This window comes from Streptomyces sp. NPDC053513 (genome assembly GCF_044544765.1).
In the GTDB taxonomy this organism is placed as follows: domain Bacteria; phylum Actinomycetota; class Actinomycetes; order Streptomycetales; family Streptomycetaceae; genus Streptomyces; species Streptomyces litmocidini.
Genome location: NZ_JBITXP010000037.1, coordinates 1 through 53,666, shown reverse-complemented (window position 1 = coordinate 53,666; position 53,666 = coordinate 1). Strand labels below are relative to the sequence as shown.

Below are 53,666 nucleotides of genomic sequence, written 5' to 3'. Positions count from 1 at the left end.
ACCGTCGTCCTCGGCCCCTCGGGCTCCGGCAAGTCCACCCTGCTGCGCACCATCAACCACCTGGAGAAGGTCGACAGCGGCACGGTCGGCGTGGACGGCGTCCTCGTCGGCTACCGCCGCTCCGGGAACAAGCTCTACGAGCTGCGCGAGCGCGAGATCCTCAAGCAGCGCACCCGGATCGGCTTCGTCTTCCAGAACTTCCACCTCTTCCCGCACCTCACCGTCCTGGAGAACATCGTCGAGGCGCCCGTCTCGGCCCTGAAGCGCCCCCGCAAGGACGCCGAGGCCGCCGCCCGGAAGCTGCTCGAACGGGTGGGTCTCGCCGACAAGGCGGAGGCGTACCCCAAGCAGCTCTCCGGCGGTCAGCAGCAGCGCGTCGCCATCGCCCGCGCGCTCGCCCTGGAGCCGAGCCTGCTGCTCTTCGACGAGCCGACCTCCGCGCTCGACCCCGAACTCGTCGGCGAGGTCCTCGACGTCATCAAGGACCTGGCCGCCTCCGGCACCACCATGATCGTCGTCACCCACGAGATCGGCTTCGCCCGCGAGGTCGCCGACACCGTGGTCTTCATGGACGAGGGCCGGATCGTCGAGCAGGGCTCGCCGGCCGAGGTGCTCGACAATCCGCGCCACGAGCGGACCCGTGCCTTCCTCTCCAAGGTCCTTTGAACCTCTTTCCCCGGTCCTCTTTTCTCTCTCTCACGTAACAGGAGTTGCCGTCATGAAGACCCGTCGCGCCGTCCTCACCGCCCTCGCCTCGCTCACCGCCCTCGGGCTCCTCACCGCCTGCGGCTCGGGCGACGCCGCCGTCGGCGAGATCAAGCCGGAGGGACAGAAGGACACCGGCATCAACGTGTCCCCGAACCAGAACCGCGTCCACACCGCCAAGGTCGACGCGATCGCCGCCAAGCTGCCCGCGGCCGTCCGCGAGAGAGGCACCCTGGTCCTCGGCGTCTCCGCCAAGAGCAATCCGCCGCTCGCCTTCCGCGCCACCGACGACACGACGCTGATCGGCGTCGAGGTCGACCTCGCCACCCTGGTCGCCGACACCCTCGGCCTGAAGCCCGAGTTCAACGCGGTCTCCTGGGAGAACCTCTTCGTCGGCCTGGACAGCGGCAAGTACGACGGCGTCTTCTCCAACGTCACCGTCACCGAGGAGCGCAAGGACAAGTACGACTTCGCCACCTACCGCCTCGACGACCTCGCCTTCGAGGCGAAGAAGGGGTCCGGCTGGACGGTGAAGGGCCCCGAGGACGTCTCGGGCAAGCGGATCGCCGTCGGCAGCGGCACCAACCAGGAGAAGATCCTCGTCGACTGGTCCCGGCAGAACGAGAAGGCCGGGCGCAAGGGCGTCGACATCAAGTACTACGACAACACGACCGACTACTACCTCGCCCTTCAGTCCGGTCGGATCGACGGCTACCTCGGGCCCAACCCCACCGTCGCCTACCACGTGGCCTCCGCCGGACAGACCGAGGCCGTCGGCAAGTTCTCCGGGGCGGGCGCCGGACTCCAGGGCAAGATCGCAGCCACCACGAAGAAGGACAGCGGCCTGGTCGCCGCCTACGCGGCCGCGATCGACCACATCGTCGAGAACGGCACCTACGCGCAGGTCCTCAAGCGGTGGGGGCTGAGCAACGAGGCCGTGCGGAAGTCGGAGATCAACCCGCCCGGCCTGCCCCGCACCAAGAACTGACCCGCCGCGCGCCGGCCGGGGGCGGGGCCCGGTGTTCCGCCGGGGCCGTGGCCTTCGCGGGGGAGGTGGTGTCCGGACCGCGTCCCACCGCGCTTCGCGCGAGTTCGAGACGCTTTCACGTCCGGACACCACCCCCCCCGCTCCGACCCCACCCCCCTCCCGCCGTCGCCGTTCCACGGACCCGTTCCGCGCCACGTATCGAGAGAGACCGCATGACCAGCACCCGACCGCTCCACCTCGCCGCCGAGCTCGCCGCGGGCTCCGGCCGGGCCGGGCCGGAGACCGCCGCCCGTACCGCCGCGCTCGCCCGGATCGCCGAGGCCGCCGCGCTCGACTTCCTCACCCACGACGACTCCTTCGGCGGGCCCGGCCTCGACGCGCTCGCCGTCCTCGCCCGGATCGCCCCCGAGACCCGCTCCGTCGGCCTCGTGCCGACCGTCACCACCACCCACACCGAGCCCTTCCACGTCCAGGCCGCCGTCGCCACCCTCGACTGGGTGAGCCGGGGCCGGGCGGGCTGGCGCATCGCCGTCTCCCCGACCGGGGCCGAGGCCCGGCTCGTCGGCCGTCGCCCGGCGCCGCCCGTCGCCGAGCTCTGGCAGGAGGCGGGCGAGGTCGCCGAGGTGTCCCGGAAGCTGTGGGACAGCTGGGAGGACGACGCCGAGATACGGGACGTGGCGACCGGACGGTTCGTCGACCGCCGCAAGCTGCACCACGTCGATTTCCAGGGCGCGACCTTCTCGGTCAGAGGGCCCTCGATCGTGCCCCGGCCCCCGCAGGGCCATCCGGTGACCGTCGTCGACGCCACCCGCCCGGCCGCCCGGGACACCGCGGCCCACCACGCCGACGTGGCCCTGATCAGGGCCACCTCCGCCGAGGAGGCCGCCGCCCTCCGCGCCGAACTGCACCAGGGGGCCCGCGCCCACGGCCGGGATCCCGGGCAGCTGCGCGTCCTGCTCTCGCTGACCGTCGACCTCGACGCGTACGAGGGCGGGGCCGGGGCGCTCGCCGAGCTGATCGCCGGCTGGCACGGGGGCGGGGCGGTCGACGGCTTCCATCTCGTGCCGGTCGTGCCCGAGCGGGATCTGGAGCGGTTCGCTTCGGAGACCGTGGCCCGGCTCAGGGAGCGGGGGCTGTTCCGTACGGACTACGAGGGGACCACCCTCCGCGACCACCTGGGGCTCGCCCGGCCGGTCAGCCAGTACGCGGCGGCGGGGGCGTCCGCATGAGCCGGGGCAGGAAGCAGATCCATCTCGCCGCGCACTTCCCCGGCGTCAACTCGACGACCGTATGGGCCGATCCGCGCTCCGGTTCGCAGATCGACTTCTCCTCCTTCGAGCACCTCGCGAGGACCGCGGAGCGCGGGCTCTTCGACTTCTTCTTCCTCGCCGAGGGGCTGCGGCTGCGCGAGCACGCGGGGCGCATCCACGACCTGGACGTCGTCGGCAGGCCCGAGTCGATCACCGTCCTGAACGCGCTCGCGGCCGTCACCGACCGGCTCGGTCTCGCCGCCACGGTGAACGCCACCTTCAACGAGCCGTACGAGCTGGCCCGGCGGCTCGCCTCGCTCGACCACCTCAGCGCGGGCCGGGCCGCCTGGAACGTGGTCACCTCGTCCGACGCCTTCACCGGCGAGAACTTCCGGCGCGGTGGTTATCTGGACCGCGCCGATCGGTATGCGCGTGCGGCCGAGTTCCTCGGCGTGGTGCGGGAGTTGTGGGATTCCTGGCCCCCGGGCGGCGAGCCGAGGTCCTTCGCGCACAGCGGGCCGCAGTTCCGGATCGAGGGCGAGTTCCCCGTGCCGCGCTCCCCGCAGGGGCAGCCGGTCGTCATCCAGGCCGGGGACTCCGCCGAGGGGCGGGAGTTCGCGGCCTCCGCCGCCGACGTGGTCTTCACGCGGCATTCGACGTTGGAGGCCGGCCGGGAGTTCTACGCCGACGTCAAGGGCCGGCTCACCCGCTACGGGAGGGGCCCCGGCGACCTGAAGATCATGCCGGGGGTGACGTACGTCCTCGGTGACAGCGACGCCGACGCGCAGGAGCGGGCCGCCGAGATCCGGCTGCAGCAGGTCTCCCCGCAGAACGCGATCCTCGCCCTCGAACGGATCTGGGGCCGTGACCTCTCCGGCTACGACCCCGACGGTCCGCTTCCGGACATCGACCCCGACCCGGACTCGACGCTCGTGCAGGGCCGGGTACGGGTCGCCGACCCGGTCGGGGTGGCGAGGAAGTGGCGGGCGCTGTCCGAGGCGAAGGGGCTGTCGATCCGTCAGACGGTCGTCGAGACGACGGGCCGGCAGTCCTTCGTGGGCTCCCCGGCGACGGTCGCGGCGGCCCTGGAGGAGTTCGTCGCCGCGGACGCGGCCGACGGCTTCATCCTCGTCCCGCACCTGACCCCCGGCGGCCTCGACGACTTCGTCGACCAGGTCGTTCCGCTGCTCCAGGAGCGCGGTGTCTTCCGCACGGAGTACACGGGCACCACGCTGCGCTCGCACCTCGGCCTCGCCGATCCGGCAGGGAAGGGCGGCACACCATGAGCACGGATCCACAGCAGGACTGGCAGCACTGGCACGAGCGGCGCGAGGCCGCGGTCGCCTCCTCGTACGGCCCGCTCTCCCTCACCGGCACCCACTGGCTCGCGGACTTCCCCGAGGGACGCATTCCGGCCATTCCCGGTGAGTGGCGGGAGGACGGCGACGAGGTGGTCCTGACGGCGGGCGCCGAGGACGGGCTCACCGTCGACGGCAAGCCCTTCGCCGGCACGGTCCGGCTCACCGCCGACCACGGTCCGATCCACGAGTCCCGGGTCGAGTCGGCGGGCCGGCGGCTCGTGGTGCTGCGCCGCGAAGGACTCTGGGCCGTACGGGACTTCGACCCGGACTCGGAGGCGCGCCGCGCCTTCCGGGGCATCGAGGCCACCCCGTACGACGAGCGCTGGGTGGTGCCCGGGGTGTTCCGTCCGTACGGGGAGACGCGCAGCGTACGGGTGGAGAACGCGGACGGCCGGGAGCGCGGCCTCGGTCTCTCCGGGGAGCTGTCCTTCGAACTGCACGGCGGCGAGCACGTCCTCCAGGTGGCCGTCGAGGACGACGGCACCCTGTGGGCGGTCTTCGCGGACGCCACCGGCGGCCGGGACAGCTACCGCTTCCGTTTCCTGCGGCCCGAGGCCCCGGCGGCGGACGGCTCGGTGACGGTCGACTTCAACCGGACGCTGCTGCCGCCGTGCGCCTTCGCGGACCACTTCATCTGCCCCTTCCCGCCGCCCGGGAACACCCTCGACACCGCCGTGCCGGCGGGGGAGCGGCGGCTGCGCCCGGCCTGAGCAGGGCCTTTCCCCCAGTGGTGGTGCCCCCGGCCGGGACGGTCGGGGGCACCCGTCCGTGCGGCGGTCTTGTGCGTCCGCTCCGGGAGGGCCACTATCACTGGCGGCGCATGTCAGGAACACGTCACCTGATGGTGCCTCACGGGCCTGCCACCCACGGGCCCCTCCGCTTTTCCCAGAAGGAGAACAGTGAGGAGCACAGTGAGGAACACCCGCACCCGCCTGCTCGCCGTCGCCGCCGGCCTCGCCGCCGCCGGCGCCCTCGGCCTCCCCAGCGCCCAGGCCGCCCCCGCGCCCGGCCCCGCCGGAGCCGCCCAGCTCGCCCGCGCCGAGTCCGCCGTCGACGCCGCCGGGGTCGGCGGCACCGCCTGGTACGTGGACAGAGCCTCGGGCCGGGTCGTCGTCACCGCCGACTCCACCGTCACCGCCGCCGGACTCGCCAAGATCCAGCGCCAGGCCGGCGCCGACGCCGGAGCCCTCCGCATCCAGCGCACCCCCGGCGTCTTCAAGCCGCTGCTCGCCGCCGGAGACGCCATCTACGGCGGCGGATACCGCTGCTCGCTCGGCTTCAACGTGCGCAGCGGCTCCACCTACTACTTCCTGACCGCCGGCCACTGCGGCAACGTCGCCAACACCTGGTACACCAACTCCGCGCAGTCGACCCCGATCGGCGCCACCGTCGGCTCCAGCTTCCCGGGCAACGACTACGCCCTGGTCCGCTACGACAACACCTCGCTCTCCCACACCGGCGGCTTCACCGCGGCCGACGCCTACGTGGGGGAGTCCGTCAAGCGCTCCGGCTCCACCACCGGCACCCGCAGCGGCACCGTCACCGGCCTCAACGCCACCGTCCACTACTCCAGCGGCGGCACGGTGAAGGGCCTGATCCAGACCGACGTCTGCGCCGAGCCCGGCGACTCGGGCGGCGCGATGTACGACGGCACCAAGGCGCTCGGCCTCACCTCCGGCGGCAGCGGCAACTGCTCCACCGGCGGCACCACCTTCTTCCAGCCGGTGCCGGAGGCGCTCGCCAAGTACAACGTCAGTCTCTTCTGACCCCACCCGCACGGCCCGTTCATCGAACCCCCACCCAGGAGGAACGCGACCATGCACACCACCCCCACGAAGAAGTTCCGGCTGCTCGCCCTCACCGCCGGCCTCGTCGCCGCCGCCGCGACGCTCGGCGTCCCCACCGCCAGCGCCGACCCGGCCCAGACGTTCAGCGCCACCCAGCTCTCCGCCGCCAGCGACGCCGTCCTCGCCGCCGACGTGGCCGGCACCGCCTGGCGCGTCGACACCGCCACCGGCAAGGTCGTCGTCACCGCCGACTCCACCGTCTCCCAGGCCGAGATCGCCAAGATCAAGCACCGGGCCGGCGCCAACGCGGGCGCGCTGCGCATCGAGCGCACCCCCGGCACGTTCAACAAGCTGATCTCCGGCGGCGACGCCATCTACGCGAGCAGCTGGCGCTGCTCGCTCGGCTTCAACGTCAAGGACAGCGCGGGGAACTACTACTTCCTCACCGCCGGCCACTGCACCGACGGCGCGGGCACCTGGTGGTCCAACTCCTCGCACACCACCGTGCTCGGCTCCACGGCCGGATCGAGCTTCCCGACCAACGACTACGGCATCGTGCGCTACACCAACACCTCGGTGACCAAGTCCGGCACGGTGGGCAGCGTCGACATCACCAGCGCCGCCAACGCCACCGTCGGCATGTCCGTCACCCGCCGCGGCTCCACCACCGGCATCCACAGCGGCACGGTGACCGGCCTGAACGCCACCGTGAACTACGGCGGCGGCGACATCGTCTACGGCATGATCCAGACCAACGTCTGCGCCGAGCCCGGCGACTCCGGCGGCCCGCTCTACTCGGGCAGCCGGGCGATCGGCCTCACCTCGGGCGGCAGCGGCAATTGCTCCTCGGGCGGTACCACCTTCTTCCAGCCCGTGACGGAGGCGCTGAGCGCGTACGGCGTGAACGTCTTCTGACCCCGTCCCCCGAAGGTCCCTCCGGCCGCCGACGTCGGCCGGAGGGACCGCTCCGTTCCGGGCCCTCCGGCTCCGCGGCCTACCGGCGGACCTCGCCCACCTCCGCGGCGACCGGAACCGGCTCCGGCTTCCACCTCACCGAGGACATCACCAGCGTGACGGCCGCGCCGACGATCGCCCAGACCGACAGGACCACCATCGAGGCGGTCATGCCGTTGCCCTTGAAGTACGCGATCGAGCGCGCCGCCCAGGTGCCCGCGCCCGGCGGCAGGTACGGGCCGATCGCCCGCCAGAACGGCGGCAGCATCGGCAGCGGGAAGGCGCCGCCCGCGCTCGGGTTGCCCGCGATCACGATGAGCAGGATCGCCAGGCCGATGCCGACGATCCCGAACACCGCCTGCAGGGCGAGGGTGGCGGCTCCCACCGCGAAGACCACCAGGGTGCCCAGGCCCCACAGGGCCGCGACGCTGCCGGGCAGGGCGCCGAGGACCGGGCCGACGATGATCGCGCCGCCGAGACCGCCGAGGGCCGAGTAGAGCGCCAGGACCCCGAGGCGGATGATCGCGCGCTCCCGGTTGGCGGGCCGGGAGCCCGCGCTGATCGCCAGGATCGCGGCGCAGATGTAGCCGCCGACGCACCAGCCGATGACCAGGTAGAAGGCGGAGAGCCCGTTGAAGTCCTGGGAGGAGGCGGGGGCCACGTCGACGGTCCGCACGCGGCGCTGGTCGGCCGCCTCCAGTTTCGTGATCATCGCCTCCAGGGTCGCGGAGAGCACCTTGCCTCCGCCGGAGGCGACGAGCAGGGTGTCGGTGCGGCCCCGCGGGTCGACGATCAGGGCCCCGTCGATGTCCCGGTTCAGGACCTGGTCCCTGGCCTCGGCCTCGTTCGCGACCGCGCGCGGGTCGAGGGGATCGCCGGGCAGCTGCGCCAGCCGTTCCGTCAGGGCGGGGGAGAGCTGCTGGGGGGCGACGACGCCGAAGGGGACGTCCGTGGGCTTCGGACTGTGCAGGGCACCGACGTACGAGGTGATGAACAGGAGTTGCAGGGCGAAGACGCCGACGACGAGCAGGGCGGCTCGGGGGGTGACGGCGCTTTTCAGTTCATCGACGAGACTCATGCCCCCACGCTCCGGGCCCCGGGGCCTTCCCGCAGGCGGGTGGGGGCCGAATGGCCGAACGGGCCCGCTTGCGCGTCACCCGGCGGCTCCGCCGACCGCCTGACGACGGCACAGGACTTTTTACCGACGCGTAACTTCCCGTCGAGGCTACCCGTGCGTAGCTTGGCTGGAGAGCATCCCCACTTGTGGTCCGGACCGCAGGGCACAGCACCCCCACCTTCCCCTTGAGCCGCAAGGAGATCGCCCGATGCTGCCCCCGAAGTCCTGGAAGCGCGCCGTCAGAGCGCTGTCCGTGCTCCTCCTGACCGCCGCCGCCACCCTCGCCCCCACCGCCGCCGCCCAGGCCGCCACCGCCCCCAGCCGTGGCTGGAACGACTTCTCCTGCAAGCCGTCCGCCGCGCACCCCCGCCCCGTCGTCCTCGTCCACGGCACCTTCGGGAACTCCTGGGACAACTGGCTCACCCTCGCGCCCTACCTGGTCGACCGGGGCTACTGCGTCTTCTCCCTCGACTACGGCCAACTGCCGGGCGTCCCCCTCTTCAACGGGCTCGGCCCCATCGCCGCGTCCGCCGGACAGCTCGACACCTACGTCGACCGTGTCCTCGCCGCCACCGGCGCGCCCGAGGCCGACCTCGTCGGACACTCGCAGGGCGGCATGATGCCCCGCTGGTACCTCAAGTTCCTCGGCGGGGCCGAGAAGGTGAACACGCTCGTCGGCATCGCCCCCGACAACCACGGCACCACCCTGCTCGGCCTCACCAAGCTCCTGCCGTACTTCCCCGGGGCCGAGGACGTCATCAGCTCCACCACCCCCGGCCTCGCCGACCAGATCGCCGGCTCGGCCTTCATCACCAAGCTCAACGAGGGCGGCGACACCGTCCCCGGCGTCCGCTACCACGTCATCGCGACCCAGTACGACGAGGTCGTCACGCCGTACCGCTCCCAGTTCCTGACCGGACCGAACGTCACCAACGTCCTCATCCAGGACAAGTGCGCGCTCGACCTCTCCGAGCACGTGGCGATCGGCACGGTGGACCGGGTCGCCTTCCACGAGGTGGCCAACGCCCTCGACCCGGCCCACGCGACCCCGACCACCTGCCTCTCGGTGGTCGGCTAGCCGCGGACCCGGCGCCGCCGGGCCGTTCCGAAGAGCACCGCCGCACCGAGCGCGAGCACGGCGGCGCCACCGACCGCGAGGTACGGGGTGGTGGCGCCGCCGCCCGTCTCCGCCAGTTGTGTGCCGGAGCCCGAACCGGCGGCGGGGGCGGGCGCGCCGGTCACGGGCGCGTCGGGCGCGGGAGCCGTGGCCGCCGGGACGTCGGTCGCGGCGGCAGCCGGCGCGGTCGTCCCGTGCCCGCCGTGCGCCCCGTGTTCCACCGAGGACTCGTCCGCACCGGCCTCGATCTGCTCGTCGGTGGGCGCGGAGGCGCTCGGCGCGGGGGCCGTACCGCCGTCGTCCGCCCCGAACACCACGTCCGAGCAGGTGTAGAACGCCTCGGGGGAGTCGGAGCGCTGCCAGATCGAGTAGATGAGATGGCGACCGGACCTCTTCGGCACGTTCCCCCGGAACACGTAGTCGCCGTCCCGCATCCCCGGGTCGGTCACCGTCACGAAGGGCTCGTCCTCCAGGTCCGACCACTTCAGCGGCTTCGACGGGTCGTACCCGTCCTTCGTCACGTACAGAGCGAAGGAGCCCCTGTGCGGGGCGGTCCCCTTGTACCGGAAGGTGTGCGCCCCGGACTTCATGCCGCTCGCCGGCCAGTCGGCCCGCGCCAGATCGAGCCCCCGGTACTTGTCGTTCCCCGCGCTGCACAGCTTCCCGTCCGGGATCGACTCCCGGTGATGGTCGGCAGCGTCGGCGATGTTCACCCCGTTCCAGTCGTAGAACGCCTGCGGCCCGCTCGCCGCCACGGCCGCCTTGCAGGCCGCCGACTTCGGCGCCTCGGGCCCCTCCGCGTAACAGGCCGCGACCCGGCTCACGGGGTCGGTCATCGAACCGTGCGCGAAGACTTCCGGCGCACCGGCGAACCCGGCCAGGAACAGCGCGGAGGTGAGGGCGGCGGCCGTCGTCGTACGGCGAGAGGTCATGGGGGGACAACTCCTTCACGGGGGCGGTGTGGGGTTGCCGAGCAAACTAGCCCCGGAAGAAGAGCGGATCGGGGCCTTTAGGGCCGCGTTAAGGCAGACGTAAGAGGCGGCTCAGGAACGGCTAGCCGAGCCGCCGGTAGCGGCGTTCCGGGCGGCCCGTGCCGCCGTAGCGGAGGGTGACTTCCGCGCGGCCCGTCTGGGCGAAGTACTCCAGGTAGCGGCGGGCGCTCACCCGGGACAGGGAGCCCGCCTCGGCGCACTCCGAGGCCGACAGGCCCTCCGGGTGGGCCCGCAGGACGGAGTCGACCAGGTCGGCCGTGTGCGCCGCGAGGCCCTTCGGGAGTTCGCGGGAGCCGCGGGGGCGGGCGCCGAAGATCTGGTCCACGTCCTCCTGGCGGGCCTCGTCCAGCTCGTCGAGGCGGTGGCGGAGGGAGGCCACGTGCCGCAGTTGCTCGTGCAGCGCCGCCGCCGTGAACGGTTTGATCAGATAGTGCAGGGCCCCGGCGCGCAGCGCCGAGCGGATCGTGCCCACGTCCCGCGCCGCCGTGATGAACAGCGCGTCCATGCCCAGACCGGCCGCGCGCAGCTCCCGCAGCACCCGGACACCGTCCATGTCGGGCAGGAAGACGTCCAGGAGGACGAGGTCGGGGCGGAGGCGCTCGGCCGCGCGGAGCGCCTCGGCGCCACTGTGCGCGACCCCCGCCACGGTGAAGCCGGGCACCGCCGACACGTAGCGGCAGTGCAGCTTGGCGACCATGAAGTCGTCGTCCACGACCAGCACCTTCGTCACGCCGACCCACGCTAGGTCCCGACCACAACGACCACAACGTCCGTTGGTTGCGGAAGAGAGACAGCTTCCTCACGCGAGGGCAACATGTGGGCCACCTCACACCCCCATCCCTCCTGCTTGAGAGGCGGCACACGTGCGGTTGCGCACCCCCTTCGCCCTCCTCGGGGCGGCCCTCCTGGTGCTCCTGGGCCCGCCGCTGCTCAGCCCGGGCACCGGCTCCGACACCGGCACCGCGATACCCGGCCTGCGCTTCATGGTCCCCAACACCCCCGGCGGCGGATACGACATCACCGCCCGCACCGCGGCCAAGAACGCCGAGGAAGCCGGTCTCACCGGCGACGTCGAGGTCTTCAACCTGCCCGGCGCGGGCGGCACCGTCGGCCTCACCCGGCTCGTCGGCGAGCGCGGCAACGGCCGCCTCGCCATGTCCATGGGCCTCGGCGTCGTCGGCGCCGTCCACACCAACAAGACGCCCAGGACACTCGCCGACACCACCCCGATCGCCCGGCTCACCGAGGAGCAGGACATCGTCGTGGTCGGCAAGAACTCCCCGTACAGGACGATCCAGGAGCTCCTCGCCGCCTGGAAGAAGGACCCCGGGAAGCTGCCCGTCGGCGGCGGCTCCTCACCCGGCGGCCCCGACCACCTCGCCCCGATGCTGATGGCGCAGGCCGCCGGGATCGCGCCGAAGGACGTCAACTACGTGCCCTTCGACGGCGGCGGCGAACTCCTCGCCTCCATCCTCGGCGACAAGGTCGGCTTCGGCGTCTCCGGCGTCGGCGAGTACCTCGACCAGATCGAGGCGGGGGAGCTGCGCCTGCTCGCCGTCACCGGACCGGAGCGGGTCCCCGGCCTCGACGCCCCCACGCTCCGCGAGGCCGGCCTCGACACCGAGTTCACCAACTGGCGCGGCATCGTCGCCCCGCCCGGCCTCTCCGACGCCGAGCGCGAGAAGCTCGTCGCCCTCGTGACCGGGCTGCACGACTCCCCGCAGTGGCGCGAGTCGCTGAAGACCCACGGCTGGAACGACGCCTTCCTGCCCGGCGCGGAGTTCGGTGACTTCCTCACCGAGCAGGACCGGCGGGTCGGCTCCGTCCTCAAGGAGTTGGGACTGTGACCACGACCGACAAGGCCCCTGCGACGACGCCGGCGAGGACCCTGCTGCGGGGGCGCTCCGAACTCGGCGTCGGAGCCCTCCTGTTCCTCCTCGGCGTCCTCGTCCTCACCGACGCCCTCACCCTCGACGCCGACGTCGCCGGCCGCGGTCCCGTCGGACCCGCGACCGTCCCCCTCGTCGTCGGCTGCGGCCTCCTCGTCGTCGCCGTCCTCCTCACCGTCGACGTGCTGCGCGGCGGCCGGGGCCAGGCCGAGGGCGGCGAGGACGTCGACCTGACGGAAGCCGCCGACTGGCGCACCGTCCTGCTCCTCGCCGGTGTCTTCCTCGCCTTCGCCGTTCTCATCGGCCCCCTCGGGTTCCCGATCGCCGGCGCCCTCCTCTTCTGGGGCGCCGCCCATGCCCTCGGCAGCCGGCACCTCCACCGCGACCCGCTGATCGCGGCCGTCCTCTCCCTCCTCACCTACGCCGTCTTCGACAAGCTGCTCGGCGTCCCGCTGCCCGGCGGCCCGCTGATGGGAGTGATCTGACCCATGGACGCCCTGAATTCCCTCCTCGACGGCTTCGGGACCGCCCTCACCCCGATGAACCTGCTGTGGGCCGCCATCGGCGTGCTCCTCGGCACCGCCATCGGCGTCCTGCCCGGCATCGGCCCCGCCATGGCCGTCGCCCTGCTGCTCCCGGTGACCTACGGGCTCGAACCGACCGGCGCGTTCATCATGTTCGCCGGCATCTACTACGGCGCCATGTTCGGCGGCTCCACCACCTCGATCCTCCTCAACACCCCCGGTGAGAGCGCGGCCGTCGTCGCCGCCATCGAGGGCAATCCGATGGCCAAGTCCGGGCGCGGCGCACAGGCCCTCGCGGCCGCCGCCATCGGCCACTTCGCCGGCGGCATGATCGGCACGACCCTCCTCGTCGTCCTCGCCCCGACCGTCGCCGCGCTCGCCGTCGACATCGGCGCCCCCGACTACCTCGCCCTCATGGTCCTCGCCTTCATCGCGGTGACCTCCGTCCTCGGCTCCTCCCGCATCCGCGGCCTCGCCTCGCTGCTCATCGGCCTCACCATCGGGCTCGTCGGCCTCGACCAGATGACCGGCCAGCAGCGTCTCACCTTCGGCTCGCTCCAGCTCGCCGACGGCATCGACGTCGTCATCGTCGCGGTCGGCCTCTTCGCGATCGGCGAGGCCCTCTGGGTCGCCGCGCACCTGCGCCGGGCGCCGGGGGAGGCCATCCCGGTCGGCCGCCCCTGGCTCGGCCGGGACGACGTCGGGCGCACTTGGAAGTCCTGGCTGCGCGGCCCCCTCATCGGCTTCCCGTTCGGCGCGATCCCGGCCGGCGGCGCGGAGATCCCGACCTTCCTCTCGTACGTCACGGAGAAGCGGCTCTCGAAGCACAAGGACCAGTTCGGCAAGGGGGCCATCGAGGGCGTCGCCGGTCCCGAGTCCGCCGCCTCGGCCTCGGCCGCCGGCACGCTCGTCTCCATGCTGACCCTCGGGCTGCCCACGACCGCCGTCGCCGCCGTGATGCTGGCCGCGTTCCAGCAGTACGGCATCCAGCCCGGACCGCTGCTCTTCGAGCGGGAACCCGAGCTCGTGTGGGGCCTCATCGCCTCGCTGTTCGTCGGCATGGTGCTGCTGCTCGCGCTCAACCTGCCGCTCGCCCCCGTCTGGGCCAGGCTGCTGCGCATCCCGCGCCCGTACCTGTACGCCGGCATCCTCTTCTTCGCCGCCGTCGGCGCCTACGCGGTGGGCGGGGAGGCGCTCGACCTGGTCGTGCTGCTCGTCATCGGCCTGATCGGCCTCGGGATGCGGCGCTACGGCCTTCCGGTGCTGCCGGCCGTCATCGGCGTCATCCTCGGCCCGGCGGCCGAGCAGCAGCTGCGCCGCGCCCTCCAGATCAGCGACGGCTCCCTGACGGGCCTGGTGGACACCCCGTTCTCGGTCACCGTCTACACGGTCGTCCTCGTGCTGCTCGCCTGGCCGCTGGTGAGGAGGGCGACCGGCCGCCGGGCGCCGGCCTGAGGCACGCGCGGGAGGACCGTACGACCGTATGTGCGGCGATCGGTCCAACTCGCCCCCGATGGGGTGAGATTCGGACGATCGGTGGCCTGATCCGGTATCCCTGGCGGGCAGCACCTCCCCCCACCCCGAAAGGACCCCGCCCATGCGCGTCCGCCTCGTCCTCACCGCAGCGGCCCTGCTCACCGCCGCCGTCGCCCCCCTCGCCCACGCGGGAGGGGCCGACGACCTCACCATCGACGAGTACGGCACGGTCGGCGCCGACAGCACGGTCACCGTCTCCGGCACGTACCGCTGCCTCGACGACAGCGAAGGACCCGTCTTCGTCAGCTCCACCCTCAAGCAGGGGAGCCGTTCCACCGGCATCGGCGGCACCCGGGCCGTCTGCGACGGACACCTCCACACGTGGACCAACAGCGCCGTCGTGAAGGAGCCCGCCTACCACCCGGGCGCCGCCCGGGTGGAGGCCACCCTCGTGCAGCTCACGGCCGGCGCGTCGGGCCTGCCGCTGCCGGGCTTCCTCGCCACCGAGCAGGCGGACGTCGAGCTGCGCTGAGGAGGCCGGGGCAGGCCTCAGGCCTGACGCAGCAGGTCGAGCAGGCCCTCCCGGCCGAGCACCTCCAGCTCGTCGAGGGCCACCACGGCACGGGCCGCCGCCTCCGGGTCGGAGGCGGCGAGACCGCTCGCCGCGAACTCGTCCTCGTCGAGCCGCAGCACCTCGCTGCCGTCCGCCGACACCCACAGGTCCAGGTCCAGGTCCTCGACCACCACTCCGGCACCGTCGATCAGGGCGGGCCGGGTGATGTCGCAGTACCAGCCCTTCAGGGAGCCGTCGGCCGACCACACCTCCTTGACGGTGAACCAGCGGTCGCGCCAGTAGTGCTCCACGAACACGTCTCCGGGCTCGAACCGCACGAAACCGAAGTCCCGTACCCCCTCGGCCGCCCACGGGGCCCGCACCGAGAGCCGGGCGCCCTCCTCCGCCAGCACCTCGGCCGGGTAACGGATCTTCGTCCGGCCCGCCTTCGTCAGGGTGATCTCAACCGATCGTCCGGACATGCCGTACCTCCGTCGCGCAGACCTCGTAACCGAACCACTCGTTGATCGCCAGCATCGGTTCGTTGCCGGCGTCGTTGCTCGTGAACGCCTCCGTGCAGCCCGCGGCCCTGGCCCGGTGCAGCGACGCGCTCTTGGCGAGCTTCGCGAGCCCGCGGCCCCGGAACGCCGGCGCGGTGCCCGTCATCCCCGACCAGTACCGGCCCAGGCCGTCCGTCTGCGCCGCGCTGAACGCCGCCGGCACCCCGTCGACCACCGCGACCGTCGTCAGCGCCCGGTCGAGCAGCGGATGGTCCCAGGTGGTCTCCCGCCAGTGCGCGTAGTCGTCCAGCTCCGCGCCCACGTCCCCCGGCTCGTCCGCCGTCGTCACCGCGTCCAGCTCGAACAGCGGCCGGGGATCGGCCGCGAAGTCCTCCGCCGTGCGCAGCTCGACCCCGGCCGGCGGGTCCTGCGGCGGCAGCTCGGCCGTCGTCAGGCCGAGCCGCAGGAAGTGCGCGCTGCGGCTGGGCGCGTACCCCCGCCGTTCGGCCCACGCGCGGTTCGCCGGCTCGTCGAGGACCCAGCTGTACAGGACCCGCGCGCCCCGCTCCACGAGGTGCTCCTCGGCGGCGCGCAGCAGCAGCGTCCCCGCGCCGAGTCCCCGGTGCGCGGGGTCCACGTAGACGTTGACGGAGCCGATCCCGGGCTCCGGCGCGTCGTGGGCGATCCTCAGCTGCGCGGTCCCGATGACCGCGCCGTCCTCGGTCTCGGCGACCAGCGGGCGGTCGTGGGCGTCGGGGTGGGCGTGGGCCCAGTCGAAGGCGAACTGCTCGGCGGTCGCGAGCATGAAGGGGAGCGCTGCCCGGCGCACCCGGGCGTAGCCCTCGGCGTCCGGGGCCCGTACATCACGGACGATCACAGTCATGGGGTGGCACGCTACGGGCGCGGGACGCACCGCCGCCTCCCATTTTCCCGCGGGGTGGGGGCAGAATCGGCCGGGTGACACTCACCATCGCTGTGGACCACGGATCCACCACCGCTCCCTACGAACAACTGCGTGCCCAGATCTCGGAACGGGCCCGGTCGGGCCGACTGCCGGTCGGATACAAGCTGCCGACGGTACGGGGGCTCGCGGAGCAACTGGGCCTCGCCGCGAACACGGTCGCCAAGGCGTACAAGGCCCTGGAGGCGGACGGAGTCATCGAGACGCGCGGGCGGCACGGCACCTTCGTGGCCGCCGCCGGTGACGCGGCGACCCGCCGGGCCGCCACCGCCGCCGCCCAGTACGTCGAGGAGGCCCGCCGTCTGGGGCTCAGCCGCGAGGCCGCGGAGGCGGCGCTGAACGAGGCCCTGCGGGCGGCGTACGACGGCTGACGCGTCCGTACGCGTCACGGACGGGGACGCCCCCCCCGCGGGCGGGGGACGCGTCGGTGCGCCGCGGGCGGCCGACGCGTCCGCGTCCGCTACAGGTACAGCCCCGCCCCCGCCGAGCGGGGCTCCGGGAGGCCCGCCGGGGGCGTGCCGCGGCGGAGCGCGAACAGCTCCGCCAGCGTCGCGCCCTCGCGCGGCACGTCCTCCTCGCGGCCGAGCCACTCCACCGACTCGGCCCGGCTCAGCGGCCCGACCTCGATGCGGGCCAGGCAGCGGCCCGGCCGGACCACCGCCGGATGCAGCCGCTCCAGGTCCTCGTTGGTGGTGACCCCCACCAGGACGTTGCGCCCCTGACCCAGCAGTCCGTCCGTCAGGTTGAGGAGCCGTGACAGGGCCTGCCCCGCCGTGTGCTTCGCCCCGCCCCGGATCAGCTCGTCGCAGTCCTCCAGGAGCAGCAGCCGCCAGCGCTCCTTCGACGTGCCGTCGTCCTCGCCGATGGCGATGTCCATCAGATAGCCGATGTCGTTGAAGAGTCGCTCGGGGTCGAGGACGCAGTCCACCTGGCACCAGTCCTGCCACGCCCGGGCCAGGGTCCGCAGCGCCGAGGTCTTGCCCGTGCCCGGCGGGCCGTGCAGCAGCAGGAGCCGGCCGGTGACGTCCTCCGGGGTGACCTTCATCAGGCCGTCCATCGCGGCGGCCACCGACGCCGAGTAGTTGGGCCGGACCTCCTCCCAGGTCCCGGCGCTGATCCGGCGGGTCATGCGCCGCGGGCCGCGCTGCGGTGCCACGTACCAGAAGCCCATCGTCACGTCCTCGGGCTCCGGTTCGGGTTCGTCCTTCGCCCCCTCCGTGGCCTCGGCGAGGATCCGCTCCGCCAGTTCCGGGTCGGTCGCCGTGACGGTCACGTCCGCGCGCCGGTTCCAGCGGGAGGAGAGGATCGTCCAGCCCTCGCCCTCGGCGAGCACCGCGCTGCGGTCGTCGTCCCGCGCCGCCCGCAGCACCCTGGCCCCCTCCGGGAGCAGCGTCGCGTCGGGCTTGGCCCGGTCCAGGGTGGTGCTGTGGGAGTGCGGCTGCACGCCGGTCGCGAAGCGGTCGAGGAACAGGGCGTCCAGGACGTCCCCCGGGGAGTCGCCGTCGTCGAGGCTGACGACGACGGGCAGCGTGGCGGGCGGTACGGAGGGGGTGTCGGGCATGCGCCCATGATCGGGCAACCGGCGGGGCCGCGCACCGGGTTTTGCGGCTGTCACGGCGTCAGGCACATCGCCCCCGGAAGTGGCCTGATCTCGACTGCTCCTGACGGGTGATCGAGAGCTGTTCATCCCCAGTTTTGACATGAACACTTCCGGCGGGGCGGATCCGATGCTACTACCTGGTAGCGCAGAGATCCTGCTACAGGGAGGTTCCATGAGACTGTCCCGTTCCGCCGCCCTTTCGTCCTCGCTCCTGCTCGGTGCCGTCCTCGCCCTCACCGGGTCGGGCGCGGCCCAGGCCACCGAGACCGCCGCACTCGACTACGTGGCCCTGGGGGACTCGTACTCCTCCGGTGTCGGCGCCGGGAGTTACGACAGCGCCAGCGGCGACTGCAAGCGCTCCACGAAGGCCTACCCGGTCCTGTGGAAGAACGCCAACGCCCCCTCCTCGTTCGCCTTCACCGCCTGCTCCGGCGCCCGAACGGGTGATGTGACCGCGAATCAGCTCGGACCCCTCTCGGCCGCCACCGACCTGGTGTCCATCACGATCGGGGGAAATGACGCCGGTTTCGCCGACGTCATGACGACCTGTGTGCTCGAGTCCGAGGCCACCTGTATCAACCGTGTGAATCAGGCCAAGGCCTACGTGGACACCACGCTCCCCGGCAAGCTCGACTCCGTCTACAACGCCATCAGCGCCAAGGCGCCCGCCGCCCACGTCGTCGTCCTCGGCTACCCGCGCTTCTACCAGCTGAACGGAACCTGCATCGCCGGCCTGAGCGAGAACGAGCGCAGCGCCATCAACAACGCCTCCGACTACCTCAACGCGGCCACCGCCAAGCGCGCCGCCGACCACGGCTTCACCTTCGCCGGCGTCGTCCCCGCCTTCACCGGGCACGAGATCTGCTCGGGCTCCGCCTGGCTGCACAGCCTCAACTGGCTCAACATCGGCGAGTCGTACCACCCGACCGCCTCCGGACAGTCCGGCGGCTACCTGCCCACCTTCAGGAACGCGGCGTAGCCGGACCGCCGTCGGCGCCCGGAGCGCCGGAACCCGCCGGAGCGGTGCTCGTGACACCGCCGGGCCCCGGCCCGGTACCCGGCCCGTCGTCCCGTACCGCCTGATACACCAGCGCACCCGCGAGCAGCAGCGCCCCGACGATCCCGGCCACCAGGACGGGCCACCGGCGGGGCGCCGTCCGTGGCGGGCCCGACGGCCGGGCCGGCGCCGACGACGCACCCGCGCGCGTGCCGGTGTCGCCCTCCCCGCCGCGGCCGGTCCGGGGCGGAGCGGAAGTCCCGACCGGCCCCGCCTCCGCCCTCGGCGTGCCGCCCGAGGCCACCCGGCGCAGCTCGCGCTCGGCCTGATCGGCCGTCACGGCGGGCTCCTCGCCCGTCAGCCCGTCGATCACGGCGCCCAGCGGCCCGGACCGGTCGTCCGCCGCCGCCTCCAGGAGCGCCCCGACGGCGCGCAGATCCGTCCCGGGGCCCGTGGAGTCGTCCGGCGCGCCGCCGAAGCCGGTGACGACGACCCGCCCGTCGTTCGCGAGGAGCACCTGCCCCGGCCCCACCCCCCGGTGCGGCACGCCCGCCTCCCGGGCGGCCCGCAGGCCGGCGAGCACCTCGGCGCCGACGCGCGCGGCCTCGCGCGCGGGCAGCGGGCCGTCCGCGTCGAGGGTCTCGGCGAGGGTGAGGCCGCGGACGAGTTCCGTCACGACCCAGGGCCGGCCGTCCTCGGTGGCCACGCCGAGGACCCGTACGACGGAGGGGTGGGAGATCCGCGCGGCGGCCCGCGCCTCGCGCTCCCGGCGCGCGTACAGCAGGGGGAGCTCGTCGGCCGGCAGCCCGGCCGGGGCGCGGAACTCCTTGAGTGCCACCTCGTGGTGGTCGGTCTCGTCCAGGGCGCGCCAGACGGTGCCCGTCGCCCCCTCGGCGAGGACGTCGAGCAGCCGGTAACGACCCGCGATCACCGTCATGGATCCACGGTAGCCGAGGGGCGTCCTCCCGGCTCCGGTCCTGCGCGGGTCCCGCGCGGATCCCGTGCGGGGCGGCCCGGACGATCTTGGTGGTGGAGATCACACCCGTCCGCGTGTCCGTGGACGGCGGTCCGGAGGGCAGGATGGTTCGTGATGATTCGGCAGGTGTTCGAGTGCTGTCCAACTCACCCTGGAATCAGATGTATTCGGACAGTCATCGTCAACCCCCGTACGAGTGCGGTGAATCCCGCCGCCGGGATACACGGGTGTCACGATGGAGCGATAGGGTTAACCTGCCCGGGCCGGGTGCCCTTGTACGGGTGGGGAGTGACATGGAACAGATAGCAATGCGCAGCAGGCCGCGAGTGCCTGCCATCACCTGCGGAAGCAGCGCGACCAGTTCGCGGCTCGACCGCCATCTCGCGGTGCTCGGCGGCCCCGCCGTGCCCCAGCGCGAAGCGGCCGAGGCGACGCTGCTCATGCGGGAACTGACGTCGCGTACGCGCGAGGTGCCGGTGCACGGCCACCGCAGCCGCAGCGCGCGGGTCTCGCTCTTCGCCCCGCTCCGGCGCCTGCGCAGCTCGCTCTTCGGTACGCGCCACTAGGGGCCCCGCCGCTCGTACGGCCCCGACCGCGACTCCGCCGGACGTGTCCCCGCCCGTCCGGCGTTCCGTCGTGCCCGCCTGACGCTCCCCGCTCCCCGTCAGGCGATCACCCCCGCCTCCCGCAGCTCCTTCACCTCGGCCTCCGGCACCCCGAGCTCGGCGAGGACCTCGTCCGTGTTCTGGCCGAGGGAAGGGATCCGGTCCATCCGGGGCTCCGGCGCGTCCGGGAACACGATCGGCGGCAGCAGCGCCCGCAGCGGCCCCACCGGGGACTCCACCTCCCGCCACCGGTCGCGTGCCGTCAGCTGCGGGTGATCCGCCAGCTCCGCGACCGAGTTGAGCCGGGCGCAGGCGATGCCCGCCGCGTCCAGCCGCGCCAGCGCCTCGGCCGCCGTCAGCGGGGCGAGCGCCGCCGCGACCGCCGCGTCGGTCGCCGCGCGCCCCGCCACCCGCGCCGTGTTCGTCGCGAACGCCGGGTCGTCGGCGAGTTCGGGCCGGCCGAGGACCCGCTCGGCGAGCCGCCGCCACTCCCGGTCGTTCTGCACGGAGAGCAGGACGAGCCCGTCCGTCGTCGGATAGGCGTCGTACGGGGCGATCACCGCGTGCGCGAGCCCCGTGCGCGCCGGGGCCGCGCCCCCGTGCATCCCGTGGTGCAGCGGATGCCCCATCCACTCGGCCAGCGAGTCGAGCAGGGAGACCTCCACCGGACCGCCCCGGCCGGTCGTGCCGCGCCGGACGAGGGCGGCGAGGACACCGGAGAAGGCGTACATCCCGGCGGCGATGTCGGCGGCCGGGATCCCCGACTTGACGGGCTGCTCGGGCGTGCCGGTCACCGACACCAGGCCTGCCTCGCACTGCACGAGCATGTCGTAGGCCCGCTTGTGCGCGTACGGCCCCTCCGCCCCGTACCCCGAGACGTCCACCGCGATCAGCCACGGGTGCGCCGCGCACAGGGCGGCGGCGTCGAGGCCGAGGCGGGCCGCCGCGCCCTGCGCCAGGTTCTGCACGAAGACGTCGGCGCCGGCCACCATCTTCCGGACGAGCGCCAGGCCCCGGGGGTCCTTGAGGTCGATCGCCACCGACTCCTTGCCGCGGTTGCACCACACGAAGTGGGAGGCGAGGCCCCGGGCGGCCGTGTCGTATCCCCGGGCGAAGTCCCCGCCGTCGGGGCGCTCGATCTTGACGACGCGGGCGCCGAGGTCGGCGAGCTGGCGGGTGGCGAAGGGCGCGGCGACGGCCTGCTCGACGGTGACGACCGTGACCCCGGCGAGGGGGAGTGGCTGGGTGCTCATGAACGATCTGCCTACCGTGCCGGTGCTCCTCCTGTCATCAGGGCCTGCGTCACGCGGGGCCCCTCGTCCGGGGCGGACCCGCGCCGTCGGACCGCGTCACCCCCGGGCGTACCTGCGCACCGCGAGCGGGGCGAAGACGGCGACGAGGCCGAGCGACCAGAGCAGCGCGCCCGCGACCGGGTGGGCCACCGGCCAGGCCGCGTCCGCCGGGACCGGCGCGTTGCCGAACAGCTCGCGCACCGCCGTGGTGACCGCCGAGAGGGGATTCCACTCGGAGACCGTCCGCAGCCAGGCGGGCATGCCGTCGGTCGGGATGTACGCGTTGGAGAGCAGCGGCAGCATGAAGGCGGCGCTGCCCAGCTGTCCGGCGGCCTCCTCGCTCTTCGAGGCCAGGCCGAGCAGGATGCCGGCCCAGGTCGTCGCGAAGCGGAAGAGGAGCAGCAGGGCGAAGCCGCCCAGGGCCTCGGGGAGCGTGCCCTCGATCCGCCAGCCCATGGCGAGGCCGACCAGGATCAGCGGGACGGTGCCGACGGCGCTCGCGAGCAGGTCGGCGAGGGCCTGCCCGAGGGGGACGGCGGCCCGGCTCACGGGCAGGGTCCGGAAGCGGTCCATGACGCCCCGGTGGGAGTCCTGCGCGGCCTGGAGCATGCCGGTCATCAGACCGCCCGCGGCCGTCGCCACCAGCATGCCGGGCACCAGGAAGGCCCGGTACTCGGGCCCGGGGGCGGCGAGCGCGCTGCCGAAGACGTATCCGAAGAAGAGCAGGAAGACGATCGGCATCGTCTGGGTCATGACCGTGATCGCGGGCGCGTGCCTGATCCGCCGGAGGTGGCGGCCGAGGACGGCGGTCCCGTCGTGCACGAGGGCGCTCACGCGACGAGCTCCTTCCGGTCGGTGAGGCGCAGGAACACCTCGTCGAGGGTGGGCGGGCGCAGGGAGGCGTCGACGAGGTGGACGCCGGCCGCGTCGATCTCGCGGACGATCCGGGGGAGGGTGAGCGTGGGGTCCGTGGTCACCGCGCCCACCGTGCGCCGCTCGGCGTCCAGGACCGGCGCCGAGCCGGTCAGCTGGTCGAGGACGCCCGCGGCCGCTTCGAGGGACGAGGGGTCGGCGACGACGACCTCGGCCCAGCTGCCGACGAGCGCCTTCAGTTCGGCCGGGGTGCCGCGCTGCGCGGCCCGCCCCTCGTCGATCAGCACGATGTCGTCGGCGAGCCGGTCCGCCTCCTCCAGGTACTGCGTGGTCAGCAGCACGGTCGTGCCCTGGTCCGCCAACTCCCGTACGGCGTCCCAGATCCCGTTGCGGCTGTGCGGGTCGAGGCCGGTCGTGGGCTCGTCGAGGAAGAGCACCCGCGGCGGCACGATCAGGCTCGCGGCCAGGTCCAGGCGGCGCCGCATGCCGCCGGACCAGGTGCGGGCGGGCCGGCCGGCCGCCGCGGCCAGGCCGAACCGGTCCAGGAGCTCGTCGACGCGGGAGCGCGGGGCGCGCAGCAGCCGGGCGAAGAGCCGCAGGTTCTCGGCGCCGGTGAGGTCGCCGTCGACGGAGGCGTACTGCCCGGTGACGGCGATCCGCTTCCGCACCCCCGCCGGGTCGCGCACCACGTCGTGGCCCGCGACGAGCGCGCTGCCCGCGTCGGGCGCGACCAGGGTGGTGAGGACGCGGACGGCGGTGGTCTTGCCGGCGCCGTTGGGCCCGAGGACGCCGCAGACCGTGCCCTCGGGGACGGCGAGGTCGAGGCCGCGGAGGGCGTGCACGTCGCCGTAACGCTTCCGCAGGCCTTCACTAAGTACAGCGTACGTAGTCGTCATGGCGCGACCCTACCCCACTACGTACGCCGTACGTAACTACGATGGGAGCGAGGTGATGATCCATGGCGGGCCGAGCGGCCGAACCGGAAGTGATCTGGGCGCGGCCCGAGCGCGCGGGCCGCGGCCCGAAACCGGCCTACAGCCGACGGGACATCGTGGACGCGGCCGTCCGCATCGCCGACGCCGACGGCATCGACGCGGTCTCCATGCGCCGCGTCGCCGCCGAACTCGGCTGCGGCACCATGTCGCTCTACAACTACGTCCCCCGCAAGGAGGACCTGTACGAGCTGATGGTCGACGCGGTCAGCGGCGAGTACGAGCTCCCCGAGGAGCCCAGCGGCGACTGGCGCGCCGACATGACCGCGATCGCCCACCAGACCCGCGCGATCATGTACCGCCACCCCTGGCTGGCCCGGGTGATGACCACCGCCTACGGCTTCAGCCCCAACGCCCTGCGCTTCCTGGAGTGGTGCCTCGGCTGCCTCGTCCCCCTGGACCAGCCCGCCGGGCTCAAGATGCAGCTGATCGCCATGGTCAACGGCACGGTCATGGCCACCGTCGCCAACGAACAGGCCATCGCCGAACGGGCCCGCGGACTGCCCTGGTCCGAGGAGGAGGAACAGGCCGTGCGCGGCGCCTACCTCATGGGGCAGGTGGCGAGCGGCCGGTACCCGCACCTCGCCGCCCTGCTCGCCGAGGCCCCCGCCGCTCCCGTCGACGCGGACGAGGTCTTCGGGATGACCATCGCCCGCCTCCTGGAGTCCTTCGCGCCGGACGGCGGCCGGTGACGCTCAGAGCAGCATGAACTGCCCCTCCGGGCCCTCCTCCTGATGGTCGAGCACGGAGGCGGGGCGTCGGGACCGGGACGGTGCGGGAAGGACCCCGGCGGCGACGAGGTCCGCCCGGCCGAGGCCCCCGGCCGTCAGCGCCCGCCGCTCCGGCTCCCGGGCCCCGAGCAGCGCGAGCACCGTGACCAGGTCGAGCAGCTCCGAGGTCCACTCCTGCGGCCAGGCGGCCGGCCCGATCGCCTCCAGGGTGCCGGGCTCCACCGGGGCCGTCCGGTGCGCGAACCACTGTTCCAGGACCCGCACCCCGCCGACCCGGTACTCCCAGGCCTCCGCCGGCACGGGCGAGATCCGACCCCCGTCGAGGACCAGCGCCTCGTCCTCGGAGTCGTACGTCATCGTCGTCGGCCGCGCCGGGACCGCCGCCCGCACATAGGGCCGCCGTCCGCCCGGCAGCCGGGGCCTCGTCCCGGTCAGGGCGCCGCGCAGCTGCACGTCGGCGAGCTCCCGGCCGAGCGCCACGCCCGCCGCCCACGCCTCCGGGTCCCCGGGCAGCGGGACGCGGCACCCGGCGGGGGAGGGGAGCGCCGCCGCCACCGTCCACGCCAGCCAGTCACGGGCGTCGACCTCGCGCCCGTACCGCTCGCCGAGGAAGTCCAGGAGGCCGGGCGCGAGATTGGGCTCCCGGCCCCCGGGGCGCCGGAACAGCGGCCGGATGCGGCCCGGACGGCCCGCCGGGGAGCGGCCCTCCGGCAGCGCCGCCGTCACCAGGAGCGGGGGGCCGGCCGCCCCCGGCACGTACCCCTGCTCGACGGCGAAGAGCTGCGGCTCCCCGGCGACCCGCCACAGCTCCGGGCGGGCGGTGTCGATCAGCCGGTGGTCCGGCAGCAGCCACTGCTCGTCGAACGGCCCGTGCGCCACCCGCACCGGCTCCGGGCAGGGTCCCGTCTCGCGCGCGAAGCGCGTGGTGCCGGTCCGCTGCCCGGGCAGCGCGCCCACCGCGCTCGCCGGGGTCCTCGCCCGGCTCGGCCGGAACAGCGCCTCCCGCTCGGCGCCCTCGGCGGCCACGAGACGGTCCCACCGGGTCCGCAGGGTGCGGGCGTCGGGGGCGACGATCCATGACCGGCCGAACCGCAGCGGGGCCACGGACCACGGCATCAGCTCGTCGAGGAGGGGCGGCTGGTCGGGACGCGCGTCTTCCGTCACGCCCCGCATGCTAACGACGGCGGTCGGTGCGCTCCACCGTCAGCGCGCCCCACCGGTGGTGAGCTCCACCGGTGGTGAGCTCCACCGGCGGTGCGCTCCACCGGTAGTGAGCTCCACCAGCAGTGAGCTCCACCGGTGGCGCGTTCCGCCGTCACTGCGCTTCCACCGTGACCGTGAAGGAGAAGCGGTCGCCGCGGTAGCGGATGCGGGCCACGTCGACGACCCGGCCGTCCTCGTCGTAGGTCACGCCCGTGTAGTGGAGGATCGGGGAGAGCAGCGGGACCTGGAGCAGGGCCGCCGTCTCCGGGTCCGCGAGACGGGCCTCGACCGTGTCCGTGATGCGGCTGATCCGCACCCCGACCACGTCCCGCAGCACCTTCGTCATCGGCCAGCGCTCCAGATCGGCCGGGTCGATGGCGTCGGCGAACTCGGGCCGCACCGCGTTCTCCGCCCAGTTGGTCGGCTCGCCGCTCTCCCCGTCGCTGCGCAGCCGCCGGTACGCCACGATCTCCGGCACGTCCGGGAAGTACTCCGCGAGCTCCCCGGGCACCGGCCGGGTGTCGTGCCCGAGGACCGTCGTCCGCTCGCCCGACTGCTGGGCCACGATCGCGTCGATCGAGCCGAGCAGCCGGCGCGGCGTGGACCGCCGGGCGCCCGGCTCGATGAAGGTGCCGCGCCGCCGGTGCCTGCTGATCAGGCCCTCCTCCTCCAGCTCCTTGAGGGCCTGGCGCATGGTCAGCACGCTCACGCCGTAGTGGGCGGCGAGCTGCTCCTCGGTGGGCAGCCGCAGCGAGGCGTCGGGCGTGCGGCCCAGTATCGAGGCGCGCAGCGACTGCGAGACCTGATACCAGAGCGGCAGCTTGCGGTTCAGGACCAGCGAGTCGGGAGCGAAGGCGGTCACGGGTACTCCGTACGAAGGCTACGGGCTTACGGCCGAGACATTACGGCCGGAAGTGGCGCTCAAGACCCTGCCATACGTCGTCGTATCCCTTCTGCAGGTGGTCGGCGCCCGCCGCCTGCGGGGTGGTGGTCACCGGCCAGCGGGTCTCGAACATGAAGGCGAGGCCGTCGTCGATCTTCTGCGGCTTCAGCTCGGCGGCGGACGCCTTGTCGAAGGTCTCCCGGTCGGGGCCGTGCGCGGACATCATGTTGTGCAGCGAGCCGCCGCCGGGCACGAAGCCCTCGGCCTTGGCGTCGTACGCGCCCTCGATGAGGCCCATGTACTCGCTCATCACGTTCCGGTGGAAGTACGGCGGGCGGAAGGTGTCCTCGCCGACCAGCCAGCGCGGGGCGAAGACCACGAAGTCGACGCCCGCGAGCCCCGGGGTGTCGGAGGGCGAGGTGAGGACCGTGAAGATCGACGGGTCGGGGTGGTCGTAGGAGATCGTCCCGATGACGTTGAAGCGGCGCAGGTCGTAGACGTACGGGGTGTGGTTGCCGTGCCAGGCGACGACGTCCAGCGGCGAGTGCCCGTACGTCGCCGACCAGAGGTTGCCGCAGTACTTGTTGACCACCTCGACCGGGCCCTCGACGTCCTCGTAGGCGGCGACCGGGGCGCGGAAGTCGCGGGCGTTGGCGAGGCCGTTCGCGCCGATCGGGCCGAGGTCCGGGAGCTGGAACGGGGCGCCGTAGTTCTCGCAGACGTAACCGCGGGCCGTCTCGTCGAGCAGCTCGACGCGGAAGCGGACGCCGCGCGGGATCAGCGCCACCTCGCCCGGGTGCGCGGCGAGCAGGCCCAGCTCGGTGCGGAGGAGGAGGCCGCCGCGCTCCGGGACGATCAGCAGCTCGCCGTCGGCGTCGCCGAAGACCCGCTCCATCGAGGCGTTGGCGTGGTAGAGGTGCACGGCCATGCCGGTGCGCTGGGTCGCGTCGCCGTTGCCGCCGAGGGTCCACAGGCCGGCCAGCCAGTCGGTGCCGGGAGCCGGCTCGGGCAGCGGGTTCCAGCGCAGTCGGTTGGGGTCGGGCACGGTCTCGGTGAAGGGGGCGCCGACGAGGGCGCCGTTGTCGATCCGGGTGAACGGCGGGTGCGCGGCCGAAGGGCGGATCCGGTAGAGCCAGGAGCGGCGGTTGTGGGACCGCGGCTCGGTGAAGGCGCTTCCGCTGAGCTGCTCGGCGTAGAGGCCGAGGGGTGCGCGCTGCGGCGAGTTACGGCCGTCCGGCAGTGCGCCGGGGACCGCTTCCGAGCTGTGCTCGTTGCCGAAACCGGTGCTGTAGGTGAGCGCCTCGGCCGTCTTCCTGGCCTGCTCCGTGGTCATCGACCGCTCCTGTCCTGAGCCCGCGAGGGAATCCTATGGATGACCGTAGGATTCCGCGCGCCCCGCGTCAATGGGGCGTCGACGCGGATGCCCGCCACGGGGCCGACCGGCCCGCCCGCACGGCCGTATCGGCCCGCCGGCCGCCTCCCCGTATCGCTCTTCGGCCCGCTGATCGCCTGATCCCCACCGGAACGGCATCATGGACCCCGTGCCCCTGCCCCGCCCCCGAACCCAGCCGGCGCTCCGCCGCGCCCCCGTGCAGCAGCGCAGCGCCGAGCGGCTGGCCCGGATCCTCGACGCCTGCGCCGTGCTCCTCGACGAGACCGGGTACGAGCAGTTGAGCACCCGTGCCGTCGCCGCCCGCGCCGGCGTCCCCATCGGCTCCGTGTACCGCTTCTTCGGCAACAAGCGGGCGATGGTTGCCGCCCTCGCCCACCGGAACCTCGACCGGTACGCCGAGCGGGTCTCGGAGCGGCTCGCCGGGACGCCGGTTCTCGACGCCCGCGGTGCCATCGACGGCGTCCTCGACGAGTTCATCGAGATGAAGCGGACCGTCCCGGGGTTCGCGCTCGTCGACTTCGGCGTGCCCGCCGCCGCGCCCGGAGAAGCCGTGACGGAGGGCCCGGCGGGCGGCGCGGTGGGGGACGAGGCGCAAGGCGGGGTGGGGGACGCGGCGGACGGTTCGGTGGAGGGCGGGACAGGCCGCCCGGTGGAGGACGAGGCGGAAGGCCCGGCGGGCGGTTCGGCCGGCGACCCGGTCGAGGCCGTCGCCGAGGACCCCAACCGGCTCGTCGCCGAACGGATCTGCGCGCTCCTCGCCACCCACCTGGGCCGCGCCGCCGACGAGGAGCTGCACCGGAAGGTGCTCGTCGGCGTCGAGACCGCCGACGCCCTGGTGCGGCTGGCCTTCCGGACGGACCCCGCCGGGGACCCGGCGCTCGTCGCCGAGACGCGGTGCCTGCTCCACGCGTATCTGGCGCCCTCGCTCTCCTGACCTTCTCCCTCCTGGCCTTCCGCCCCATGACCTCCCGCAGACCCCTCCCGCCCGTGCCTACCGGTCGGTAGGCTCGGCGTCACCCGACGCACCCAGGGAGACGCCATGCCCACCGCCCTGCGCATCTGCCCCCTCTGCGAAGCCACCTGCGGACTCACCCTGACGCTCGACGGGAGCCGCGTCACCGGGGCGCGCGGCGACCGCGACGACGTCTTCAGCCAGGGGTTCATCTGCCCCAAGGGCGCCTCCTTCCCCGAGATCGACGCCGACCCCGACCGGCTCCGCGCCCCCATGGTCCGCAAGGACGGCAGGCTCCAGGAGGCCACCTGGACCGAGGCGTTCGACACGATCGCGGCCCGGATCCGGCCGATCGTCGAGGAGCACGGGCCGGACTCCGTGGGCATCGTCCTGGGCAACCCCAACGCGCACACGATGGCCGGCGCCCTCTACCCGCCGCTGCTGATCGGCGCGTTGCGCACCCGGAACCTCTTCACGGCCTCCACGCTCGACCAGATGCCCAAGCACGTCTCCAGCGGCCTGCTCTTCGGAGACCCCTTCGCCGTCCCCGTACCGGACCTGGACCGCACCGACCACCTGCTGATCCTCGGAGCCAACCCGCTGGACTCCAACGGCAGCCTCTGCACCGCCCCCGACTTCCCCGGCAGGCTCAAGGCGCTGCGCCGGCGCGGCGGCACCCTCACCGTCGTCGACCCCCGGCGCACCCGCACCGCCCGCCTCGCCGACCGGCACGTCGCGATCCGCCCCGGCGCCGACGCGCTGCTCCTCGCCGCCCTCGTCCACACCCTCTTCGACGAGGAGCTCACCGACCTCGGCCCGCTCGCCGCCCACGTGAAGGGCGTCGAGGAAGTGCGGGAGGCGGTACGGGAGTTCAGCCCCGAGGCGGTCGCCGCCGCCTGCGACGTGGACGCGGACACCATCCGCGCCCTCGCCCGGGAGCTCGCCGCCGCGCCCACCGCCGCCGTCTACGGGCGGATGGGCAGCTCCACCGTGGCGTACGGCAGCCTCGCCAACTGGTTCGTCGACGTCCTCAACGTCCTCACCGGCAACCTCGACCGGCCCGGCGGCGCGCTCTTCCCGCTCTCCGCCACCGCGCCCGCGCCCCGCCCCGCCGGACCCGGCAGGGGCTTCGCCCTCGGCCGCCGGCACAGCCGGGTCTCGCACCACCCCGAGGTCAAGGGCGAGCTGCCGCTCGTCGCCCTCGCCGAGGAGATCGAGACGCCGGGGGAGGGGCGCGTCCGCGCGGTGATCACCGTCGCCGCCAACCCCGTCCTCTCCGCCCCCGACGGGGACCGCCTCGACGCGGCCCTCGGCTCCCTCGACCTGATGGTCGCCGTCGACCCGTACCTCAACGAGACCACCCGCCACGCCGACGTCCTGCTGCCCCCGCCGCCGCCCTCCCGGAGCGCCCACTTCGACTTCGCCTTCAACTCCTTCGCCGTCCGCGACCAGGCCCGCTACACCCCGGCGGCCGTCCCCCTCGAAGCGGACCGCATGGACGAGTGCGAGATCCACGCCCGGCTGATCCTCGCCGTGTCCGGGATGCACGGCGCCCCGCCGTCCGCCGTCGACGACCTCGCCATCGGCACGACCCTCGCCAAGGCGGTGACGCAGGAGCACTCGCCGGCGTACGGCGCGGACCCCGAGGAGTTCGCCGCCCGGCTCTCCGGCGCCACCGGAGCCGAGCGGCGGCTCGACCTGATGCTGCGGCTCGGGCCGTACGGCCTCACCCTCGACGAGCTGAAGGCGCACCCGCACGGCGTCGACCTCGGCCCGCTGAAGCCGCGCCTGCCCGCGCTCCTCAAGACCCGCAGCGGACGGATCGAACTGTTCCCGGCGCCCCTCGCCGCCGACCTGCCCCGGCTACGGGCCGCCCTCGACGCCGTGCCGGAGCCGGGGACCCTCCAGCTCGTCGGGCGCAGGCACCTGCGCTCGAACAACAGCTGGCTGCACAACACCCCGGCCCTGGGCGGGGGTTCGAACCGCTGCACCCTCCAGGTGCACCCCCGGGACGCGGAGCGGCTGCGGCTGACCGACGGCGGGGTCGCCCGGGTGAAGGGGGAGGGCGGTGAGGTGGAGGTGCCGGTGGAGGTCACCGACGGCGTGCGGCCGGGCGTCGTCAGCCTCCCGCACGGCTGGGGCCACGACCGGCCGGGCACTCGGCTCGCCGTCGCCTCCACCCGCCCCGGCGTCAACGTCAACCAGCTGCTCGACGGGTCCCGGATCGACCCCCTGTCCGGGACCGCCGTCCTGAACGGCTTTCCCGTGGAGGTCTCGCCCCTGGCGTAGCACAACTTCTCTGACCTGGGGTTTTGCTCGTATTGCTCACGCGTCAACGTCTTGTTAAGGGCGGAAGGGGGCACCTACGGTCATCCGGACCGCCGCTCGGCGGCAGTTCAAGGGTGAACGTGAGGTGTCCTCCATGCTGACCGTCCTCGGCTTCGCCATGATCGCGACCTTCCTGGTCCTGATCATGCTCAAAAAGATGTCGCCGATCGCGGCGCTCGTACTGATTCCCGCGCTGTTCTGCGTCGGGGTCGGGCAGGGGGCCCAGCTCGGCGACTACGTCATCGAAGGGGTCGGCAAGCTGGCGCCGACCGCCGCGATGCTGATGTTCGCGATCGTCTACTTCGGCGTCATGATCGACGTCGGTCTCTTCGACCCGATCGTCCGGGGCATCCTGCGCTTCTGCAAGGCGGACCCCGTGCGGGTCGTCGTGGGCACGGCGGTGCTCGCCGCGATCGTCTCGCTGGACGGCGACGGCTCCACCACCTTCATGATCACCGTCTCGGCGATGTATCCGCTCTACAAGCGGCTCAAGATGAGCCTGGTGGTCATGACGGGTGTCGCGGCCACCGCCAACGGCGTCATGAACACCCTGCCGTGGGGCGGGCCCACCGCGCGCGCCGCGACCGCGCTCAAGCTGGACGCCGCCGACATCTTCGTGCCGATGATCCCCGCGCTCGGCGCGGGCCTGCTCTTCGTCTTCGTGCTGGCGTACGTGCTCGGGCGCCGCGAGCGCAAGCGCATCGGCTACCTGACCCTCGACGAGGTGCTGGTCCCGGCGACCGACGCGGTGCTGGTCACGACGGGCGGCGGCAAGGGCGAGGACGGCGGCAGGAAGACCGCGGGCTCCGCCGGCGACGCCCCCGGCGCGGCGACCGGTGCGAGCGCCGGAGAGGGCGACGGCTTCCAGGGGCTCGACCCGGACCGGACGACGCTCCGTCCCCGGCTGTACTGGTTCAACGCCGCGCTGACGGTGGCGCTGCTCGCCGCGATGATCCTCGAACTGCTGCCGATCCCGGTGCTGTTCCTCCTCGGCGCCGCCCTCGCGCTCACCGTCAACTTCCCGAAGACGGCCGAGCAGAAGCAGCGGATCGCCGCCCACGCGGACAACGTCCTCAACGTCGCCGGCATGGTCTTCGCCGCCGCCGTCTTCACCGGCGTCCTCACCGGCACGGGCATGGTCAAGCACATGGCCGACTGGCTCGTCGGCGCCATCCCCGCGGGCATGGGCCCGCACATGGCCCTGGTCACCGGCGTGCTGAGCCTCCCGCTCACGTACTTCATGTCGAACGACGGCTTCTACTTCGGCGTGCTCCCGGTCCTCGCGGAGGCGGGCGCGGCCCACGGCGTGTCGCCCCTGGAGATCGCCCGTGCCTCGCTGGTCGGCCAGGCCCTGCACATGTCGAGCCCGCTGGTCCCCGCCGTGTACGTGCTGGTCGGCATGGCGAAGGTGGAGTTCGGCGACCACACCAGGTTCACGGTGAAGTGGGCCGCGCTGACCTCGCTGGTCGTGCTGGCGGCGGGGATCCTCTTCGGGATCATCTGACCCCGCCGGGCCCCGTCCCCCGTGGGCGGGAGTGAGCCGGACGGGTGGAAGTCGGAGGGTGGCGCGTCGGGTCGCCACCCTCCGTATCCGGTTTGTGACAGATAGTCGGATTATCGCAGTAAGCGTCCGATGAGTTCACGACTGGAGGACCTCCACCATGACGACACCCCCCACCCGCGCCCTGCTCCGAGCGACGCTCGCCACCCTGGCGCTCAGCGCCGTCACCCTCGGGGGCGCCCCGGCGGCCTTCGCCGCGCCCGGCGACGACGGTGACGTCAAGGTCCACCAGGCGGCCACGGGCGACACCGACCCGGTCAACGAACCCCGCGTCAACTGCCCCTTCAAGTTCGCCGCCCTCAACTTCGACGGCCTGTCGAGCATCACCTACTCGGTCTTCCCGCAGCCGGGCCAGCCGGGCAACGGGGACCAGCCGGTGCTGGGGCCCGCGGCCGTCTCCATCGACCCCGTCAGCGGCAACGGGGCCACGGGGCTGCTCCGCCTGCCGATCGGCATGTACAAGGTCGAGTGGACGTGGGAGGGCAAGAACGGCGCCCCGAAGTCGAAGGTCTTCAACGTCATCACCGCCTGCGACAACAACGGGAACGGCGGTAACGGGAACGGCGGCAACGGCAACGGAGGGAACGGCAACGGCGGCAACGGCGGCGGCCACGGCCACGGCAGGCCCCCGCACGGCCCGGTCGGCGCGGGCGGTGGCGGCAGCGCGCAGCTCGCCGCCGAGGACTCCTCCGCCTTCGGCGTCGGGGCGGCCGTCGCCGCCGGCCTCGCCGGCACGGCCGGACTCGTCCTGATCCGCCGCTCGCGCCGCCGCGACAATGGCGCCGCGTAGGTCCCGCTTCACCCGCAGGCAGCGGCGCCTGCTCCGGCTCGCCAGGACCGTGGTGGTGACCGTGGTCCTGGTGACGGGGGGAGTCCAGTGGGCCGGTGACGAGGAACCGGCCGACCCGCCGCTCGCCGCAGGCCCGGCCGCTCACGGCCGGGCCGGGGCGGCGGCCGGGGCGCCCGCCGCCCTGGAGCACGAGCCGAAGCCCCGGGCGCTGCCCAAGGCCACGCCCAAGGCTAGGCCCAAGCCGCGTCCCGCACCCCCGCCCGCGCCGCTGGCCCGCTCGCGCCCCGTCACCGTCGCCGTCCCGGCCATCACCATCGAGGCCCCCGTGATCGGGCTCGGCCTCGACGCCACCGGACGGCTCGGCACGCCGCCCGTCGACAACCCCCGCGTCGTCGGCTGGTACGCCAAGGGGCCCGCCCCGGGCGAGCGCGGGACCGCCGTCGTCGTCGGCCACCGCGACACCCGCACCGGGCCCGCCGTCTTCCTCAACCTCGACTCGCTCAGCGCCGGCAACACCGTCCGGGTGGCCCGCGCCGACGGCAAGGTCGCCGTCTTCACGGTCGACCGCGTCGGGACGTACGCCAAGAACGCCTTCCCCGACAAGGAGGTCTACGGAGACACCGGGCGGCCCGAACTGCGGCTGCTCACCTGTGGCGGAGCCTTCGACCGGGGCAAGGGGTACGAGGCGAACATCGTCGTCTTCGCCCACCTCACCGAGATCGCCCAGAAGATCTGACCCGGCGCCACGGCTCCGACGCCACGGTCCCGGAGCCACGGCTTCGGCGCCCGGTCCCACGGTCCCGGCGCCCGGCCTCACGGTCCCGGCGCCCGGCGCCACGGCTTCGGCGCCCGGCCCCACGGCCCCGGCGCCCGGCCTCACGCCCTTGGCGCCCAGCCCGCGCCCCCGACCCGCCGAACCCGCACACCGACCCACGCCCCGGCCGACGGAACCCAGCCGCTCCGTCGACCGGGGCGTGTGCCGTGCCCGGCGGCGCGCGCCGCCGACCGGGGGCGGAGCGTGCCGTCCGGTGAGACCCGGGGCACTCCGGCGGACCCTGGCGCCGGAAAACTAACATCGCTAGTTTGGGTCGGACCACGCACGGGCCGCGTACGGCACGCACGGACCGCGGCACGGACCACGCACGGGCGACCTGAGGAGACAGCGGATGAAGGCCCACGACGCGATGTACATCGGCGGGGAGTGGCGCCCCGCCTCCTCCACGGACACCATCCCGGTGATCGACCCGGCGACCGAGCAGGTCATCGCCCACGTCCCGGCGGGCACCGCCGAGGACGTCGACGCCGCCGTGCGCGCCGCCCGCGCCGCGCTCCCCGGCTGGGCGGCCACCCCGCCCGCCGAGCGCGGAGCCCGGATCGCCGCCCTCCGCGACGTGCTCGCCGCCCGCGCCGATGAGATCGCCGCCACCGTCACCGCCGAGCTCGGCGCCCCGCCGCAGCTCGCCGCCGCCGTCCACGCCGGACTGCCGATCGCCGTCGCCGGCTCGTACGCCGAACTCGCCGCCACCCACCCCTTCGAGGAGAAGGTCGGCAACTCCACCGTCTACGCCGAGCCCGTCGGCGTCGTCGCCGCGATCACCCCCTGGAACTACCCGCTCCACCAGATCGTCGCCAAGGTCGCCCCGGCCCTCGCCGCCGGCTGCACCACCGTCCTCAAGCCCGCCGAGGACACCCCGCTCACCGCACAGCTCTTCGCCGAGGCCGTCCACGAGGCGGGCATCCCCGCCGGCGTCTTCAACCTGGTCACCGGCCTCGGCCCGGTCGCCGGGCAGGCGCTCGCCGAGCACCCCGACGTGGACCTCGTCTCCTTCACCGGCTCCACCGCCGTCGGAAAGAAGATCGGCGCCCTCGCGGGCGGCGCCGTCAAGCGGGTCGCGCTCGAACTCGGCGGCAAGTCCGCCAACGTGATCCTGCCGAGCGCCGACCTCCCCAGGGCCGTCGCCGTCGGCATCGCCAACGTCATGTCCAACTCCGGCCAGACGTGCAGCGCCTGGACCCGGATGCTGATCCCCGCCGACCGGTACGAGGAGGCGGTGGCGCTCGCCGCCGAGGCCGTCGCCAAGTACGTCCCCGGTGAGCGCGTCGGCCCCCTCGTCAACGCCAGGCAGCAGCAGCGCGTCCGCGGCTACATCGAGAAGGGGATCGAGGAGGGCGCCCGGCTCGTCGCCGGCGGCCCCGAGGCCCCGCGCGAGACCGGCTACTACGTCTCCCCGACCGTCTTCGCCGACGTCACCCCCGACATGACCATCGCGCAGGAGGAGATCTTCGGCCCCGTCGTCTCGCTCCTGAGGTACGAGGACGAGGAGGAGGCCCTCGCCATCGCCAACGGCACCGTGTACGGTCTCGCCGGCGCCGTCTGGGGCGAGCCCGAGGCGGCCGTCGCCTTCGCCCGCCGCATGGACACCGGCCAGGTCGACATCAACGGCGGCCGGTTCAACCCGCTGGCCCCCTTCGGCGGGTACAAGCAGTCCGGCGTCGGCCGGGAGCTCGGCGCGCACGGCCTCGCCGAGTACCTCCAGACCAAGTCCCTGCAATTCTAGGCACCGAGGAGAGACGCGTGATCCGCGCCGCCGTCCTGCCCGCCGTCGGCTCTCCGCTGGAGATCACCGGCATCGAACTCCCCGAGCCCGGTCCCGGCCAGGTCCGGGTCCGGCTCGCCGCCGCCGGGGTCTGCCACTCCGACCTCTCCCTCTCGAACGGCACCATGCGCGTGCCCGTCCCGGCCGTCCTCGGCCACGAGGGCGCGGGCACCGTCGTCTCCGTCGGCGAGGGCGTCACCCACGTCGCCCCCGGCGACGGCGTCGTCCTCAACTGGGCGCCGTCCTGCGGCAGCTGCCACCCCTGCTCGCTGGGCGAGGTCTGGCTCTGCGCGAACGCCCTGACCGGCGCCGCGAACGTCCACGCCCGCACCGAGGACGGCAGGGACCTCCACCCCGGACTCAACGTCGCCGCCTTCGCCGAGGAGACGGTCGTCGCCGCGAACTGCGTCCTGCCCGCCCCGGAAGGCGTGCCGCTCACCGACGCCGCCCTCCTCGGCTGCGCCGTCCTCACCGGCTGGGGCGCCGTCCACCACTCGGCCCGGGTCCGGGAGGGCGAGACCGTCGCCGTCTTCGGCGTCGGCGGGGTGGGCCTCGCCACGCTCCAGGCCGCCCGGATCGCGGGCGCGTCGACGATCGTCGCCGTGGACGTCTCCCCGGAGAAGGAGGCGCTCGCGCGGGCCGCCGGCGCCACCGAGTACGTCGTCGCCTCCGGGACCACGGCCAAGGACATCCGGAAGCTGACCGGGGGACAGGGCGTCGACGTGGCCGTCGAGTGCGTCGGCCGGGCCGTCACCATCCGCACCGCCTGGGAGTCCACCCGGCGCGGCGGCCGCACCACGGTCGTCGGCATCGGCGGCAAGGACCAGCAGGTCACCTTCAACGCCCTGGAGATCTTCCACTGGGGCCGCACCCTGGCGGGCTGCGTCTACGGCGACTCGAACCCGGCCGAGGACCTGCCGGTGATCGCCGAGCACATCCGGGCGGGCCGGTTCGACCTCGGCGCCCTCGTCACCGAGCGGATCACCCTGGAGGGCATCCCGGGCGCCTTCGAGAACATGCTCGCGGGCAAGGGAGGCCGGGCCCTGGTCGTCTTCTGACCCGGAGTCCGGCACGCGGAAGCCCGTACCGGCGGCCTGCCGGTACGGGCTCCGACGGCTCAGAGATCCAGCACGAGCCGCTCGCCCCGCGAGCGCCCCACACAGATCATCATCGTCGTCCCCGAGGCCTTCTCGTCCTCGCCGAGGACGGAGTCGTGGTGCTCGGGCGTCCCGGCGAGCACCTTCGTCTCGCAGGTGCCGCACCAGCCCTCCTCGCAGGAGTACGCCACACCCGGCACCACCTCGCGCACGGCGTCGAGCAGGGTCCGTCCGGGCTCCACGCGCAGGGTCCGCCCGGTCCGCCGCAGCTCGACCTCGAACCCGCCCTCGCCGGAGGACCCCTCCACCGGCGCCGCACCGAACCGCTCCATGTGCAGCGGTCCCGTCCACCGCTCCTCCACGGCCCGCAGCAGCCCCTCGGGCCCGCAGCAGTACACGGCCGTCCCGGCGGGCTGCCCGGCCAGGACGGCGTCCAGGTCGGGCAGACCCTCCGTGTCCTGCGGGACGAGCGTGACCCCCGGGAGTCCGGCGAGCTCCTCGCGGTACGCCATGGACGCCAGGCTCCGGCCGCCGTACAGCAGGGACCACGAGCCCGGCGGCAGGGAGCGGACCATCGGCAGCAGGGGGGTGATGCCGATGCCGCCCGCGACGAACAGGTACCGCTCGGCGGGCACCAGGGGGAAGCGGTTGAACGGGCCGCGCACCGCGAGGACCGTGCCCTCGTCGACGGCGGTGTGGATCTCCTCGGAGCCGCCCCGGCCCGCCGGTTCGCGCAGCACCCCGAGCCGGTACGTGCTCCGGTCCGCCGGGTCGCCGCAGAGCGAGTAGTGCCGGATCGTGCCGGACGGCAGCGTCACCTCCAGGTGGGCACCGGGCTCCCAGGGCGCCAGGTCGGCGCCCGTGGGGTCGGCCAGGAGCAGCCCCCGTACGCCGTCCGCCTCCTCGACGACCGAGCTCACCGTCAGCCGGACCATGGACATGGGATCACCTCGGAACTCGTGACGGCGGCAGCAGCGGCTCCGGCCACACCCGGCACACCACCCCGTACAGGACGGCGGCGACCAGGAAGGAGGCCGGCAGACTCAGGTCCACCCCACCCGTCAGGACGGTCAACGGGCCGGTGTACAGCGGGTTGTTGACCCAGAGGACCCCCACGAACGCGCCGGCCGCGAAGGCCGCGGCGGCCCGCGGGTTGACCCCGCCCGTGTACCAGTACCGTCCGCCACCGCCCGTGGCGAACGTCCGCAGCGCCTCCGCGTCGTACCGGCCCCGGTGGAGCACGTACCCGACGGAGAGCACGGCCGCCCACGGGGCCACGACCGTGAGCAGCAGCGTCACGAACGCCGACATGGCGTCCATGGCGTCGTACACCACCGCCCCGAGGTACAGCACGGCCGCCGCGAGCAGCGCGACCACCGTGGTCACGGCGGCCCGCGAGGAGCGCCAGAACACCGAGTTGGCGGAGAGCCCGGCCGCGTACAGGCACAGTCCGGCCTGCGGCAGGGTGCCCGCGAAGCCGAAGACGACGACCGCCACCGCGAACCAGCCCGGCACGGCGTCCGTGAGGCCCTGCAGCCACGGCTCGTCGGGCACGGGGAAGAGCGTCGTCACGTACGCGCCGGTGAGCAGCGCCGCGAGACTGCTGAGGAACATCGAGACGCCGCTCGCCCGCACCACCCGGCCGGTGGGGGTGGTGGCCGGCATGTAGCGGGTGTAGTCGCCCTGGAACGTGGCGTACGACAGGGGCACGGTCGCGGACGCGGTCGCCGCGAGCAGCCAGGTGTGCAGGGTGCTGTCGAGCGCCAGCGCCCCGCCGGCGTAGCCCGCGTCGAACTTCGGCGCGAGGACCAGGGCGGTGCCGAGCAGGACCGCCCCGCCGGTGACCGCCGTGATCCGGTACGTGCGGACCAGCGTCTCGTGGCCGCGCACGGCGACCAGCGCGACCGCCGCCGCCGTCACGAACATCGCGACGGTCAGCGCGCCCGGCCCCGTGGGCGTGGAGAACAGCCGGTGGCCCGCGACCATGACGGCCGTGCCGCCCGTCCACACCGCGATCGCGAAGAAGCCGAGCGCCGTCACCACCGTGATGACGTTGCCGACGACCCTGCCCCGCACCCCGAAGTGCGCCCCGCTCGACACCGGATCGTTGGTGCCGGTGCGGACGCCGAACCGGGCGAGCGGCGCGAGCAGCGCCGTCCCGACGGCGACGCCCGCCGCGATCGAGCTCGCCGACGCCCACCAGCCGAGACCGAAGACCACGGGCAGCGCGCCGAGTACCACCGTGCCGAACGAGAACTGCGCGGAGGGCCAGATCCAGCCGAAGTCGCCCGGTGTGGAGGTGCGCTCCGCCTCGGGCACCGGAGCGATGCCGTCGTGGTCGACCGCCGCACGGGGCGGCGTCACGTCGGACGCCGCCCCGGTCGGTGTGGTGGTCATGAGGCGCCCCCGACGAGATCCTCGGGACGGCCCTGGCCGGGCAGCACGTCGACCACCCGGAGGGCGGCGCAGGCCGCCCCCGAGAGGCGCTCGCCGCTGGTCAGGTCGAAGGTCGTGTGGTGCAGGGGGCAGGTGATCCGCAGCCTGTCCCCGTCGACCCTGCCGTACTTGAGCCGGCCCCCGCGGTGGGGGCAGAGGGCGGCCGCGAGGACCTTGCGGCCGCCGACCTCGACCAGGACCAGGTCCTCGGTCACCTGGCGGACGACGGGCTCGCCGGAGCCCTGCCGCCCGGCGGGCACGGCCGTCATGCGACGGTCTCCCGCGCCAGTGCGATCGCCGCTTCCTGGGCCTCGCCGACGATGTCGGAGGCCAGTCGCACGCCCGCCCAGATCTTCGCGAAGTCCGGCTCGTCGAGCGCGCGGATCGCCGTACGCATGTGGTTGGAGTGGTACGAGTCGATGTAGAGGTGCTCGGTGTAGTAGGCGTCGTTCACGACCCCGAGGCGCCGCGCCGCTCGGGCGAAGCTCTGGAAGGCGTACAGGACGCTCGTCTCGAAGTAGGCGTACGCCCCCAGGAAGTACTGCGGGGACGACGCGCGGCTCGCCAGCCAGTGGAACATGTTGACGTACGCGTAGCACTCCGGGGTCGTCTCGTCGAGGTAGTCGTCGAGCTCCAGGCTCATGCCGAACTCGCTGAGCAGGTCCCGGTAGAGCTGGGAGTGCGCCTTCTCCTCGTTGCCGCAGCCGAGTTCGTCGATGAGGACCCGGAAGACCGCCATCGCCGAGCGGTACGGCAGCCGGGGGACGACCGGCAGCAGCGACTCGGACTCGGTGAGCCCGTCGAGCGCGAACTGCCGGACGATCACCTTGAACTGGTCGAGCGTCGCGTGCTCGGCGAGGAAGGTCGCGCTCTCCGGGAGCGCGGCCTCCTCCTCGGCGAGGAACTCCTTGAGCGCCTGGAGCAGTTCGCCGGCCGAGCCGAAGCGAGGGGCGGAGGCCTCGTAGGCCCGCGCCTTCGGCAGGATCCACCGCTCCTCGATCGCGGTCATCGAACCGTAGTCGCCGAGGTTGGGCACCCGCCGGTAGAGGGCGTGCAGTTCGCGCTGCGCGGTCGCGGCCGGGGCCGCGATCGAGTGCGCGGCCACCGGGACGGCGGATTCGGCGGTGGGGGAGGCGGGGGTGGTGCTCATGCCGCCTTCGCCTCCTCGTGGACGGTGGGGGAGGAGATCACACCGCGGGTGTGCAGTTCCTCCTTCACCCACCGGTACCAGTCGTCCTTGAAGACGCCGTACTTCTCGCAGACGGCGTTGATCTCCGCCTGGCGGTCCGGGGTCGGGTCGACCAGCATGGCGTTGCACAGGCCGGGTTCGAGGTTGGCCAGCGGGCCGATGAAGCCCTGGATGCCGCGGGCGTCGACGAGGAGGTTCTCCCAGCCCTCGAAGACCGGGATGCCGGTGCCGGCCTCGGCCATCCTGCGGGTGAAGGCGGCGTCGCCGCTGGACTCCTTGATGCCGACGATCCCGGGGATCTCCTTGCAGATCCGGATCAGGGTCTCGAACTCGATGCGATTGCCCGACAGCGCCTCCTCGTTGTAGAGGAAGATCGGTATGTCGAGGGCCGCGCGGATCGCCCGGTAGTGCTCGACGATCTGGTCCTGCGTCACGTCGGCGCCGAACGGCGTGGTGACGACGACGGCGTCGGCGCCGATCTCGGCGGCCGTGCGGGCCCGCTCGATCACCGAGGCGGTGTCGGGGAGCTGGATCCCGGCGAGCACGGGGAGGCCGTCGGCGTGCTTGACGGTGTACGTGACGACGTCCTGCCACTGCCGGGCGTCGAGCTTCCAGCCCTCGCCCGAGGTCAGGGCCGGCATGAGGCCCGTGACCTCGGCCCGGATGTGGTCCAGGAGCCGGACGACGCTCTGCTCGTCGACGGTGCCGTGCTCGTCGAGGGGGGTGATCAGCGGGACGACGGTCCCGGAGTAGGTGTCAGGCATGAGTGGGGTGCCCTTCGAAATGGCTTCAGAGGTTGTCGGAGTCGACCGTCAGCACCAGCGAGCGCCGGTAGAGGTCCTCCAGGTACGCGGGGAACGAGGCCTCCGCTGCGGCGCCGACCGGCACGACGGGCAGGTCGGTCCTCCGGAGCAGCCGGGGGCTCGCCGTGTGCAGCGTGCCGCCCCGGCCGATGACCTGGGCGAGGAGCAGGCGCTCGTGCGTGGGCAGGCCTTCGAGCGAGGGGGTGGTGAAGGCCCGCCGCAGGTCGTCCTCGTCGTACGGGACGCGGTCGATGGCCAGGTCGGTGTGGAGGACGTCCATGAACGGGTAGTACTCGTCCTGGAGCTTCCGCTCGTAGCCCCACACCAGGTCGTCGCAGCGGCCGACCTGCTCCCAGTTCATCAGGACCCGGCCGGCCTCCCCGGCGGCCAGCCGGCCGACGAAGAAGGCCTTGGCGCCGCTGCGGACGGCGTTGTCCTCGCTGTGCATGCCCATGAAGAGGGTGGCGTCGATGAACACCGTGGGGGCGTGGTCAGCCGCCTCGGGGGTGGTGTCAGGCCGCATAGCGCTCGAGCACCTTCCGCATCCGCTCCATCGCGCCGGCGAACACCTCGGGCTCGCGGGCCAGGGCCAGGCGGACGAAGCGCTCGCCCTTCTCCTTGGTGTTCCAGTAGAAGAAGGTGCCCGGCAGGACGTACACCTCCTCGTCGAAGAGGACGGCCTGGAGCTGGGTGGCGGTCAGGTGCTCCGGCTTGATGCGGAACCAGGCGACGCTGGTGCCGACGACCGGCTCCTGGAACTCCAGGATGGTGCCGTCGAGGGCGGCGCGGGCGGCGTCGCCGTTGGTCTTGATGATGTCGCGGACCGAGGCGAAGCCGTCCTCGATGGAGTCCTCGATGTACTGCGTGACCATGTTGAGGACGAACGGCGAGACGTTCAGCAGGACGCTGGTGTGGAGGTTGTAGACCTCCTCCTGGATGTCCCGGCTGGAGGTGATCATGGCGCACTTGGCGTCCTGGATCGGCCAGGTCTTGCCGGTGTCCTCCATGACCATGTAGGTGACGCCGGACTCCTCCAGGAGCTTGTAGATGTCGACGCGGCCGATGCCCTCGTCGCACAGCGCGAAGGAGGCGAAGCAGAAGTCCATCACCAGGACCTTGTCGTGGTCCACGCAGTAGCGGACGACCTCGCGGAAGCCCTCCAGCTTCTCGGCGAGCAGCGTGAAGCCGGTCGGGTTGTTGGGGTCGACCAGGTAGATGGCGTCCGCGTCGATCGCCTCGACCAGGCGGTCGTAGATGGCGTCCTTGTCGTGCAGCACCGACTCGTCGACCGGCCCGAGCGGCACCTGCATGTTGCGCAGCAGGTCGACCAGGTTGTCGAAGCAGGGCTCCACCAGCTGCACCGACATCCCGCGCTGCTTGAGGAACATGCCGGCGACCATGGTGGAGACGCTGGCGGAGTAGGAGAGGAGCGTGCGGTCCATCGCCCGGGCGGTGGGCTGCTGGTGCAGACGGAAGAAGGCGTCGACGAACTGGCGCTCGAAGTGCGCCTGCTGCTTCGTCTCCGACTCGTGCCAGAGCTCGGGAAGCCGCGAGACGATCCGCTCCTGAGAGGCGGACTGACGCTGGTGCGTGTGGGCGTCGGCCAGGTTGAAGCGGGTCTTCAGGGCCTCGATCTCGTGCTGGGTGAGGTCGACGAAGGTGCTGACGTCTGCCTTGTCGGTCAACGACATGAGAACTCCTGCTGTCGATACGAAACCCGTCCGGAATTCCGGCGGCGTGAATGACTTTAGGAGCTTCGAGCGGCCTTGCGAATAACGGGCGGGTCACGCAATTAATAATCACCGCGATGTTCTGCCGGAGGAAAAAAGGAACGACGGCCAGGCATTCCGTGAAAGGGAATGCCTGGCCGTCGTTCTCTTATTTGCCGCCGCCGGCGGCCTTTTCCGCTACTCCGTGGCGGCCCGCAGCAGGATGTCCTCGTACACCTTCGGGTCGTCCGAGGCGATCACCGGCCAGCCGATGCCGTACGCGCCCTCCCAGCCCACGTCGATGCCGGGGTTGGCGTGGTCGGAGCCGTCGGGCAGGAACAGGTGCGGGCTGCAGTTCACGCGGTCGCTCTTGGACAGCGCGGCCTGGTCGGCGAGGGCCCGGCGGGCCCGCCCGTCGTCCAGCGCCTCGGTGAGGGCGTCGACGTCGACGGCGCCCGTCTCGGCGGCCACGTCCAGGATCACCTTGCGGTGGCTGATGCAGCGCGACTCGGCCCAGAAGGCCCGGCGAAGCCCGAGGTCGAGCTGCTCCGAGGCGTTCAGGCTCTGCTCCTTGGCGGCGAGCACCGCCTCCAGGGCGGGCAGCGTCGTCGAGGGGTACAGCCAGTCCTTGGCCTGCCACAGCTGCCAGCCGGCGGCCGGCTCCAGGCTGGCCATCCGGGCGACCTCGCTGTCCGTGCCGGGGCGCGGGCTCGGGGCGTCGTTCAGCAGCTCCAGCGGGAAGGCGCGCAGGTCGAAGGAGACCTGCTCCTCCAGACCGAGGCGGGTCCGGGTGGCGTGCAGCCGGTGGATGGCGATGTGCGCGAAGGAACACCAGATGTCGGAGAAGACGGTGACGACTCCGCGCGGCGGGGTCAGATCGGCGGTGGTCGGGTCGGACATGGTTCTCCTCTGTTCAGGTGCGCGGACGGAGCGGTGCTCAGCCGGCGCTGGACTCGTGGGCGTCGAGCGCCGCCTCGAGGTCGAGGTCGGCGTCCGGCAGCCAGGCGGGCAGGGACGGGATGCGGGCCATCGCCTCGAAGAGCCGGGGCACGGCGCTCTCCTCGACGGTCGGCCCGTGGGCGCTGAGCAGTCGCGCGGGACGCAGTGCGGCCAGCTCGCGCACCGGCCGCAGGAACTTCGCCTCGTCGACCAGCGCGGTCCACGGGGCTATTGCACGGTTCAGCACTTCGAAGCCGTGGAAGAATTCTTCCTCGGAAAGGTCGGTGAAGTCCTGGCGAATTTCTTCGACGACGGTGCCGAAGCTGTCGGAGCTGTAGAGCGTTCCATCGGAGTGGTCGAACACGGCGAGGGTTCCGGGTGAATCGAAGGTGGGCGGCCGGTGAAAGCTCAGCTCACGGTCTCCGACTTTCACGCGACTTCCCGGGTTCGCAGTTACTACCCGGTCCTGCGGAATGCTGAACTCCTCCGATATTCGCGTCACTGATATCGCGTTGGCGAGCACCTTCGCGTGCGGCGCGGCCTCCAGGATCCGGCCGAGCGCGCCGGTGTGGTCGCGGTCGTCGTGGGTGACGACGACCCAGCGCAGGTCGGCCGGGTCGATCAGCGACCAGAGGGAGTCCAGGAAGCCCTCCCGGTCGACGGGCATGCCGGTGTCCACGAGGAGCGGCTGTCCGGACCGGACGAGGAAGGCGTTCACCGGCTGGTCGCCGAGGCCGGGGATGGGCAGGGCCGAGGGGAGGACGTGGATGTCCGGCCCGGCGGTGTAGGAGGTTCTCACGGTTCACCTTTCATGACGCACCGAGCGGGCCGGGGGCCCCGGGCCGGGGCCCGGGGGCGCCGGCCTCGGTCAGACGAGCTGGATGGTCAGGGAGCCGGCGATCAGCAGGGCGAGGCCCAGGGCGCGCGGCTTGGTCAGGGAGCGCTGCGGGAGCTTGAACAGGCCCTTGTGGTCGATCAGGGCGGAGGTCAGCTGCTGTCCCGTCACGGTGAGGGCGATGGTCACGGCCGCGCCGATGGTGGGGATGAGCAGGAAGGTGCCGGTGACGTACGCGGCGGCGCAGGCGCCACCGAGCCAGCCCCACCAGGGCATCTTCTTCAGCGGGGCGATCTTGGGCTTCGGGGTCTTCCGGGTCGCGTAGAGCACGAGCAGGACGACGGCGATGGTGAAGGTCGCCACGGCGAAGCTGATCACGGCGACGGTGATGGGCTCCTTCAGCTGGGCGCGCAGCTGGGCGTTGACCGCGCCCTGGACCGGCAGCACACCGCCGGCGACGATGCCGAGGACGAGCCAGCCGACGCGGCCGGCGCTCGACATCTTGGGGGCGCCGGGAGGGGCCGCGGCCTTCATGCCCCGGATGATCACGACGATGCCCGCGAGGACGGCGAGGGCGCCGAGGACGATGCCGACGCTCAGGTCCTTCTGCTTCAGGCCGAGGAGGCCGAAGAGGTCGAGGGCGAGCGAGGCGAACATCTGGCCGGTGACGAAGAGTCCGACGGCGGCGAGGGCGCCGAGCCGTGGGAACAGCAGGATGCCGCTGGTGATGTAGAGGGGGCTGGCGAGTCCGCCGAGCAGCTGCCACCACTCCACGTCGGGCAGCTTGCCGAGCGCGCCGAGCGCGCCGGCCGCCACCGCGAGCACGACGAGCAGCGTGGTCGCGACGCCGAGCTGGATGGTCGAAGCGCCGTACGGGGTGCCGACGGCCGAGTTGAGCTGGAGGTTCACCGAGGCCTGGACGGCCAGGAGGCAGCCGACCAGCAGGGCCGCGGCGAGGAGCGCGGTGTGCATCTGGATCTCCCTGGGGCGGGATGGCGAGCGGATAAGTGGACACTGAGTCCGTTTAGCATGCCATGCAACATGGCAAACGGACAAGGTGTCCACTTAGCCCCGGGGGAAGTAAGGTCTGGTCCATGAGCGAGGAAGAGCAGCGAGGTCGTGGAGCCTCCTCCGTGCACCGGGTCGGCGGGCTCCTCGGCGATCTTCAGGCCGCGGACGAGCAGCCGGTCGCCCCGCGCCGACGAGCGGACGCGGAGCGCAACCGTGCCCAGATCCTGGCGGCGGCCGAGCAGCTCTTCGCCGAACAGGACCCGCGATCGGTCACCATGGACCGGATCGCCAAGGCGGCGGGCGTCGGCCGCGCCACGCTGTACCGCAGCTTCCCCGACCCGTCCTCGGTCGCCGTGGCGCTGCTCGACGAGCACGAGCGCCGGCTGCAGGGGCAGCTCATCTACGGACCGCCGCCGCTCGGACCCGGCGCACCCGCCGGGGAGCGGCTCGCGGCGTTCTATCTGGCGATGCTCGATCTGCTCGAACGGCATCTGCCGCTGGCGCTGGGGGCGGAGACCGGCCCCGCGCGGTTCCGGACGGGCGCGTACGGCTTCTGGCGCGTCCACGTGCGCACCCTGCTGGTCGACCACGGGGTCGAGGACCCGGATCCGCTGATCGACATCGCGCTCAGTCCGCTGTCGCCCGAACTCTTCCAGTTCCAGCGGCACCAGCTCGGCCTGTCGGCCGAGCGCGTCGGACGTTCACTGACGGTCTTCGCCCGTCGCCTGCTGGAGTCAGGAGGCGGTCGCTGACCTGCCCTGCGAGGGCTCCTTCGACAGCACCTGGGCCGCCGGGGCCCCGGGGTGGACGAGCCCCGGCAGGATGAGCTCCCAGATGCGGCGGAGCCGTTCCTCGGCCGGATCGTGCAGGGCGCCGCTCTCCGCGGGCCAGAACTCGTCGGCCGGGGCGCTCGGACGGCGCATCTCCAGCTCGACCCCGGTGATCACGTAGCCGATCAGCGCCGCCACCGCCGTCGCGTCCACGCCCGGCCGCAGGGCCTTCTCCGCCACCGCGTACCGCGCGAGACGGCTCACCTCGCGCCGCCAGGGGCATTCCTGCCCGGGCCCGGGCTCGGCCGACTGCAGCTCGCGGGCGAGGCGCTCGCCGGCCCGCGCCACGGGGTCGGTCTCGAAGAGCCGGATCAGCGCGTGGGTGGTGATCACCAGCTTGTCGATGGCGGTGCCGCCCACCCCCTCCATGGATAAGCAGGCCGATTCGACCGTGATCCGGGTGACCGCGCGGGCCCGCCCGCGCACCGCGGTCGCCAGGTCCGACTTGGTGGCGAAGTGGAAGACCAGGGCGCCGGTCGTCAGCCGGGCCTCGCCGGCGATCCGGGCGAGGGACGCGCGCTCGTACCCCACCCTGTCGAACACCCGCGCCGCCGACGACAGGATCTCCTGTCTCGTCCGCTCCGCCCGCTGCTGAATCGCCATGAGCTCCCCCGTGGGCTTGCGAGAAGGTGCCGGAGCGTTATGTTCCGGCCTACGCCTGTGACCGCCTCGAAACTATCCGGCCGGGGAGCGGCGAAACGTGGCTTCTCGCCCGCCCGGCTGGAACTGGGGCTTGACGCGCGTCTTCCTCCCAGGTCGCGGGCGCCCGCCCCCCACGGGACGCCCGCGAACTGACCGGAACCGGCGGTATGACCTGTCAGGTGGATTCAGCCGTTCCGGCGGTCGCGGCGGCCCGCGCCCGGGAGCGGGATACGGCCACGCCCGCGAGGCACAACGCGCCCCCGGCGAGCGTGAGCAGACCCGGCAGCTCGCCCAGGAACACCCACGCCAGGACCACGACGAGCGCGGGCACCGCGTACGTCGTCGCGCCCATCCGGCCCGCGGTCGTACGGGCGAGGGCGTAGGCCCAGGTCGTGAACGCGAGCGCGGTCGGGAACACCCCCAGGTAGACCATGTTCAGGGTCGCCGGCAGCGGGGCCCGGCCCGCCTCCTCGACCAGCTGCCCGGCGAAGGGCAGACAGGCCGCCGCCCCCACCAGGCACCCGAAGGTCGTCACCTGGAGCGCGCTGCCGTGCGCGAGCGCCGGCTTCTGGGCCACGACCCCGCCCGCGTACGCCATCGCCGCGAGCAGACAGAGGACCACCCCGAGCACGGAGGTGTGCCCGCCGGAGTCGCCGCCGGACATCGACAGGCCGACGGTCACCGCCCCCGCGAAGGAGACCGCCATGCCCGCCAGCAGCCGGGGCGGCAGCGACTCCTTGAGGAACCGCGCGCCGAGCAGGGCGATCAGGATCGGCCCCGTGTTCACCACCATCGCCGCCGTGCCCGCGTCGACCTCCTGCTCGCCCCAGTTCAGGACCACCATGTAGACCCCGAACCAGAGCAGCCCCGAGGTCACGATCCCCGGCCAGGCGGCCCGCGGGGGCAGCCCCTCCCGCCGCACCAGGAGCACGACCCCGAGGACCAGCGCCCCGGCGAGCAGCCGGCCGAGCGCGAGCGCGCCGGGGGAGTAGGCCGCCCCGGCGCTGCGGATGGAGACGAAGGCGGAGGCCCACAGGACCACGGTGACACCGGCGGCGACCGGCGCGAGCCGGGAGGATTGCTTCTGCATGCCCCGACGGTAGGCGGCGAACCGTTCGGCGCTCACCGCAATATCGGGCGGGGCGGCACGGGGCGGGGACGGGCCGGGAGCGGCCCCGGCTCCTGCCGGGCGCGGCCGGGCCCTGCCGGGCGGGAGCCCGCCGGCTCGGAGCGGCCCCCCGGTGGGCAGGGCGACGCCGCCGCGCCGGGCATGGCCGCGCCGCCGGCTCGGCAGGGCGGTGCCGGGCCCGCTCAGCGCAGGGCCGTCGGCGGGATGCCCAGGCAGGCCCGCAGGGCCGTCTCGCCCGTCGGGGTCACCTTCACCGCCCGCTCGGACCCGATCCGTACGCACCACCCGGCGTCGAGCGCGTGCCGGCACAGTGCGGCGCCCGCGAGCCCCGCGAGGTGCGGGCGGCGCTCGGTCCAGTCGAGGCAGCCGCGCGCGACGGGCCGCCGCCCCTTCCGCACGAGGGGGATGCCCTGCTCGTCGAACCAGGCCAGGCCCCGGTCCGTGAGCGCGAACCCGGTGTCCTGGCGCAGCAGTCCGCGCTCCGTCATCGCATCGACGATCGTGATGCCGAGCCGTCCCGCCAGGTGGTCGTAGCAGGTCCGGCCGCGCGCCATCGCCCGCCCGGCGCTCGCGGCGCGCAGCGAGCGCGACGGCGCGGACGCCTCCGGCGCGGACCGGGCGGCCAGGTCCTCCACGAGGTGGGCGATCCCGGGGTCGGCGAGCCGCACGTACCGGTGCCTGCCCTGCCGTTCCTCCGCGAGCACCCCGCCGGCCACCAGCTTCCCGAGGTGCTCGCTGGCGGTGGACGGCGCCACCCCGGCGTGCCGGGCGAGTTCCCCGGCGGTCCAGGCCCGCCCGTCGAGCAGGGCGAGCAGGAACGCGGCGCGGCTCTCGTCCGCGAAGAGCGCCGCGAGCGCGGCGAGATCACTGGCTGCCATGGGGCAAGCCTCCCGCACTCACGTTTCGGCGGCGGCCGAACCCTGAGGCGCCCTGGCCGGGATCGCCTCGTACTGCAGCCGCAGACCGTCGAGCAGCGCCCGCAGGCCAGTCTCGAACGCGCCCTCGTCGACCTTCTGGCGGCGCTCCGCGAGGAGGTGGGCCTGGCCGAGGTGGGGGTAGTCGGCCGGGTCGTAGGCCGTCTCGTCGTCGACGAAGCCGCGGGCGAAGGAGCCGAGGGCGGAGCCGGTGACGAAGTACCGCATCAGCGCGCCGATGGAGGTGGCCTGGGCCGGGGGCCAGCCCGCCCGGACCATGGCGCCGAAGACGGCGTCGGCGACCTTCAGGCCCGCCGGGCGGCGGCCCGGCCCCTGGGCGAGGACGGGGACGATGTGCGGGTGGTCGGCGAGGGCGGCGCGGTAGGAGACCGCCCAGTCGTGCAGCGCCGTCCCCCAGTCCCGGCCGTCGTCCGCCGCGAACATCGACAGGTCGATCTTCGCGCTCACCGCGTCCGCGACCGCGTCGAGGATCTCGTCCTTCGTGCGGAAGTGGTTGTAGAGCGAGGGCCCGCTCACGCCGAGTTCGGCGGCGAGCCGCCGGGTGGACAGCGCCGCCAGCCCCTCCGCGTCCACGAGCGCGCCCGCCGTCTCGACGATGCGTTCTCGGCTGAGCAGGGGCTTGCGCGGTCGGGCCATGGCGCACATAGTAGGCCCGCACCAGAAAAACTAGCAGTGGTAATTAAACGGCCGAGTGGGGTGGCACCGCATGAATCTGGAACTGAGCGAGGAGCAGGAGGCCGTACGGCGGCTCGCCGAGGACTTCGTCGCGCGCGAGGTCACCCCGCACGCCGCCGCGTGGGACCGGGCCGAGGAGGTGGACCGGGGCATCGTGAAGAAGCTCGGCGCCGTCGGCTTCCTCGGGCTCACGATCCCGGAGGAGTACGGCGGTTCGGGCGGCGACCACCTCGCGTACTGCCTCGTCACCGAGGAGCTGGGGCGTGGCGACTCCTCCGTGCGCGGCATCGTCTCCGTCTCCCTCGGCCTGGTCGCCAAGACGATCGCCTCCTGGGGCACCGAGGAGCAGAAGCGGGAGTGGCTGCCCCGGCTCGCCACCGGCGAGGCGCTCGGCTGCTTCGGCCTCACCGAACCGGGCACCGGCTCCGACGCCGGGAACCTCGCCACCCGCGCCGTGCGGGACGGCGACGCCTACGTCGTCAACGGCGGCAAGATGTTCATCACCAACGGCACCTGGGCCGACGTCGTCCTGCTCTTCGCCCGCACGAACGACGCGCCCGGCCACAAGGGCGTCTCCGCCTTCCTCGTCCCCACCGACACCCCCGGCCTCACCCGCCGCCCCGTCCACGGCAAGCTCGGCCTGCGCGGCCAGGCCACCGCCGAGCTGGTCCTGGAGGACGTCCGCGTCCCGGCGGACGCCGTGCTCGGCCCCGAGGGCAAGGGCTTCGCCGTCGCCATGTCCGCCCTCGCCAAGGGGCGCATGTCGGTCGCCGCCGGCTGCGTCGGCATCGCGCAGGCCGCCCTCGACGCCGCCGTGCGGTACGCGGGGGAGCGCGAGCAGTTCGGCAAGCCCATCGCCTCGTACCAGCTGGTCCAGGAACTCCTCAGCGACATCGCCGTCGACGTGGACGCCGCCCGGCTGCTCACCTGGCGGGTCGCCGACCTGATCGACCGGGGCCGGGACTTCGCCACCGCCGCCTCCAAGGCCAAGCTGTACGCCTCCGAGGCCGCCGTCCGCGCCGCGAACAACGCCCTCCAGGTCTTCGGCGGCTACGGCTACATCGACGAGTACCCGGTCGGGAAGCTGGTGCGCGACGCCCGCGTCATGACCCTCTACGAGGGCACCAGCCAGATCCAGAAGCTCATCATCGGCCGGGCGCTGACGGGGGTCTCGGCCTTCTGAGTACGTCGCTGAGTACGCGGACGGATGTGGCGCCGACCACATCCGTCCGATCCTGTGCGGCATGAGCGACACACCGGTCAAGCAGCAGAACACCGCCGCCTACTACATGCAGGCCGTCATCTCCTTCGGGATCGCGATCGCCGCCGTGGCCATCGGCGTCTACCAGCTCGACGCCAGCGCCTGGGTCCGGGCCTTCCTCGCGATCTCGGTCCTCTACCTCACGACCTCGGCCTTCACCCTCGCCAAGGTCGTCCGCGACCGCCAGGAGGCCGGCCAGATCGTCAGCCGGGTCGACCAGGCCCGCCTGGAGAAGCTCCTCGCCGAGCACGACCCCTTCCAGAAGCTCTGAGCGCCCGAGGATCTAAGCGCTTGCTCACCCTCGTTGTATGGTGTTCGTCCTGACGGGGACCGAGAAGGAGTGTGGGATGAGCGCGGCCGAGGAGACGCCCGGAGGCGAGGACATGCCCTGGGGCGAGGTCACGCCCGAGGCGGCCCGGCGGCTGCTCGTGGCCGCCGTCGAGGCGTTCGCCGAGCGCGGCTACCACGCCACCACCACCCGGGACATCGCGGGCCGCGCCGGGATGAGCCCCGCCGCGCTCTACATCCACTACAAGACCAAGGAAGAGCTGCTCCACAGGATCAGCCGCATCGGCCACGACAAGGCCCTGGAGATCCTCCGGGCCGCGGCCGACGGCGACGGCACCGCCGCCGAGCGGCTCGCCGACGCCGTCCGCTCCTTCGTCCGCTGGCACGCCGAGCGCCACACGACCGCGCGCGTCGTCCAGTACGAGCTCGACGCGCTCGGCCCCGAGCACCGCGCCGAGATCATCGAGCTGCGCCGCGAGTCCGACGCGACCGTGCGCCGGATCCTCGAAGAGGGCGCGGCGGCGGGCGAGTTCGACGTGCTCGACGTGTCCGGCACCGCGGTCGCCGTCCTCTCCCTCTGCATCGACGTCTCGCGCTGGTTCAACACGCAGGGCCGCCGGACGGCCGACGAGATCGGCGTGCTCTACGCCGACCTCGTCCTCCGGATGGTCGGCGTTCAGAAGTAGTAGCGGGAGACCGACTCGGCCACGCAGACCGGCTTCTCGGAGCCCTCGCGCTCCACGGTCACCGCCGCCGTCACCTGCACGCCGCCGCCCGCCTCCTCGACCTTCGTCAGGACCGCGGTGGCGCGCAGGCGCGAGCCGACCGGGACCGGGGCGGGGAAGCGCACCTTCTCCGTCCCGTAGTTGAGGCCCATCTTCATCCCCTCGACCCGCAGCACCTGCGGCACGAACAGCGGCAGGAGGGACAGGGTCAGGTAGCCGTGCGCGATCGTCGTGCCGAAGGGGCCGGTCTTGGCGCGCTCGGGGTCCACGTGGATCCACTGGTGGTCCCCGGTCGCCTCCGCGAAGAGGTCGATCCGCTTCTGGTCGATCTCCAGCCAGTCGCTGTGCCCCAGCTGCTCGCCCACTCCCGCGCGCAGCTCCTCGGCGGAGGTGAAGATCCTCGGCTCGGCCATGTGTCCTCGTCCCTTCTGGTACGGCATACCCATTGGTCGGTATCTAAGCGCTTGCTCAGCATGTGGGGTGCGAGGGCCGCTGTCAACGGCCGCCGCCGGAGCGGACGCCGCGGCACCAGTAGGGTTCCCCGAGTGCCGCATATTCCAGAGACGCTCCACGAACTCACCGTCGGCCAGCTCTCCGCCCGCAGCGGGGCCGCGGTCTCCGCCCTGCACTTCTACGAGGCGAAAGGGCTCATCAGCAGCCGCCGCACCAGCGGGAACCAGCGCCGCTACGGCCGCGACACGCTCCGCAGGGTCGCCTTCGTCCGGGCCGCGCAACGGGTCGGGATCCCCCTGGCCACCATCCGGGAGGCACTGGCCCAGCTCCCCGAGGAGCGCACGCCCACGAACGAGGACTGGGCCCGGCTCTCCGAGGCCTGGCGCGCGGAACTCGACGAGCGCATCAGGCAGCTCGGCCGGCTCCGTGACCATCTGACGGACTGCATCGGGTGCGGGTGCCTCTCGCTGGAGACCTGCGTCCTGTCCAACCCGGACGACCGCTTCGGCGAACACATGGCAGGCTCCCGCCTCCTCCCGATCCGCCGCTCCCCCAACCCCCCGACCTAGCCCCATCGGACCCCGCCCGCACCCTGCCGGGCGGCTCTCCCAGCCCGCGTGAGCCGCACCCTTCAGGGCGGTGCCCCCGCCCACCCGCCGTGTGGGGCCCGCGCCCTGCGGGGCGGCTCCCCGCTGCCCGTGTGGGCAGTCGTCCCGCTGGGGCGGGACGGGTGGGCACACGGGACGGCGCCCTTCAGCGGCG

General features: G+C 73.2%; 56 protein-coding genes (1 of these 56 running past the window's edge). 28 read left to right on the top strand and 28 right to left on the bottom strand.

Features of this window, described 5'->3' with window-relative positions:
* From ACIGW4_RS35770 to ACIGW4_RS35740, 7 genes are all read left to right on the top strand, one after another.
* On the top strand, positions 1-666 hold the 3' portion of the coding sequence (locus ACIGW4_RS35770) for an amino acid ABC transporter ATP-binding protein (RefSeq protein ID WP_398710661.1). It extends 123 nt beyond the left edge of the window; the window shows 666 of its 789 coding nt (coding positions 124-789); its start codon lies off the left edge, out of view; its stop codon occupies positions 664-666.
* A 52-nt stretch (positions 667-718) separates the two neighbouring features.
* The gene (locus tag ACIGW4_RS35765; RefSeq protein ID WP_123450815.1) at positions 719-1,693 is read left to right on the top strand and encodes an ABC transporter substrate-binding protein; all 975 of its coding nucleotides are present in this window, start codon (positions 719-721) and stop codon (positions 1,691-1,693) included.
* A 212-nt stretch (positions 1,694-1,905) separates the two neighbouring features.
* A complete protein-coding gene (locus ACIGW4_RS35760) occupies positions 1,906-2,922 on the top strand; it encodes an LLM class flavin-dependent oxidoreductase (protein WP_399585723.1) in 1,017 nt (338 codons plus the stop codon).
* Positions 2,919-4,229, top strand: coding sequence for an NtaA/DmoA family FMN-dependent monooxygenase (locus ACIGW4_RS35755; RefSeq protein WP_399585721.1), 1,311 nt, complete (start codon positions 2,919-2,921; stop codon positions 4,227-4,229). The genes ACIGW4_RS35760 and ACIGW4_RS35755 overlap by 4 nt, the downstream gene beginning before the upstream one ends.
* On the top strand, positions 4,226-5,014 hold the full coding sequence (locus tag ACIGW4_RS35750) for a DUF1684 domain-containing protein (protein ID WP_398710663.1): 789 nt from the start codon (positions 4,226-4,228) through the stop codon (positions 5,012-5,014). Before ACIGW4_RS35755 ends, ACIGW4_RS35750 begins: the two co-directional genes overlap by 4 nt.
* 189 nt (positions 5,015-5,203) lie before the next feature.
* Entirely contained in the window at positions 5,204-6,070 is an 867-nt protein-coding gene (locus tag ACIGW4_RS35745; RefSeq protein ID WP_398710664.1) for a S1 family peptidase, read from the top strand.
* 51 nt (positions 6,071-6,121) lie between these two features.
* On the top strand, positions 6,122-7,006 hold the full coding sequence (locus ACIGW4_RS35740; protein WP_123450805.1) for a S1 family peptidase: 885 nt from the start codon (positions 6,122-6,124) through the stop codon (positions 7,004-7,006).
* 79 nt (positions 7,007-7,085) lie between these two features.
* Here ACIGW4_RS35740 and ACIGW4_RS35735 read toward each other — a convergent pair whose 3' ends face one another.
* Positions 7,086-8,123, bottom strand: a complete 1,038-nt coding sequence (locus ACIGW4_RS35735; RefSeq protein WP_123450803.1) for an ABC transporter permease — start codon at positions 8,121-8,123, stop codon at positions 7,086-7,088.
* A 247-nt stretch (positions 8,124-8,370) separates the two neighbouring features.
* Here ACIGW4_RS35735 and ACIGW4_RS35730 point away from each other — a divergent pair, with 247 nt between their 5' ends.
* Positions 8,371-9,240 carry an esterase/lipase family protein gene (locus tag ACIGW4_RS35730; protein ID WP_398710665.1) on the top strand — a complete coding sequence of 290 codons (870 nt, stop codon included), beginning with the start codon at positions 8,371-8,373 and terminating at the stop codon, positions 9,238-9,240.
* Here the strand turns inward: ACIGW4_RS35730 and ACIGW4_RS35725 are convergent.
* Both ACIGW4_RS35725 and ACIGW4_RS35720 read right to left on the bottom strand, forming a co-directional pair.
* A complete protein-coding gene (locus tag ACIGW4_RS35725; protein WP_399585716.1) occupies positions 9,237-10,211 on the bottom strand; it encodes a lytic polysaccharide monooxygenase in 975 nt (324 codons plus the stop codon). The genes ACIGW4_RS35730 and ACIGW4_RS35725 overlap by 4 nt on opposite strands.
* Before the next feature lie 121 nt (positions 10,212-10,332).
* Positions 10,333-11,001, bottom strand: a complete 669-nt coding sequence (locus tag ACIGW4_RS35720) for a response regulator (RefSeq protein WP_123450798.1) — start codon at positions 10,999-11,001, stop codon at positions 10,333-10,335.
* A gap of 133 nt (positions 11,002-11,134) precedes the next feature.
* Between ACIGW4_RS35720 and ACIGW4_RS35715 the strand changes: the two genes are divergently transcribed.
* The 4 genes from ACIGW4_RS35715 (at position 11,135) to ACIGW4_RS35700 (ending at position 14,692) form a co-directional block, all read left to right on the top strand.
* On the top strand, positions 11,135-12,118 hold the full coding sequence (locus tag ACIGW4_RS35715; RefSeq protein WP_123450796.1) for a tripartite tricarboxylate transporter substrate binding protein: 984 nt from the start codon (positions 11,135-11,137) through the stop codon (positions 12,116-12,118).
* Complete coding sequence (locus ACIGW4_RS35710) at positions 12,115-12,645, top strand: tripartite tricarboxylate transporter TctB family protein (protein ID WP_359589402.1); 531 nt, start codon at positions 12,115-12,117, stop codon at positions 12,643-12,645. The genes ACIGW4_RS35715 and ACIGW4_RS35710 overlap by 4 nt, the downstream gene beginning before the upstream one ends.
* A gap of 3 nt (positions 12,646-12,648) precedes the next feature.
* Complete coding sequence (locus tag ACIGW4_RS35705; RefSeq protein ID WP_123450792.1) at positions 12,649-14,139, top strand: tripartite tricarboxylate transporter permease; 1,491 nt, start codon at positions 12,649-12,651, stop codon at positions 14,137-14,139.
* 142 nt (positions 14,140-14,281) lie between these two features.
* Positions 14,282-14,692 carry a DUF6299 family protein gene (locus ACIGW4_RS35700; RefSeq protein WP_123450790.1) on the top strand — a complete coding sequence of 137 codons (411 nt, stop codon included), beginning with the start codon at positions 14,282-14,284 and terminating at the stop codon, positions 14,690-14,692.
* Positions 14,693-14,709: 17 nt separating this feature from the next.
* Here the strand turns inward: ACIGW4_RS35700 and ACIGW4_RS35695 are convergent, their stop codons facing one another.
* Positions 14,710-15,195 carry a DUF402 domain-containing protein gene (locus ACIGW4_RS35695; RefSeq protein WP_123450788.1) on the bottom strand — a complete coding sequence of 162 codons (486 nt, stop codon included), beginning with the start codon at positions 15,193-15,195 and terminating at the stop codon, positions 14,710-14,712.
* The gene (locus ACIGW4_RS35690) at positions 15,176-16,096 is read right to left on the bottom strand and encodes a GNAT family N-acetyltransferase (RefSeq protein WP_123450786.1); all 921 of its coding nucleotides are present in this window, start codon (positions 16,094-16,096) and stop codon (positions 15,176-15,178) included. The genes ACIGW4_RS35695 and ACIGW4_RS35690 overlap by 20 nt, the downstream gene beginning before the upstream one ends.
* Positions 16,097-16,170: 74 nt before the next feature.
* Between ACIGW4_RS35690 and ACIGW4_RS35685 the strand changes: the two genes are divergently transcribed.
* Positions 16,171-16,545 carry a GntR family transcriptional regulator gene (locus ACIGW4_RS35685; RefSeq protein ID WP_123450784.1) on the top strand — a complete coding sequence of 125 codons (375 nt, stop codon included), beginning with the start codon at positions 16,171-16,173 and terminating at the stop codon, positions 16,543-16,545.
* A gap of 89 nt (positions 16,546-16,634) precedes the next feature.
* On the opposite strand, the gene ACIGW4_RS35680 is transcribed toward ACIGW4_RS35685, so the two are convergent.
* Entirely contained in the window at positions 16,635-17,735 is a 1,101-nt protein-coding gene (locus ACIGW4_RS35680; protein WP_398710667.1) for a DUF5925 domain-containing protein, read from the bottom strand.
* A gap of 211 nt (positions 17,736-17,946) precedes the next feature.
* Between ACIGW4_RS35680 and ACIGW4_RS35675 the strand changes: the two genes are divergently transcribed.
* Entirely contained in the window at positions 17,947-18,753 is an 807-nt protein-coding gene (locus tag ACIGW4_RS35675; protein ID WP_359589405.1) for an SGNH/GDSL hydrolase family protein, read from the top strand.
* Here ACIGW4_RS35675 and ACIGW4_RS35670 read toward each other — a convergent pair.
* The gene (locus ACIGW4_RS35670) at positions 18,737-19,708 is read right to left on the bottom strand and encodes a protein kinase (RefSeq protein WP_398710668.1); all 972 of its coding nucleotides are present in this window, start codon (positions 19,706-19,708) and stop codon (positions 18,737-18,739) included. The two genes, ACIGW4_RS35675 and ACIGW4_RS35670, sit on opposite strands and share 17 nt — an antisense overlap.
* A gap of 332 nt (positions 19,709-20,040) precedes the next feature.
* On the opposite strand from ACIGW4_RS35670, the gene ACIGW4_RS35665 reads away from it, so the two are divergent.
* Entirely contained in the window at positions 20,041-20,313 is a 273-nt protein-coding gene (locus ACIGW4_RS35665) for a hypothetical protein (RefSeq protein WP_359589407.1), read from the top strand.
* Positions 20,314-20,411: 98 nt separating this feature from the next.
* Here the strand turns inward: ACIGW4_RS35665 and ACIGW4_RS35660 are convergent, their stop codons facing one another.
* The 3 genes from ACIGW4_RS35660 to ACIGW4_RS35650 form a co-directional block, all read right to left on the bottom strand.
* Entirely contained in the window at positions 20,412-21,605 is a 1,194-nt protein-coding gene (locus ACIGW4_RS35660) for a CaiB/BaiF CoA transferase family protein (RefSeq protein ID WP_399585708.1), read from the bottom strand.
* Between the two features lie 96 nt (positions 21,606-21,701).
* Complete coding sequence (locus tag ACIGW4_RS35655; RefSeq protein ID WP_399585706.1) at positions 21,702-22,478, bottom strand: ABC transporter permease; 777 nt, start codon at positions 22,476-22,478, stop codon at positions 21,702-21,704.
* Positions 22,475-23,413 carry an ATP-binding cassette domain-containing protein gene (locus tag ACIGW4_RS35650; protein ID WP_399585702.1) on the bottom strand — a complete coding sequence of 313 codons (939 nt, stop codon included), beginning with the start codon at positions 23,411-23,413 and terminating at the stop codon, positions 22,475-22,477. The genes ACIGW4_RS35655 and ACIGW4_RS35650 overlap by 4 nt, the downstream gene beginning before the upstream one ends.
* Before the next feature lie 62 nt (positions 23,414-23,475).
* Between ACIGW4_RS35650 and ACIGW4_RS35645 the strand changes: the two genes are divergently transcribed.
* Positions 23,476-24,201 (top strand): TetR/AcrR family transcriptional regulator, encoded by a 726-nt coding sequence (locus ACIGW4_RS35645; RefSeq protein WP_123450740.1) that lies wholly within the window; start codon positions 23,476-23,478, stop codon positions 24,199-24,201.
* A 3-nt stretch (positions 24,202-24,204) separates the two neighbouring features.
* On the opposite strand, the gene ACIGW4_RS35640 is transcribed toward ACIGW4_RS35645, so the two are convergent.
* The 3 genes from ACIGW4_RS35640 to hmgA form a co-directional block, all read right to left on the bottom strand.
* Complete coding sequence (locus tag ACIGW4_RS35640; protein ID WP_359589411.1) at positions 24,205-25,413, bottom strand: type ISP restriction/modification enzyme; 1,209 nt, start codon at positions 25,411-25,413, stop codon at positions 24,205-24,207.
* Between the two features lie 142 nt (positions 25,414-25,555).
* Positions 25,556-26,305 carry a GntR family transcriptional regulator gene (locus tag ACIGW4_RS35635; protein WP_123450738.1) on the bottom strand — a complete coding sequence of 250 codons (750 nt, stop codon included), beginning with the start codon at positions 26,303-26,305 and terminating at the stop codon, positions 25,556-25,558.
* Positions 26,306-26,345: 40 nt separating this feature from the next.
* Complete coding sequence (hmgA, locus tag ACIGW4_RS35630; RefSeq protein ID WP_398710673.1) at positions 26,346-27,659, bottom strand: homogentisate 1,2-dioxygenase; 1,314 nt, start codon at positions 27,657-27,659, stop codon at positions 26,346-26,348.
* A gap of 199 nt (positions 27,660-27,858) precedes the next feature.
* Here hmgA and ACIGW4_RS35625 point away from each other — a divergent pair, with 199 nt between their 5' ends.
* The 7 genes from ACIGW4_RS35625 (at position 27,859) to ACIGW4_RS35595 (ending at position 37,005) form a co-directional block, all read left to right on the top strand.
* A complete protein-coding gene (locus ACIGW4_RS35625; RefSeq protein WP_399585696.1) occupies positions 27,859-28,653 on the top strand; it encodes a TetR family transcriptional regulator in 795 nt (264 codons plus the stop codon).
* Positions 28,654-28,758: 105 nt separating this feature from the next.
* Entirely contained in the window at positions 28,759-30,960 is a 2,202-nt protein-coding gene (locus ACIGW4_RS35620; RefSeq protein ID WP_399585693.1) for a molybdopterin-dependent oxidoreductase, read from the top strand.
* A 133-nt stretch (positions 30,961-31,093) separates the two neighbouring features.
* Positions 31,094-32,503 carry a CitMHS family transporter gene (locus ACIGW4_RS35615; RefSeq protein WP_399585690.1) on the top strand — a complete coding sequence of 470 codons (1,410 nt, stop codon included), beginning with the start codon at positions 31,094-31,096 and terminating at the stop codon, positions 32,501-32,503.
* A gap of 157 nt (positions 32,504-32,660) precedes the next feature.
* Entirely contained in the window at positions 32,661-33,350 is a 690-nt protein-coding gene (locus tag ACIGW4_RS35610) for a hypothetical protein (protein WP_399585688.1), read from the top strand.
* Positions 33,337-34,086 carry a class F sortase gene (locus ACIGW4_RS35605; protein ID WP_123450729.1) on the top strand — a complete coding sequence of 250 codons (750 nt, stop codon included), beginning with the start codon at positions 33,337-33,339 and terminating at the stop codon, positions 34,084-34,086. Before ACIGW4_RS35610 ends, ACIGW4_RS35605 begins: the two co-directional genes overlap by 14 nt.
* Before the next feature lie 430 nt (positions 34,087-34,516).
* A complete protein-coding gene (locus ACIGW4_RS35600) occupies positions 34,517-35,908 on the top strand; it encodes an aldehyde dehydrogenase family protein (protein ID WP_399585686.1) in 1,392 nt (463 codons plus the stop codon).
* A 17-nt stretch (positions 35,909-35,925) separates the two neighbouring features.
* Positions 35,926-37,005: a Zn-dependent alcohol dehydrogenase gene (locus ACIGW4_RS35595; protein ID WP_359589416.1), complete on the top strand. Its 1,080-nt coding sequence runs from the start codon at positions 35,926-35,928 to the stop codon at positions 37,003-37,005.
* Positions 37,006-37,064: 59 nt separating this feature from the next.
* On the opposite strand, the gene ACIGW4_RS35590 is transcribed toward ACIGW4_RS35595, so the two are convergent.
* The 10 genes from ACIGW4_RS35590 to ACIGW4_RS35545 form a co-directional block, all read right to left on the bottom strand.
* A complete protein-coding gene (locus tag ACIGW4_RS35590) occupies positions 37,065-37,985 on the bottom strand; it encodes a PDR/VanB family oxidoreductase (RefSeq protein ID WP_221211236.1) in 921 nt (306 codons plus the stop codon).
* Between the two features lie 4 nt (positions 37,986-37,989).
* Positions 37,990-39,441, bottom strand: a complete 1,452-nt coding sequence (locus tag ACIGW4_RS35585; protein ID WP_260174261.1) for a cytosine permease — start codon at positions 39,439-39,441, stop codon at positions 37,990-37,992.
* A complete protein-coding gene (locus ACIGW4_RS35580) occupies positions 39,438-39,749 on the bottom strand; it encodes a Rieske 2Fe-2S domain-containing protein (protein ID WP_123450723.1) in 312 nt (103 codons plus the stop codon). Before ACIGW4_RS35580 ends, ACIGW4_RS35585 begins: the two co-directional genes overlap by 4 nt.
* Positions 39,746-40,630, bottom strand: coding sequence for an iron-containing redox enzyme family protein (locus ACIGW4_RS35575; protein ID WP_399585683.1), 885 nt, complete (start codon positions 40,628-40,630; stop codon positions 39,746-39,748). The genes ACIGW4_RS35580 and ACIGW4_RS35575 overlap by 4 nt, the downstream gene beginning before the upstream one ends.
* Positions 40,627-41,433: a dihydrodipicolinate synthase family protein gene (locus ACIGW4_RS35570; RefSeq protein ID WP_123450719.1), complete on the bottom strand. Its 807-nt coding sequence runs from the start codon at positions 41,431-41,433 to the stop codon at positions 40,627-40,629. The genes ACIGW4_RS35575 and ACIGW4_RS35570 overlap by 4 nt, the downstream gene beginning before the upstream one ends.
* A 25-nt stretch (positions 41,434-41,458) precedes the next feature.
* On the bottom strand, positions 41,459-41,995 hold the full coding sequence (locus ACIGW4_RS35565; RefSeq protein ID WP_399585681.1) for a DUF6190 family protein: 537 nt from the start codon (positions 41,993-41,995) through the stop codon (positions 41,459-41,461).
* Positions 41,985-43,163, bottom strand: coding sequence for an aminotransferase class I/II-fold pyridoxal phosphate-dependent enzyme (locus ACIGW4_RS35560; RefSeq protein ID WP_123450715.1), 1,179 nt, complete (start codon positions 43,161-43,163; stop codon positions 41,985-41,987). Before ACIGW4_RS35560 ends, ACIGW4_RS35565 begins: the two co-directional genes overlap by 11 nt.
* A gap of 216 nt (positions 43,164-43,379) precedes the next feature.
* Complete coding sequence (locus ACIGW4_RS35555) at positions 43,380-44,081, bottom strand: DsbA family protein (RefSeq protein ID WP_123450713.1); 702 nt, start codon at positions 44,079-44,081, stop codon at positions 43,380-43,382.
* Positions 44,082-44,118: 37 nt separating this feature from the next.
* Positions 44,119-44,919, bottom strand: a complete 801-nt coding sequence (locus ACIGW4_RS35550) for an MBL fold metallo-hydrolase (protein ID WP_123450711.1) — start codon at positions 44,917-44,919, stop codon at positions 44,119-44,121.
* A 69-nt stretch (positions 44,920-44,988) separates the two neighbouring features.
* Complete coding sequence (locus ACIGW4_RS35545; RefSeq protein WP_093876891.1) at positions 44,989-45,927, bottom strand: DMT family transporter; 939 nt, start codon at positions 45,925-45,927, stop codon at positions 44,989-44,991.
* A 122-nt stretch (positions 45,928-46,049) separates the two neighbouring features.
* Here ACIGW4_RS35545 and ACIGW4_RS35540 point away from each other — a divergent pair, with 122 nt between their 5' ends.
* Positions 46,050-46,718, top strand: a complete 669-nt coding sequence (locus ACIGW4_RS35540) for a TetR/AcrR family transcriptional regulator (protein WP_398710679.1) — start codon at positions 46,050-46,052, stop codon at positions 46,716-46,718.
* Here the strand turns inward: ACIGW4_RS35540 and ACIGW4_RS35535 are convergent.
* The 4 genes from ACIGW4_RS35535 to ACIGW4_RS35520 all read right to left on the bottom strand — a co-directional run bounded on the left by ACIGW4_RS35535 (position 46,701) and on the right by ACIGW4_RS35520 (position 50,147).
* Positions 46,701-47,399: a TetR/AcrR family transcriptional regulator gene (locus ACIGW4_RS35535; protein WP_123450707.1), complete on the bottom strand. Its 699-nt coding sequence runs from the start codon at positions 47,397-47,399 to the stop codon at positions 46,701-46,703. The two genes, ACIGW4_RS35540 and ACIGW4_RS35535, sit on opposite strands and share 18 nt — an antisense overlap.
* 214 nt (positions 47,400-47,613) lie before the next feature.
* The gene (locus tag ACIGW4_RS35530) at positions 47,614-48,528 is read right to left on the bottom strand and encodes a DMT family transporter (RefSeq protein ID WP_398710680.1); all 915 of its coding nucleotides are present in this window, start codon (positions 48,526-48,528) and stop codon (positions 47,614-47,616) included.
* Positions 48,529-48,749: 221 nt separating this feature from the next.
* A complete protein-coding gene (locus ACIGW4_RS35525; protein WP_398710681.1) occupies positions 48,750-49,445 on the bottom strand; it encodes an ArsR/SmtB family transcription factor in 696 nt (231 codons plus the stop codon).
* Positions 49,446-49,463: 18 nt separating this feature from the next.
* The gene (locus ACIGW4_RS35520) at positions 49,464-50,147 is read right to left on the bottom strand and encodes a TetR/AcrR family transcriptional regulator (protein WP_399585674.1); all 684 of its coding nucleotides are present in this window, start codon (positions 50,145-50,147) and stop codon (positions 49,464-49,466) included.
* A gap of 61 nt (positions 50,148-50,208) precedes the next feature.
* On the opposite strand from ACIGW4_RS35520, the gene ACIGW4_RS35515 reads away from it, so the two are divergent.
* From ACIGW4_RS35515 to ACIGW4_RS35505, 3 genes are all read left to right on the top strand, one after another.
* Positions 50,209-51,360, top strand: a complete 1,152-nt coding sequence (locus ACIGW4_RS35515) for an acyl-CoA dehydrogenase family protein (RefSeq protein ID WP_123450701.1) — start codon at positions 50,209-50,211, stop codon at positions 51,358-51,360.
* 61 nt (positions 51,361-51,421) lie between these two features.
* Complete coding sequence (locus tag ACIGW4_RS35510; RefSeq protein WP_123450699.1) at positions 51,422-51,709, top strand: YiaA/YiaB family inner membrane protein; 288 nt, start codon at positions 51,422-51,424, stop codon at positions 51,707-51,709.
* 76 nt (positions 51,710-51,785) lie between these two features.
* The gene (locus ACIGW4_RS35505) at positions 51,786-52,412 is read left to right on the top strand and encodes a TetR/AcrR family transcriptional regulator (RefSeq protein WP_123457234.1); all 627 of its coding nucleotides are present in this window, start codon (positions 51,786-51,788) and stop codon (positions 52,410-52,412) included.
* Here the strand turns inward: ACIGW4_RS35505 and ACIGW4_RS35500 are convergent.
* Positions 52,403-52,864 (bottom strand): MaoC family dehydratase, encoded by a 462-nt coding sequence (locus ACIGW4_RS35500; RefSeq protein WP_123450697.1) that lies wholly within the window; start codon positions 52,862-52,864, stop codon positions 52,403-52,405. The two genes, ACIGW4_RS35505 and ACIGW4_RS35500, sit on opposite strands and share 10 nt — an antisense overlap.
* Before the next feature lie 132 nt (positions 52,865-52,996).
* Between ACIGW4_RS35500 and soxR the strand changes: the two genes are divergently transcribed.
* A complete protein-coding gene (gene soxR / locus ACIGW4_RS35495) occupies positions 52,997-53,473 on the top strand; it encodes a redox-sensitive transcriptional activator SoxR (RefSeq protein WP_123450695.1) in 477 nt (158 codons plus the stop codon).
* Positions 53,474-53,666 lie beyond the last annotated feature (193 nt).

Excerpts from the sequence above, each read along its gene's own strand:
- ACIGW4_RS35765 (WP_123450815.1), top strand. The coding sequence starts at position 719 with ATGAAGACCCGTCGCGCCGTCCTCACCGCCCTCGCCTCGCTCACCGCC.
- ACIGW4_RS35760 (WP_399585723.1), top strand. The coding sequence starts at position 1,906 with ATGACCAGCACCCGACCGCTCCACCTCGCCGCCGAGCTCGCCGCGGGC.
- ACIGW4_RS35755 (WP_399585721.1), top strand. The coding sequence starts at position 2,919 with ATGAGCCGGGGCAGGAAGCAGATCCATCTCGCCGCGCACTTCCCCGGC.
- ACIGW4_RS35750 (WP_398710663.1), top strand. The coding sequence starts at position 4,226 with ATGAGCACGGATCCACAGCAGGACTGGCAGCACTGGCACGAGCGGCGC.
- ACIGW4_RS35740 (WP_123450805.1), top strand. The coding sequence starts at position 6,122 with ATGCACACCACCCCCACGAAGAAGTTCCGGCTGCTCGCCCTCACCGCC.
- ACIGW4_RS35735 (WP_123450803.1), bottom strand. The coding sequence starts at position 8,123 with ATGAGTCTCGTCGATGAACTGAAAAGCGCCGTCACCCCCCGAGCCGCC.
- ACIGW4_RS35730 (WP_398710665.1), top strand. The coding sequence starts at position 8,371 with ATGCTGCCCCCGAAGTCCTGGAAGCGCGCCGTCAGAGCGCTGTCCGTG.
- ACIGW4_RS35725 (WP_399585716.1), bottom strand. The coding sequence starts at position 10,211 with ATGACCTCTCGCCGTACGACGACGGCCGCCGCCCTCACCTCCGCGCTG.
- ACIGW4_RS35705 (WP_123450792.1), top strand. The coding sequence starts at position 12,649 with ATGGACGCCCTGAATTCCCTCCTCGACGGCTTCGGGACCGCCCTCACC.
- ACIGW4_RS35700 (WP_123450790.1), top strand. The coding sequence starts at position 14,282 with ATGCGCGTCCGCCTCGTCCTCACCGCAGCGGCCCTGCTCACCGCCGCC.
- ACIGW4_RS35695 (WP_123450788.1), bottom strand. The coding sequence starts at position 15,195 with ATGTCCGGACGATCGGTTGAGATCACCCTGACGAAGGCGGGCCGGACG.
- ACIGW4_RS35690 (WP_123450786.1), bottom strand. The coding sequence starts at position 16,096 with ATGACTGTGATCGTCCGTGATGTACGGGCCCCGGACGCCGAGGGCTAC.
- ACIGW4_RS35680 (WP_398710667.1), bottom strand. The coding sequence starts at position 17,735 with ATGCCCGACACCCCCTCCGTACCGCCCGCCACGCTGCCCGTCGTCGTC.
- ACIGW4_RS35675 (WP_359589405.1), top strand. The coding sequence starts at position 17,947 with ATGAGACTGTCCCGTTCCGCCGCCCTTTCGTCCTCGCTCCTGCTCGGT.
- ACIGW4_RS35670 (WP_398710668.1), bottom strand. The coding sequence starts at position 19,708 with ATGACGGTGATCGCGGGTCGTTACCGGCTGCTCGACGTCCTCGCCGAG.
- ACIGW4_RS35665 (WP_359589407.1), top strand. The coding sequence starts at position 20,041 with ATGGAACAGATAGCAATGCGCAGCAGGCCGCGAGTGCCTGCCATCACC.
- ACIGW4_RS35660 (WP_399585708.1), bottom strand. The coding sequence starts at position 21,605 with ATGAGCACCCAGCCACTCCCCCTCGCCGGGGTCACGGTCGTCACCGTC.
- ACIGW4_RS35650 (WP_399585702.1), bottom strand. The coding sequence starts at position 23,413 with ATGACGACTACGTACGCTGTACTTAGTGAAGGCCTGCGGAAGCGTTAC.
- ACIGW4_RS35645 (WP_123450740.1), top strand. The coding sequence starts at position 23,476 with ATGGCGGGCCGAGCGGCCGAACCGGAAGTGATCTGGGCGCGGCCCGAG.
- ACIGW4_RS35640 (WP_359589411.1), bottom strand. The coding sequence starts at position 25,413 with ATGCGGGGCGTGACGGAAGACGCGCGTCCCGACCAGCCGCCCCTCCTC.
- hmgA (WP_398710673.1), bottom strand. The coding sequence starts at position 27,659 with ATGACCACGGAGCAGGCCAGGAAGACGGCCGAGGCGCTCACCTACAGC.
- ACIGW4_RS35625 (WP_399585696.1), top strand. The coding sequence starts at position 27,859 with ATGGACCCCGTGCCCCTGCCCCGCCCCCGAACCCAGCCGGCGCTCCGC.
- ACIGW4_RS35620 (WP_399585693.1), top strand. The coding sequence starts at position 28,759 with ATGCCCACCGCCCTGCGCATCTGCCCCCTCTGCGAAGCCACCTGCGGA.
- ACIGW4_RS35615 (WP_399585690.1), top strand. The coding sequence starts at position 31,094 with ATGCTGACCGTCCTCGGCTTCGCCATGATCGCGACCTTCCTGGTCCTG.
- ACIGW4_RS35610 (WP_399585688.1), top strand. The coding sequence starts at position 32,661 with ATGACGACACCCCCCACCCGCGCCCTGCTCCGAGCGACGCTCGCCACC.
- ACIGW4_RS35605 (WP_123450729.1), top strand. The coding sequence starts at position 33,337 with ATGGCGCCGCGTAGGTCCCGCTTCACCCGCAGGCAGCGGCGCCTGCTC.
- ACIGW4_RS35600 (WP_399585686.1), top strand. The coding sequence starts at position 34,517 with ATGAAGGCCCACGACGCGATGTACATCGGCGGGGAGTGGCGCCCCGCC.
- ACIGW4_RS35590 (WP_221211236.1), bottom strand. The coding sequence starts at position 37,985 with ATGTCCATGGTCCGGCTGACGGTGAGCTCGGTCGTCGAGGAGGCGGAC.
- ACIGW4_RS35585 (WP_260174261.1), bottom strand. The coding sequence starts at position 39,441 with ATGACCACCACACCGACCGGGGCGGCGTCCGACGTGACGCCGCCCCGT.
- ACIGW4_RS35580 (WP_123450723.1), bottom strand. The coding sequence starts at position 39,749 with ATGACGGCCGTGCCCGCCGGGCGGCAGGGCTCCGGCGAGCCCGTCGTC.
- ACIGW4_RS35575 (WP_399585683.1), bottom strand. The coding sequence starts at position 40,630 with ATGAGCACCACCCCCGCCTCCCCCACCGCCGAATCCGCCGTCCCGGTG.
- ACIGW4_RS35570 (WP_123450719.1), bottom strand. The coding sequence starts at position 41,433 with ATGCCTGACACCTACTCCGGGACCGTCGTCCCGCTGATCACCCCCCTC.
- ACIGW4_RS35565 (WP_399585681.1), bottom strand. The coding sequence starts at position 41,995 with ATGCGGCCTGACACCACCCCCGAGGCGGCTGACCACGCCCCCACGGTG.
- ACIGW4_RS35560 (WP_123450715.1), bottom strand. The coding sequence starts at position 43,163 with ATGTCGTTGACCGACAAGGCAGACGTCAGCACCTTCGTCGACCTCACC.
- ACIGW4_RS35555 (WP_123450713.1), bottom strand. The coding sequence starts at position 44,081 with ATGTCCGACCCGACCACCGCCGATCTGACCCCGCCGCGCGGAGTCGTC.
- ACIGW4_RS35545 (WP_093876891.1), bottom strand. The coding sequence starts at position 45,927 with ATGCACACCGCGCTCCTCGCCGCGGCCCTGCTGGTCGGCTGCCTCCTG.
- ACIGW4_RS35540 (WP_398710679.1), top strand. The coding sequence starts at position 46,050 with ATGAGCGAGGAAGAGCAGCGAGGTCGTGGAGCCTCCTCCGTGCACCGG.
- ACIGW4_RS35535 (WP_123450707.1), bottom strand. The coding sequence starts at position 47,399 with ATGGCGATTCAGCAGCGGGCGGAGCGGACGAGACAGGAGATCCTGTCG.
- ACIGW4_RS35530 (WP_398710680.1), bottom strand. The coding sequence starts at position 48,528 with ATGCAGAAGCAATCCTCCCGGCTCGCGCCGGTCGCCGCCGGTGTCACC.
- ACIGW4_RS35525 (WP_398710681.1), bottom strand. The coding sequence starts at position 49,445 with ATGGCAGCCAGTGATCTCGCCGCGCTCGCGGCGCTCTTCGCGGACGAG.
- ACIGW4_RS35520 (WP_399585674.1), bottom strand. The coding sequence starts at position 50,147 with ATGTGCGCCATGGCCCGACCGCGCAAGCCCCTGCTCAGCCGAGAACGC.
- ACIGW4_RS35515 (WP_123450701.1), top strand. The coding sequence starts at position 50,209 with ATGAATCTGGAACTGAGCGAGGAGCAGGAGGCCGTACGGCGGCTCGCC.
- ACIGW4_RS35510 (WP_123450699.1), top strand. The coding sequence starts at position 51,422 with ATGAGCGACACACCGGTCAAGCAGCAGAACACCGCCGCCTACTACATG.
- ACIGW4_RS35505 (WP_123457234.1), top strand. The coding sequence starts at position 51,786 with ATGAGCGCGGCCGAGGAGACGCCCGGAGGCGAGGACATGCCCTGGGGC.
- ACIGW4_RS35500 (WP_123450697.1), bottom strand. The coding sequence starts at position 52,864 with ATGGCCGAGCCGAGGATCTTCACCTCCGCCGAGGAGCTGCGCGCGGGA.